The sequence below is a fragment of the Seonamhaeicola aphaedonensis genome, assembly GCF_003386195.1.
Lineage (GTDB): Bacteria > Bacteroidota > Bacteroidia > Flavobacteriales > Flavobacteriaceae > Seonamhaeicola > Seonamhaeicola aphaedonensis.
On the sequence record NZ_QRDX01000007.1, the window covers coordinates 1 to 57671 of the forward strand.

At 32.0% G+C, this 57671-nt stretch carries 64 protein-coding genes (1 of these 64 running past the window's edge); 32 read left to right on the forward strand and 32 right to left on the reverse strand.

Going from position 1 to position 57671, the window contains the following annotated elements:
* Window positions 1-108 precede the first annotated feature (108 nt).
* Both DFQ02_RS11605 and DFQ02_RS11610 read right to left on the reverse strand, forming a co-directional pair.
* Window positions 109-846, reverse strand: a complete 738-nt coding sequence (locus DFQ02_RS11605) for a hypothetical protein (RefSeq protein WP_116524613.1) — start codon at window positions 844-846, stop codon at window positions 109-111.
* Between the two features lie 190 nt (window positions 847-1036).
* On the reverse strand, window positions 1037-1390 hold the full coding sequence (locus tag DFQ02_RS11610; RefSeq protein ID WP_116524827.1) for a 4Fe-4S dicluster domain-containing protein: 354 nt from the start codon (window positions 1388-1390) through the stop codon (window positions 1037-1039).
* Window positions 1391-1466: 76 nt separating this feature from the next.
* On the opposite strand from DFQ02_RS11610, the gene DFQ02_RS11615 reads away from it, so the two are divergent.
* From DFQ02_RS11615 to DFQ02_RS11655, 9 genes are all read left to right on the forward strand, one after another.
* Window positions 1467-2528, forward strand: a complete 1062-nt coding sequence (locus DFQ02_RS11615) for an acyl-CoA reductase (RefSeq protein WP_116524614.1) — start codon at window positions 1467-1469, stop codon at window positions 2526-2528.
* 77 nt (window positions 2529-2605) lie between these two features.
* A complete protein-coding gene (serC, locus tag DFQ02_RS11620; RefSeq protein WP_116524615.1) occupies window positions 2606-3670 on the forward strand; it encodes a 3-phosphoserine/phosphohydroxythreonine transaminase in 1065 nt (354 codons plus the stop codon).
* A gap of 208 nt (window positions 3671-3878) precedes the next feature.
* Window positions 3879-4829: a D-2-hydroxyacid dehydrogenase gene (locus DFQ02_RS11625; RefSeq protein WP_116524616.1), complete on the forward strand. Its 951-nt coding sequence runs from the start codon at window positions 3879-3881 to the stop codon at window positions 4827-4829.
* Window positions 4830-4939: 110 nt separating this feature from the next.
* Complete coding sequence (locus tag DFQ02_RS11630) at window positions 4940-5575, forward strand: DUF937 domain-containing protein (protein WP_116524617.1); 636 nt, start codon at window positions 4940-4942, stop codon at window positions 5573-5575.
* Window positions 5576-5852: 277 nt separating this feature from the next.
* Entirely contained in the window at window positions 5853-6293 is a 441-nt protein-coding gene (locus DFQ02_RS11635; protein ID WP_116524618.1) for a DUF6146 family protein, read from the forward strand.
* Window positions 6294-6328: 35 nt separating this feature from the next.
* The gene (locus DFQ02_RS11640) at window positions 6329-6634 is read left to right on the forward strand and encodes a DUF6787 family protein (protein ID WP_116524619.1); all 306 of its coding nucleotides are present in this window, start codon (window positions 6329-6331) and stop codon (window positions 6632-6634) included.
* Window positions 6635-6967: a hypothetical protein gene (locus DFQ02_RS11645; protein ID WP_116524620.1), complete on the forward strand. Its 333-nt coding sequence runs from the start codon at window positions 6635-6637 to the stop codon at window positions 6965-6967.
* Window positions 6968-6997: 30 nt separating this feature from the next.
* The gene (locus tag DFQ02_RS11650; protein WP_116524621.1) at window positions 6998-9433 is read left to right on the forward strand and encodes a TonB-dependent receptor; all 2436 of its coding nucleotides are present in this window, start codon (window positions 6998-7000) and stop codon (window positions 9431-9433) included.
* A gap of 11 nt (window positions 9434-9444) precedes the next feature.
* Window positions 9445-10008, forward strand: a complete 564-nt coding sequence (locus DFQ02_RS11655) for a type 1 periplasmic binding fold superfamily protein (RefSeq protein WP_116524622.1) — start codon at window positions 9445-9447, stop codon at window positions 10006-10008.
* Window positions 10009-10071: 63 nt separating this feature from the next.
* Here the strand turns inward: DFQ02_RS11655 and DFQ02_RS11660 are convergent, their stop codons facing one another.
* Window positions 10072-10344, reverse strand: coding sequence for a hypothetical protein (locus tag DFQ02_RS11660; RefSeq protein ID WP_116524623.1), 273 nt, complete (start codon window positions 10342-10344; stop codon window positions 10072-10074).
* Window positions 10345-10399: 55 nt separating this feature from the next.
* Complete coding sequence (gene folE, locus DFQ02_RS11665; RefSeq protein WP_116524624.1) at window positions 10400-10987, reverse strand: GTP cyclohydrolase I FolE; 588 nt, start codon at window positions 10985-10987, stop codon at window positions 10400-10402.
* Window positions 10988-11125: 138 nt separating this feature from the next.
* Between folE and DFQ02_RS11670 the strand changes: the two genes are divergently transcribed.
* Entirely contained in the window at window positions 11126-11788 is a 663-nt protein-coding gene (locus DFQ02_RS11670; protein WP_116524625.1) for an ABC transporter ATP-binding protein, read from the forward strand.
* Between the two features lie 45 nt (window positions 11789-11833).
* Here DFQ02_RS11670 and DFQ02_RS11675 read toward each other — a convergent pair whose 3' ends face one another.
* Window positions 11834-12649 (reverse strand): hypothetical protein, encoded by an 816-nt coding sequence (locus DFQ02_RS11675; protein WP_116524626.1) that lies wholly within the window; start codon window positions 12647-12649, stop codon window positions 11834-11836.
* Window positions 12650-12926: 277 nt separating this feature from the next.
* Between DFQ02_RS11675 and DFQ02_RS11680 the strand changes: the two genes are divergently transcribed.
* Window positions 12927-13697 carry a TIGR02757 family protein gene (locus DFQ02_RS11680; protein WP_116524627.1) on the forward strand — a complete coding sequence of 257 codons (771 nt, stop codon included), beginning with the start codon at window positions 12927-12929 and terminating at the stop codon, window positions 13695-13697.
* Between the two features lie 53 nt (window positions 13698-13750).
* On the opposite strand, the gene DFQ02_RS11685 is transcribed toward DFQ02_RS11680, so the two are convergent.
* Complete coding sequence (locus DFQ02_RS11685; RefSeq protein ID WP_116524628.1) at window positions 13751-15643, reverse strand: M61 family metallopeptidase; 1893 nt, start codon at window positions 15641-15643, stop codon at window positions 13751-13753.
* A gap of 98 nt (window positions 15644-15741) precedes the next feature.
* Between DFQ02_RS11685 and DFQ02_RS11690 the strand changes: the two genes are divergently transcribed.
* Genes DFQ02_RS11690 through DFQ02_RS11710 form a run of 5 tightly spaced genes read left to right on the forward strand, consistent with a single transcriptional unit; the run spans window position 15742 to window position 20960 of the window.
* A complete protein-coding gene (locus DFQ02_RS11690) occupies window positions 15742-16749 on the forward strand; it encodes a glycosyltransferase family 2 protein (protein ID WP_116524629.1) in 1008 nt (335 codons plus the stop codon).
* A gap of 34 nt (window positions 16750-16783) precedes the next feature.
* Window positions 16784-18709, forward strand: a complete 1926-nt coding sequence (locus DFQ02_RS11695) for a BatA domain-containing protein (protein ID WP_116524630.1) — start codon at window positions 16784-16786, stop codon at window positions 18707-18709.
* Window positions 18706-19962 carry a dihydroorotase gene (locus DFQ02_RS11700; protein WP_116524631.1) on the forward strand — a complete coding sequence of 419 codons (1257 nt, stop codon included), beginning with the start codon at window positions 18706-18708 and terminating at the stop codon, window positions 19960-19962. The genes DFQ02_RS11695 and DFQ02_RS11700 overlap by 4 nt, the downstream gene beginning before the upstream one ends.
* Window position 19963: 1 nt before the next feature.
* Entirely contained in the window at window positions 19964-20305 is a 342-nt protein-coding gene (locus tag DFQ02_RS11705; protein ID WP_116524632.1) for a hypothetical protein, read from the forward strand.
* A gap of 1 nt (window position 20306) precedes the next feature.
* Window positions 20307-20960, forward strand: coding sequence for an alpha/beta hydrolase (locus DFQ02_RS11710; RefSeq protein ID WP_116524633.1), 654 nt, complete (start codon window positions 20307-20309; stop codon window positions 20958-20960).
* Window positions 20961-21070: 110 nt separating this feature from the next.
* Here DFQ02_RS11710 and DFQ02_RS11715 read toward each other — a convergent pair whose 3' ends face one another.
* The 13 genes from DFQ02_RS11715 to DFQ02_RS11775 all read right to left on the reverse strand — a co-directional run bounded on the left by DFQ02_RS11715 (window position 21071) and on the right by DFQ02_RS11775 (window position 33692).
* A complete protein-coding gene (locus tag DFQ02_RS11715; RefSeq protein WP_116524634.1) occupies window positions 21071-21775 on the reverse strand; it encodes a response regulator transcription factor in 705 nt (234 codons plus the stop codon).
* Between the two features lie 2 nt (window positions 21776-21777).
* Complete coding sequence (locus DFQ02_RS11720; protein WP_181896411.1) at window positions 21778-23355, reverse strand: sensor histidine kinase; 1578 nt, start codon at window positions 23353-23355, stop codon at window positions 21778-21780.
* Window positions 23356-23431: 76 nt separating this feature from the next.
* On the reverse strand, window positions 23432-24019 hold the full coding sequence (gene coaE, locus DFQ02_RS11725; RefSeq protein ID WP_116524635.1) for a dephospho-CoA kinase: 588 nt from the start codon (window positions 24017-24019) through the stop codon (window positions 23432-23434).
* Window positions 24016-24975 carry a YbbR-like domain-containing protein gene (locus tag DFQ02_RS11730; RefSeq protein WP_245940258.1) on the reverse strand — a complete coding sequence of 320 codons (960 nt, stop codon included), beginning with the start codon at window positions 24973-24975 and terminating at the stop codon, window positions 24016-24018. The genes coaE and DFQ02_RS11730 overlap by 4 nt, the downstream gene beginning before the upstream one ends.
* Window positions 24972-25979, reverse strand: a complete 1008-nt coding sequence (locus DFQ02_RS11735) for a glycosyltransferase (protein ID WP_116524636.1) — start codon at window positions 25977-25979, stop codon at window positions 24972-24974. The genes DFQ02_RS11730 and DFQ02_RS11735 overlap by 4 nt, the downstream gene beginning before the upstream one ends.
* 60 nt (window positions 25980-26039) lie before the next feature.
* Window positions 26040-26858 carry an enoyl-ACP reductase FabI gene (locus DFQ02_RS11740; protein WP_116524637.1) on the reverse strand — a complete coding sequence of 273 codons (819 nt, stop codon included), beginning with the start codon at window positions 26856-26858 and terminating at the stop codon, window positions 26040-26042.
* Window positions 26859-26959: 101 nt separating this feature from the next.
* Entirely contained in the window at window positions 26960-28612 is a 1653-nt protein-coding gene (gene recN / locus DFQ02_RS11745) for a DNA repair protein RecN (protein WP_116524638.1), read from the reverse strand.
* Between the two features lie 43 nt (window positions 28613-28655).
* Window positions 28656-29543 (reverse strand): type IX secretion system protein PorD, encoded by an 888-nt coding sequence (gene porD, locus DFQ02_RS11750; RefSeq protein ID WP_116524639.1) that lies wholly within the window; start codon window positions 29541-29543, stop codon window positions 28656-28658.
* Window positions 29536-30747 (reverse strand): bifunctional phosphopantothenoylcysteine decarboxylase/phosphopantothenate--cysteine ligase CoaBC, encoded by a 1212-nt coding sequence (gene coaBC / locus DFQ02_RS11755; protein WP_116524640.1) that lies wholly within the window; start codon window positions 30745-30747, stop codon window positions 29536-29538. Before coaBC ends, porD begins: the two co-directional genes overlap by 8 nt.
* Window positions 30748-30916: 169 nt before the next feature.
* A complete protein-coding gene (locus DFQ02_RS11760; protein ID WP_116524641.1) occupies window positions 30917-31246 on the reverse strand; it encodes a DNA-directed RNA polymerase subunit omega in 330 nt (109 codons plus the stop codon).
* A gap of 11 nt (window positions 31247-31257) precedes the next feature.
* A complete protein-coding gene (locus tag DFQ02_RS11765) occupies window positions 31258-32112 on the reverse strand; it encodes an outer membrane protein assembly factor BamD (RefSeq protein ID WP_116524642.1) in 855 nt (284 codons plus the stop codon).
* A 187-nt stretch (window positions 32113-32299) separates the two neighbouring features.
* The gene (dapA, locus tag DFQ02_RS11770) at window positions 32300-33172 is read right to left on the reverse strand and encodes a 4-hydroxy-tetrahydrodipicolinate synthase (RefSeq protein ID WP_116524643.1); all 873 of its coding nucleotides are present in this window, start codon (window positions 33170-33172) and stop codon (window positions 32300-32302) included.
* Window positions 33165-33692, reverse strand: a complete 528-nt coding sequence (locus DFQ02_RS11775; protein WP_116524644.1) for a DUF6913 domain-containing protein — start codon at window positions 33690-33692, stop codon at window positions 33165-33167. Before DFQ02_RS11775 ends, dapA begins: the two co-directional genes overlap by 8 nt.
* Window positions 33693-33816: 124 nt before the next feature.
* Between DFQ02_RS11775 and DFQ02_RS11780 the strand changes: the two genes are divergently transcribed.
* The 3 genes from DFQ02_RS11780 to DFQ02_RS11790 all read left to right on the forward strand — a co-directional run bounded on the left by DFQ02_RS11780 (window position 33817) and on the right by DFQ02_RS11790 (window position 35875).
* Entirely contained in the window at window positions 33817-34506 is a 690-nt protein-coding gene (locus tag DFQ02_RS11780) for a 5'-nucleotidase C-terminal domain-containing protein (protein ID WP_245940259.1), read from the forward strand.
* 5 nt (window positions 34507-34511) lie between these two features.
* Window positions 34512-35426, forward strand: a complete 915-nt coding sequence (locus tag DFQ02_RS11785) for a bifunctional metallophosphatase/5'-nucleotidase (RefSeq protein ID WP_116524645.1) — start codon at window positions 34512-34514, stop codon at window positions 35424-35426.
* 62 nt (window positions 35427-35488) lie between these two features.
* Window positions 35489-35875, forward strand: coding sequence for a DoxX family protein (locus tag DFQ02_RS11790; RefSeq protein ID WP_116524646.1), 387 nt, complete (start codon window positions 35489-35491; stop codon window positions 35873-35875).
* Here the strand turns inward: DFQ02_RS11790 and DFQ02_RS11795 are convergent.
* From DFQ02_RS11795 to DFQ02_RS11810, 4 genes are all read right to left on the reverse strand, one after another.
* Window positions 35856-36617, reverse strand: a complete 762-nt coding sequence (locus DFQ02_RS11795; RefSeq protein ID WP_147297770.1) for a hypothetical protein — start codon at window positions 36615-36617, stop codon at window positions 35856-35858. The genes DFQ02_RS11790 and DFQ02_RS11795 overlap by 20 nt on opposite strands.
* A gap of 86 nt (window positions 36618-36703) precedes the next feature.
* Entirely contained in the window at window positions 36704-38698 is a 1995-nt protein-coding gene (gene ligA, locus DFQ02_RS11800) for an NAD-dependent DNA ligase LigA (RefSeq protein ID WP_116524648.1), read from the reverse strand.
* A gap of 48 nt (window positions 38699-38746) precedes the next feature.
* On the reverse strand, window positions 38747-39604 hold the full coding sequence (gene prmC / locus DFQ02_RS11805) for a peptide chain release factor N(5)-glutamine methyltransferase (RefSeq protein ID WP_317124699.1): 858 nt from the start codon (window positions 39602-39604) through the stop codon (window positions 38747-38749).
* On the reverse strand, window positions 39601-40092 hold the full coding sequence (locus DFQ02_RS11810; protein WP_116524649.1) for a GNAT family N-acetyltransferase: 492 nt from the start codon (window positions 40090-40092) through the stop codon (window positions 39601-39603). The genes prmC and DFQ02_RS11810 overlap by 4 nt, the downstream gene beginning before the upstream one ends.
* A gap of 53 nt (window positions 40093-40145) precedes the next feature.
* Between DFQ02_RS11810 and DFQ02_RS11815 the strand changes: the two genes are divergently transcribed.
* Genes DFQ02_RS11815 through DFQ02_RS11830 form a run of 4 tightly spaced genes read left to right on the forward strand, consistent with a single transcriptional unit; the run spans window position 40146 to window position 42858 of the window.
* Window positions 40146-40601: a hypothetical protein gene (locus DFQ02_RS11815; RefSeq protein WP_116524650.1), complete on the forward strand. Its 456-nt coding sequence runs from the start codon at window positions 40146-40148 to the stop codon at window positions 40599-40601.
* Window positions 40602-40604: 3 nt separating this feature from the next.
* The gene (ribD, locus tag DFQ02_RS11820; protein WP_116524651.1) at window positions 40605-41645 is read left to right on the forward strand and encodes a bifunctional diaminohydroxyphosphoribosylaminopyrimidine deaminase/5-amino-6-(5-phosphoribosylamino)uracil reductase RibD; all 1041 of its coding nucleotides are present in this window, start codon (window positions 40605-40607) and stop codon (window positions 41643-41645) included.
* Window positions 41638-42246, forward strand: coding sequence for an HAD family hydrolase (locus DFQ02_RS11825; protein ID WP_116524652.1), 609 nt, complete (start codon window positions 41638-41640; stop codon window positions 42244-42246). Before ribD ends, DFQ02_RS11825 begins: the two co-directional genes overlap by 8 nt.
* A gap of 3 nt (window positions 42247-42249) precedes the next feature.
* Entirely contained in the window at window positions 42250-42858 is a 609-nt protein-coding gene (locus tag DFQ02_RS11830) for an IMPACT family protein (protein ID WP_116524653.1), read from the forward strand.
* Here the strand turns inward: DFQ02_RS11830 and DFQ02_RS11835 are convergent.
* Window positions 42855-43259: an acyl-CoA thioesterase gene (locus tag DFQ02_RS11835; RefSeq protein WP_116524832.1), complete on the reverse strand. Its 405-nt coding sequence runs from the start codon at window positions 43257-43259 to the stop codon at window positions 42855-42857. The genes DFQ02_RS11830 and DFQ02_RS11835 overlap by 4 nt on opposite strands.
* 186 nt (window positions 43260-43445) lie before the next feature.
* Here DFQ02_RS11835 and dnaA point away from each other — a divergent pair, with 186 nt between their 5' ends.
* Genes dnaA through DFQ02_RS11850 form a run of 3 tightly spaced genes read left to right on the forward strand, consistent with a single transcriptional unit; the run spans window position 43446 to window position 46060 of the window.
* Complete coding sequence (gene dnaA, locus DFQ02_RS11840) at window positions 43446-44873, forward strand: chromosomal replication initiator protein DnaA (RefSeq protein WP_116524654.1); 1428 nt, start codon at window positions 43446-43448, stop codon at window positions 44871-44873.
* Between the two features lie 12 nt (window positions 44874-44885).
* Window positions 44886-45338 carry a low molecular weight protein-tyrosine-phosphatase gene (locus DFQ02_RS11845; RefSeq protein ID WP_116524655.1) on the forward strand — a complete coding sequence of 151 codons (453 nt, stop codon included), beginning with the start codon at window positions 44886-44888 and terminating at the stop codon, window positions 45336-45338.
* A gap of 8 nt (window positions 45339-45346) precedes the next feature.
* Window positions 45347-46060, forward strand: coding sequence for an SAM-dependent methyltransferase (locus DFQ02_RS11850; protein WP_116524656.1), 714 nt, complete (start codon window positions 45347-45349; stop codon window positions 46058-46060).
* Window positions 46061-46064: 4 nt separating this feature from the next.
* Here DFQ02_RS11850 and DFQ02_RS11855 read toward each other — a convergent pair whose 3' ends face one another.
* The 5 genes from DFQ02_RS11855 to dapF all read right to left on the reverse strand — a co-directional run bounded on the left by DFQ02_RS11855 (window position 46065) and on the right by dapF (window position 50072).
* Window positions 46065-46712 carry a peptidoglycan-binding protein LysM gene (locus DFQ02_RS11855; protein ID WP_116524657.1) on the reverse strand — a complete coding sequence of 216 codons (648 nt, stop codon included), beginning with the start codon at window positions 46710-46712 and terminating at the stop codon, window positions 46065-46067.
* Between the two features lie 112 nt (window positions 46713-46824).
* The gene (locus DFQ02_RS11860; RefSeq protein ID WP_245940260.1) at window positions 46825-47733 is read right to left on the reverse strand and encodes a DUF2279 domain-containing protein; all 909 of its coding nucleotides are present in this window, start codon (window positions 47731-47733) and stop codon (window positions 46825-46827) included.
* Window positions 47733-48776 carry an endolytic transglycosylase MltG gene (gene mltG / locus DFQ02_RS11865; RefSeq protein ID WP_116524658.1) on the reverse strand — a complete coding sequence of 348 codons (1044 nt, stop codon included), beginning with the start codon at window positions 48774-48776 and terminating at the stop codon, window positions 47733-47735. The genes DFQ02_RS11860 and mltG overlap by 1 nt, the downstream gene beginning before the upstream one ends.
* Window position 48777: 1 nt before the next feature.
* On the reverse strand, window positions 48778-49302 hold the full coding sequence (locus DFQ02_RS11870) for a GNAT family N-acetyltransferase (protein WP_116524659.1): 525 nt from the start codon (window positions 49300-49302) through the stop codon (window positions 48778-48780).
* Complete coding sequence (dapF, locus tag DFQ02_RS11875; protein WP_116524660.1) at window positions 49299-50072, reverse strand: diaminopimelate epimerase; 774 nt, start codon at window positions 50070-50072, stop codon at window positions 49299-49301. Before dapF ends, DFQ02_RS11870 begins: the two co-directional genes overlap by 4 nt.
* A gap of 151 nt (window positions 50073-50223) precedes the next feature.
* On the opposite strand from dapF, the gene DFQ02_RS11880 reads away from it, so the two are divergent.
* The 4 genes from DFQ02_RS11880 to DFQ02_RS11895 all read left to right on the forward strand — a co-directional run bounded on the left by DFQ02_RS11880 (window position 50224) and on the right by DFQ02_RS11895 (window position 54140).
* A complete protein-coding gene (locus DFQ02_RS11880; protein ID WP_116524661.1) occupies window positions 50224-51642 on the forward strand; it encodes a trypsin-like peptidase domain-containing protein in 1419 nt (472 codons plus the stop codon).
* A 405-nt stretch (window positions 51643-52047) separates the two neighbouring features.
* Entirely contained in the window at window positions 52048-52662 is a 615-nt protein-coding gene (locus DFQ02_RS11885; RefSeq protein ID WP_116524662.1) for a tRNA (guanine-N1)-methyltransferase, read from the forward strand.
* Window positions 52663-52783: 121 nt separating this feature from the next.
* Window positions 52784-53464 carry a tRNA (guanosine(37)-N1)-methyltransferase TrmD gene (gene trmD / locus DFQ02_RS11890; protein WP_116524663.1) on the forward strand — a complete coding sequence of 227 codons (681 nt, stop codon included), beginning with the start codon at window positions 52784-52786 and terminating at the stop codon, window positions 53462-53464.
* On the forward strand, window positions 53457-54140 hold the full coding sequence (locus tag DFQ02_RS11895; protein ID WP_116524664.1) for an SIR2 family NAD-dependent protein deacylase: 684 nt from the start codon (window positions 53457-53459) through the stop codon (window positions 54138-54140). Before trmD ends, DFQ02_RS11895 begins: the two co-directional genes overlap by 8 nt.
* A gap of 101 nt (window positions 54141-54241) precedes the next feature.
* Here DFQ02_RS11895 and DFQ02_RS11900 read toward each other — a convergent pair whose 3' ends face one another.
* The 3 genes from DFQ02_RS11900 to DFQ02_RS11910 form a co-directional block, all read right to left on the reverse strand.
* On the reverse strand, window positions 54242-54865 hold the full coding sequence (locus DFQ02_RS11900; RefSeq protein WP_220340278.1) for an alpha-ketoglutarate-dependent dioxygenase AlkB family protein: 624 nt from the start codon (window positions 54863-54865) through the stop codon (window positions 54242-54244).
* Between the two features lie 9 nt (window positions 54866-54874).
* A complete protein-coding gene (locus DFQ02_RS11905) occupies window positions 54875-56107 on the reverse strand; it encodes a glycosyltransferase family 4 protein (RefSeq protein WP_116524666.1) in 1233 nt (410 codons plus the stop codon).
* Window positions 56108-56185: 78 nt separating this feature from the next.
* Window positions 56186-56659, reverse strand: a complete 474-nt coding sequence (locus DFQ02_RS11910; protein ID WP_116524667.1) for a heme-binding domain-containing protein — start codon at window positions 56657-56659, stop codon at window positions 56186-56188.
* 38 nt (window positions 56660-56697) lie between these two features.
* Here DFQ02_RS11910 and DFQ02_RS11915 point away from each other — a divergent pair, with 38 nt between their 5' ends.
* Together DFQ02_RS11915 and purB are read left to right on the forward strand one after the other, a co-directional pair.
* Window positions 56698-57264 (forward strand): adenylosuccinate lyase, encoded by a 567-nt coding sequence (locus DFQ02_RS11915; RefSeq protein WP_116524668.1) that lies wholly within the window; start codon window positions 56698-56700, stop codon window positions 57262-57264.
* Between the two features lie 79 nt (window positions 57265-57343).
* Window positions 57344-57671, forward strand: the beginning of a protein-coding gene (gene purB / locus DFQ02_RS11920; protein ID WP_116524669.1) for an adenylosuccinate lyase. The gene runs 1016 nt beyond the window's last position; 328 of the gene's 1344 nt are visible here — the first part of the coding sequence; its start codon is at window positions 57344-57346; the stop codon falls past the right edge of the window.

Here is a 57671-nt window from a genome sequence, read left to right on the forward strand (position 1 = left end):
AGGCATTTGCTATCGTAAAAAGTGGATTACCTTACGATGAGAACTTTGTTTCTAAATTAGCTTAAAACACTTGTTTTTTAACTCAGTTCTTTGTTGTAAAACGTTTTTTTAGCGTTTATATTGAAGTTGATATAGTTCGTCATTTTCTGAATTATAATCGATATCAATACTAAACTCGTGATTTTGTTTTTCTCTTAATAATGCTCCTGATAGATGTAGTATTTCTTTTCCTTTAAATGGGACAATCATAAATCCAAAAAAGCGATATTCCTTTATATTTCCGAATTGAGGTTCAAGTTCAATTAAGCGAGGTACAAGTTCTTCTTTGTCGAAGGGAATTAATTCATTGTTTAGCATAGAACTTATTTCTTCAAACTTTTTTTCTTTTAGCAAATTCACAGTTTTGTCATTCAGACTCATTCTCTTTTCAACCTGTTCCAATGTGGAAATTGGATATTCAAATTGTTGTTTAGAATTGTCTTTGGAAATTAAAACTACGTGAATAGCATCGTAATTCTTTTTTTCTTCTTTTAGATTTTTATAAAATATATAAGCAATATTCGAAGAAGGTAATTTAGGTTTATCTAATCTTTCTTCGATAGCATCACTTTCACTCATTTCGAGTTCGAAATATTTCTTTTTTCCGTCTTCTGTTGACGCTGAAACTCCAACAGCATATTTACATTGTCCTCCATAAAAATCCAGAATTTCTTTTACTCCAGCGTCTTCATTGTCAGTTATACTAATAAAGTTTGAAAGTAGTCCAGTTTTTTGTTCACCATCACGTTTATTTCCGCAAGATGTTATTAAAAATGTACAAATTAGTAGGCTTAAAATTCTGTTCATTGGTTTTTCTTAAATGTTTTACAACTAGAATATAAACTCAGTTTTAATTGCGTTTATAGTCAGATAAGCGAAGTTAGAGTTTTATTATCAGAAAATCAATACAAATAAATTCTCAATTATAAATAATTATCAACAAAAAAATCCCAAGCATTCGCTCAGGATTTAAATATAAATTAATGTTTATTATCAACTAATCTTCTGGATGCATAAAACGCTGTTTTGCTAACAACTCTTCCTCGGTCTCCACATGGTCTTCATCTGGCACACAACAATCTACCGGACAAACCGCAGCACACTGGGGTTCATCATGAAAACCTTTACATTCGGTACACTTATCTGGAACAATGTAATACAGTTCATCACTAATGGGCTCTTGAGCCTCATCGGCATCAACTTCTCTTCCATTTGTTAAAACTACAGTACCTTCTAAACTAGTACCATCTTTATACCGCCAATCATCGGCGCCTTCATAAATTGCAGTGTTTGGGCATTCTGGTTCGCATGCACCACAATTTATACATTCATCTGTTATTATAATTGCCATACCGTTTTTTCTTTTTTGTTTCCTTAAATTTGCAATTGCAAAAATAACGCCTAAACCTATCAAAACCAAATTAAGCATGCAATTAGAGGAAAGAATTAATGCTTTTATAAAACTGGGAGAATTTTTAAGTCAATTCTCTAATGATGTTGTTACTAAAAAAGAAACTATTGAATGTAACGACTTATTTTTTGATGGTTTTAAACACCAGCTAAAACTAGCCGAAGAACACAATGGTTGGTTCACACAGGAGAATATCAGGTTCTCTTTAAAAAGCTGGGTAGAGGCCTTAACACAAAGCAACCTTAACAAGTGGTTAGAGCCATACTGCCTTCAAGATGTTGATTCTAAACAAGTGGCTATTATTATGGCCGGAAACATCCCATTGGTAGGCTTTCATGACTTTCTATCGGTTTTAATTACGGGTCATAGAGTTTTGGTAAAACAATCCTCCAATGATAAACACTTGCTTCCTTATTTGGCAAAATATCTAGAATATATTGAACCCCATTTTAAAGGCCGTATTTCTTTCACCGAAGAAAAGCTAGAACATTTTGATGCCGTCATTGCTACGGGAAGCAATAATACCGCTCGTTACTTTGAATACTATTTTAAAGGTAAACCATCAATTATTAGAAATAATAGAAATTCAGTGGCTGTTTTAACCGGACATGAAACTACAGACGATTTAAAAAATCTTTCAGAAGATATTTTTAGATATTATGGGTTAGGTTGTAGAAACGTTTCAAAACTATTTGTCCCAAAGAATTATAATTTTGATGCCTTTTTCGAGTCTATTTACCACTGGCATCCCATTATTGAAGAAACCAAATACGCCAATAATTATGATTATAACAAAGCGGTGTATTTAATGAGCGAATTTGACATGCTGGAGAACGGTTTTTTAATGATAAAAGAAGATACCAGTTATGCTTCTCCAATAGCCACTTTATTCTATGAATATTATGAAGATGTTAATCTTCTGAAAGAAAAATTAAGTACTGATTCTCAACAAATACAATGTATTGTTTCTAAAGGGATTTTTGAAAATGAAGTGCCTTTTGGTGCCACTCAAAAACCTCAACTTTGGGATTATGCGGATCGTGTTAATTCTGTTGAATTTTTATTATCAATTTCTTAAAAAAATTATTGATTTTTTAGTAAGATTTATTGAATTAATTACCAACTTTGCATCTTTAAATTTTACCACACATAACAATGAAAAAACATAACTTTAGTGCAGGACCTAGTATATTACCACCAGAAGTTTTATTAAAAGCCTCTCAAGGCGTTGTAGACTTAGACAATAGCGGTTTATCTATCCTTGAAATATCTCATAGAAGTAAAGCTTTTGTAGATATAATGGAAAACGCTAGAGCCTTAGCATTAGAACTTTTAGGATTAGAAGGTAAAGGTTACAAAGCATTATTTTTACAAGGAGGGGCTAGCACACAGTTTTTAATGGTGGCGCTCAACCTTTTAGAAAAAAGAGCTGGGTACTTAAATTCTGGTTCTTGGGCAGCTAAAGCCATTAAGGAAGCCAGAATTTATGATGATATATATGAGGTAGCGTCTTCTAAGGAGGCCAACTATAATTACATTCCAAAGGGTTATGAAATCCCTGAGGATTATGATTACTTCCACTGCACGTCTAATAATACGATTTATGGAACTCAAATGAAAGAATTTCCTAACTCACCAATACCTGTAGCGTGTGATATGAGTAGTGATATTTTTTCTAGAAGTTTAGATTTCACAAAATTCGATATTATCTATGCAGGCGCTCAAAAAAATATGGGACCTGCAGGAACAACTTTAGTGGTTGTTAAAGAAGATGTATTAGGAAAAGTATCTAGAAAAATTCCATCTATGATGGATTATAAAGTACACATTGACAAAGGCAGTATGTTCAATACACCTCCTGTATTTGCTGTTTACACCTCTATGCTAACTTTAGAATGGTTAAAGGAAAAAGGAGGTATAGCTGCTATTGAAAAGGAAAATGAAAAGAAAGCACGTTTGATGTATTCTGAAATAGACTTAAACCCATTGTTTAAAGGTTTTGCTTCTAAAGCAGACCGTTCTACCATGAATGCTACGTTTACTTTAGAAAACGAAAACCTCAAAGAAACCTTTGATACCATGTTGAAGGAAGCAGGAATCAGTGCTGTTAATGGACATAGAAGTGTAGGTGGCTACAGAGCATCTATGTACAATGCATTGCCCATAGAAAGCGTTCAAGCACTTGTAGAAGTGATGAGCGAATTAGAAAGAAAAGCATAAAAGAGGTTTAAAGTTAATAATGGCACTATGCTGTTGCTTACTGAAAACCAAAAAAATAGACGTCATTCCGAACAAGGTGAAGTAATCTGTTTAAAAAGATTGCCACGTCATACCGCCTTGGAATGACAAAAAAATAAAATTAATCTTAAGTTAAAGGAATGAGTTTAGAAACTTATCACTTTTGACTTATAACTTCTAACTAAAAAAAATGAAAGTATTAGCAAACGATGGTATTTCAAAAAGTGGTATTGAAGCTTTAGAAAAAGCGGGATACGAAGTAAGTACCACCACCGTAGCGCAAGAACAGTTAATTAACTACATTAATGAGAACGATATTAGTGTATTGTTAGTTCGAAGTGCAACAACTGTACGAAAAGATTTAATAGATGCTTGTCCAAACTTAAAAATCATTGGTCGTGGTGGTGTTGGTATGGACAACATTGATGTAGAATACGCTAGAGAACAAGGTAAACATGTTATCAATACGCCAGCCGCTTCATCACACTCTGTGGCTGAGTTAGTATTTGGCCATTTGTACGGTTTAGCACGTTTTTTACATAATGCTAACCGCGAAATGCCATTAGAGGGCGACAGCAATTTTAAAGGTTTGAAAAAAGCCTATGCCAAAGGCACTGAACTTAAAGGAAAAACCCTAGGTGTTTTAGGGTTTGGTCGTATAGGTCAAGCCACTGCAAAAGTAGCTTTAGGTGCTGGAATGAAAGTAGTTGCTTTTGATCCATTTATTGAAAAAGCCAACTTAGAATTAGATTTTTTTGATGGTCAAAAAGTTAACTTTGAAATTGAAACTATTTCCAAAGAAGACGTTTTAAAACAAGCAGACTTCTTAACACTACATGTTCCTGCTCAAAAAGACTACGTCATTGATGAAACTGAATTTAACATGATGAAAGATGGTGTTATTTTAGCAAATGCTGCTCGTGGTGGTGTAGTTAATGAAATAGCACTTGTAAAAGCTATTGAAAGTGGTAAAGTAGCTAGAGCTGCACTGGATGTGTTTGAAAAAGAACCAAAACCAGAAGTACAGTTATTAATGAATCCTGCTTTATCCTTAACACCGCATACAGGTGCTGCTACGAACGAAGCACAGGACAGAATTGGTACTGAACTAGCTTCACAAATCATCAGTATTCTTGGGTAGTAATTTTTAATGTGACCAAATTGTTATAATTGAGTCCTAACTACAAAAGTTGGGACTTTTTTTGTACCTTCAAACTTCATTTTTTGTAATTTTAAATACAATACAATACCATGTCTGGAATTTTAGATTTATTAAACAGTGACTTAGGAAAAACCATTATTAGCGGTGTTGCAGGTCAAACCAATCAGCCTCAAAGTAAAACACAAGATGTATTAACAATGGCACTTCCGGTGTTAATGCAGGCTATGAAGCGTAATGCCTCTACACCACAAGGTGCTGAAGGTTTGTTGGGAGCCTTAAACAGCAAACATGACGGCAGTATCTTAGATAATCTAGGCGGTTTATTTGGAGGTGGAATAGATAATAACGTACTCAATGATGGTGATAAAATTCTAGGGCATGTACTTGGTAACAAAAAGCAAAACGTTACCAATATACTGGGAGCCAAATCTGGAATGGATGCTAGTTCTGTTGCTCAAATACTAAAAATTGCTGCTCCTATTGTAATGGGACTTTTGGGAAAACAAACCAGGCAACAAAAAGTTACTAATCAAGATGGCATAGAAAGCTTATTGGGCGGTTTAATTAGCGGAAACTCTCCACAACAAGAACAAAGTTTTTTAGAGTCTATTTTAGATGCCGATGGAGATGGTAGTGTAGTTGATGATGTTGCTGGCATGGTATTAGGTGGTAATAAAAAGAAAGGTGGACTTGGTGGTTTACTTGGTGGTTTGTTTGGAAAGTAACAAACCCAATTAGAAAATAAATAAAAGACTGTCAAAAAAAGCTTAAACTCTCATTCTAAAATAATCCCAATAGCAATTGGGACGGGTTGAGAGTTAAAGTTTTTGTACCTTATTTTTTGATAAAAAACACTTGAAACCATTTCATAAGGAATGATTTTTGTAAATTAGTTAAACCTGTTGGTGCGTTTACTCAATTAAAATGGTACTTACCTCAAAGGTGTTTTCTAGTGCTTAAATACTGATGTAATTTTGAAGTATGAATTGAAAATTACTTATCATGAAAAAAATATTCTACATACTCATAACATCTTTATTACTTGCTTTTGGTTGTAATTCCACAAAAAAAATTTCATCAAATACTTATGAAAAAAACGAAGCAGTAAAGGCTAACGATACGGTTAAAATTGCAAATGAAGCATTAGAGTACGAAATTATAATCATTGATCCTGGTTTTTCATTTTGGCTCGCCTCTACTGCTAGACCTGAGGGCTTCTACTCCCAACAATTCATGGAAAGAAGAAATAGCATTTTTGTGATAGAATGGAATCAAAGAGTGTTACAACCTGCAAGATTTAATCCTAATTTATATGAACTCCAAATTGATTATGACCCAAATATAGATTATGGCTACGAAGTGAATTATAAACTCTACAACTACTTTATTTATTTTCAGCTAAAATACAATCAAAGATTAGGGCCTTTTCAACCCAGAATTTAATTGCATTTGTTATTTTTGCAGCATAAAGACGTGCTGTGAATAAACTAAAACAACATTGGGGTATTGAATCCAATTGGCAAATTGCAATTATTTTTGTTGTATTTGCTATTACTGGTTCTACAGCTTCTTACATTGGAAAACCAATTCTTTCTTATTTAAACATAACCCCCGACAATTTGGGAGGTTTTGGGTATTGGACCATTAGAATCCTTTTACTCTTTGTTGTTTATCAGTTTTTATTGGTTGGTTTTGGTTGGTTATTTGGTCAGTATAAATTTTTCTGGGAGTTTGAAAAGAAAATGCTCAAACGGTTAGGTCTAAAAAGATTAATTGGTGATTAGATGAGTAAATTAAAAGATTATATTACCATAAAAGCTATTATACTTCTTTTAGTTGCTGTAATTTTTACACCAACAGCTATTAAATTTATTCATGTTTTTGAACATCATGAGCATAAAGTTTGTATTGATGGAAAATCTGAGCATATTCACAAAGTAGATTTAGATTGTGAATTTCAAAAATTCCAGCTTAACAATCATTTTCTTAGTATAGGAAAGTTTGTTTACCTAATCAATTATAATTGGAATGATAAAATATCATTTTTAACATATAAATTTCTTAATAATCATCGGCATTTATCTTTCTCTTTAAGAGGGCCACCAGTTTTAGTTTAAAAGTCTCTATTTAAACTAAAACACGATGTAATGAAACATTATTTATTGATTGTGGTGCTCTGGTTTTTCAATCTAGCCCATACTCAGAATTGTACATATACTTTTATTGGAGAAGTAAAAGATTTTCATGATGGTACGCCCATGTCTGGTGCTACGGTTTATATTGAAACGCTTAATTCTTATACCACCACAGATATTAATGGAAAGTTCTCAGTTAAAAACATCTGTAATGGGAAGTTGATATTGGTGATATCTCATATAGGTTGTGAAACGCAGCGTTTAGATGTAGATATAAATGGTGATACCTTCAGGGTGATTGATATGGAACATCATATTGAAGAACTTCACGAGGTAAAAGTCTCAGGAGTGGCGCCAAAAAAACTCACTAAAACTGCCCAAGAAACTCAACTAAATACTAAAACTTTGGAACGGTTTAGTGCCTTAAATCTTGGTGATGCTTTGAGGGAAATAAGCGGTGTTTCATCCATAAACACAGGAAATTCTATTGTAAAACCAATAATTAATGGTCTACATAGTAGTAGAATTTCAGTGATAACGAATGGTGTTTTATTACAAGATCAGGAATGGGGAATTGAGCATGCTCCCAATGTAGATTTAAATTCTGCAGGTAGTATCAATGTAATAAAAGGTGCTAATGCACTGGCTTATAGTGGTGATGCTATAGGTGGTGTGGTAATATTAAAACCACTTGGCATCAGTTTAAAAGATTCGCTTTACGGAAAAACGATTTTAACTGGACAAACTAACGGAAGAGGTTATAATGTAACAACTTCTATTACAAAAACTTGGAAAGGTGGTTGGTTTGCAAGTGGTCAAGCATCCAAGAAAGGTTTTGGTGATTTTGAGGCTCCCGACTATTTACTAACCAACACTGGGCTTAATACCAGAGCTTTTAACTTAAGTGCTGGTTATAAAACTTTTGAAAAAGGTTTTAGTTTTAACTACAGTCATTTAAAAAATGAAATTGGGATTTTAAGATCAGCACATATTGGTAGTATTAATGATTTGGTAAATGCTATAAATAATAGTGACCCTATTTTAATAGAAGATTTTAGTTATGACATAAACTCGCCAAGGCAGAATGTAACACATCAAATCTTAAAGGCTGAGTATTATAAAAGATTTAAAAGATTTGGTCGCTTCGAAATACAATATGATTACCAATATAATCAACGTTTTGAATATGATGTAAGAAGAAGTGACGATAACAAACCTGCTATAGATTTAAATCTGCGGACCCATTCCATACGAACTGGTTTAAAATTAGATTCAAATCTCAAAACCGTATATAATTTTGGCATTCATTTAAGATACCAAAATAATTTTGCAAATCCAGAAACAGGTATAAGACGTTTAATTCCTGATTATGACAGATATGATGTTGGAGTTTTTGCCATTTCAAATTTAAAATGGGGTGAAAATACTGATTTGGATTTTGGATTGCGCTATGATTTCAATCGGATTGATGCTCAGAAATTCTACTTAACCTCAAGATGGTTGGAAAGGGATTATAGCAATGATTTCAACAATATTATTATTGGTTCTGTCTTTGGTAGAGAGATTCAATACGGAGTCATTGATTTCGATGCCCAACAGCTACTGACAAATCCTGTTTATAATTTTAACAATTTTTCTGCATCAGCAGGAATTTCACATAAAATAAACAAAGCCCAAACTTTAATTTTTAATTATGGATTATCACAAAGGTCACCGAATCCTTCCGAATTGTTTAGCGATGGGTTGCATCATTCAGCTGCTAGAATTGAATTAGGAGATTTAAGAATTAAACAGGAAACTTCAAACCGATTTGGAGCTACATATCAATTAAATTTAGAGCAGTTAGATTTAAATATTGAAGGTTTTTTAAATAATATAAAAGACTTTATTCAGTTAGTTCCATTTAGCACAGAGCAAACTATACGAGGTGCATTTCCTGTCTGGAATTATGAACAAACTAATGCCTTTTTATTTGGAATTGATTTTGGAGCTACTTATAAAATTAATGAGCAATGGAATTTAAGCAATAAATCATCCTTTATAAAGGGAAGAGATACCAAAGCCAAAACAGCTTTAATTGATATACCCTCCTTTAGAACTAACAACATTTTAGAATACAACAATAAAAAGTGGTTAGATTTTAATGCAAGTTTAGAAAGTGAATGGGTATTTAGACAAAATGATTTTCCTAATTTTAATTTCGAAACCTTAAATCCTACAACACAGCAAATGGTTTTGGTAGACATAAGTACACCTCCGCCAGCCTATAACTTACTTCATTTTAGAAGTGATGTTACAGTTCCATTATCAGAAAAAACAAATTTAAACATTGGGCTTACCGTGTTTAATATCATGGATACTTCTTATAGAGAATACTTAAATAGATTAAGATATTTTGCCGATGACTTAGGAAGAAATTTTATGTTACAAATAAAGTTTAACTATTAAAAAATTAAAAAATGAAAAACTTAAAAATAATTTTAATCTTATCAATGTTAATCGGATCGTTTATATCCTGTGATAATGATGATACACCTACTCCAATAGTTGAGGAAGAAGTGATTACCACAATGACGATAACTTTATCTCCAGTTGGTGGAGGAAGTGATGTAATTATGCAGACGAGAGATACTGATGGTGATGGCCCAAACCCTCCAGTTGTAACTGATCCAGTAAATTTAACGGCCAATACTACCTACAACGGAAGCATAGAATTATTAAATGAATTAGAAACCCCAGCTGTTAATATTACTGAAGAGGTTGAAGAAGAAGATGAAGAACACCAATTCTTTTTCGTATCTACAAATTCTATTGCAACATTTTCGTATAGTGATATGGATGGAAATGGAAACCCAATTGGTTTGAGCTTTACGCTAACTACTGGGGCTGCAGGAACAGGAACTGTTACTGTTACGTTAATTCATGAACCCATGAAAAGTGCAAGTGGCGTTAGTAGTGGAGATATTACCAATGCAGGTGGTGAAGAAGATATTGCTCAAACATTTAATGTGGTAGTGCAATAACTATTTTGCATTAATATAAAAATCCCTTTCTCCCGATAACTATCAGGATTGAAAGGGATTTTTTTATACTTCTATCATTGTTTCTTCTTTTTTAGGATTTAAAACATACGTGTACAACCACATGAATGTGAAGGTTGGAATCACATCTAAAAAAGGAAGTGCCTCTTCAATAAATGAAACAACTGCGGCCACTTTACCTTCTTTTCCTTTATACAGTTTGGTCATAATTAAGGCCGATGCTGGCGCCCAAACAAAATCAAAAGGGGGAAAAACAATAGATACATATCCCAAAGCATCTAAAAGAACACTTAAGGCTAATTTTTTATACTTGCTCATGGATAATTAACATAATAAATTGATAACAAGAAATATACCAAATTTATTGTACCATCTATTTACCAATTAATTTTAAAAACTCATTTCGAGTTTCAATTTTTTCAAACTGCCCTCTAAACCCAGAGGTGGTTGTTATAGAGTTTTGTTTTTGTACCCCGCGCATCATCATACACATATGGGAGGCTTCAATAACCACGGCTACACCCTGTGGTTTTAAAGTATAATTTATACAATCTAATATCTGTTCTGTTAATCGTTCCTGCACTTGTAATCTTCTTGCAAACACATCTACAATTCTTGGTAGCTTACTTAGTCCTACTATTTGCCCATTAGGAATGTAAGCGATGTGTACTTTACCAAAAAACGGAAGTATATGGTGTTCGCAAAGTGAATACAGTTCGATATCCTTAACAATTACCATTTCATCATACGATTCTTTGAACATAGCACTTTTAAGAATCTCAACAGGGTCTTGGTGATATCCCTGAGTTAAGAATTGCATGGCCTTAGCAGCGCGTTCTGGAGTTTTTAAAAGTCCATCGCGTTCTGTATCCTCTCCTAAATCTTCAATAATTTTTTTGTAACGGTCTTTAACATCATCAGTTACCTGAATATTGTATTCTTCAAACTTTCTATATGGCATTATTTACTTTTTAGCTTAATAAAAATAATTAAAAAAAGTTAGACTCGTTTTTTAAAAGAAATCATTGAAAAAAGCAATCATGTTTATCTTGTTGATTACCTTGTAAAGTAGTATTTTCATAGCTTTGAAACTCAAAGAATGATAAAGGCCAAAAACATACACAAATTTTATGGTGATTTACACGTTTTAAAAGGTGTAGATATTAGTGTAGAGAAAGGTGAAGTAGTATCTATTGTAGGAGCTTCTGGCGCAGGAAAGACAACACTTTTACAGATTTTAGGCACATTAGATAATGCTTCAAATGCAGAGCCTTATGAACTCAATATAAATAGTACCAATTTAAAGTCACTATCAGATAAAGAATTAGCAAAGTTTAGAAACCAACATATTGGTTTTATTTTTCAATTTCACCAACTATTACCAGAATTTACAGCACTAGAGAATGTTTGTTTACCAGCATTTATAAAAGGGGGGGCAAAACAAGAAGCCGAAAAAAGAGCTAAAGAATTGTTAGACTTTTTAGGGTTGTCTCACAGGTATGACCATAAACCCAGTGAGCTTTCGGGAGGTGAACAGCAACGGGTTGCCGTAGCCAGATCTTTAATTAATAACCCTGATTTAATTTTTGCTGACGAACCTTCTGGAAACTTAGATAGTGAATCTGCCGAAAACTTACATAATCTTTTCTTTAAACTTCGTGGTGAGTTTGGACAAACCTTCGTTATAGTTACTCATAACGAAGATCTTGCAGATATGGCCGACAGAAAGTTAACTATGGTGGATGGTAAATTTTTGAGTTAAAAAAATACCAACTTACAATAAGATTTTATTAAAACTAATGCTCGTTTAAAAGCCAGTTGTTACTCCAAGTATTGTAATAGTTTTGTTGTTATAATTAATTTTAAAACCTGGATAGCCTCCTATATTCAAATCTATAATTCCTGATCTTATAGCCCTAGGCAACAAAACATAATGTAATGGTTCTTCAAAAACTAATGTGTAAGTAGTTCCATCAGAACTAAATCCATTTTGAAGCGCGTCTAATAGATACTCATCATCCCAGATGTTTAAGGGAGTTTCAGAACCAGCAATCCATATTCTTGAAGAAGCATCATTAAAAGTAACATTTACACCGTCAGTACTAGAAATAATACCATCTTCAACTGTAACAAAAAACTCTATCAAACCATCTTCATTTTCACCAAAATTTTTAACAACTTGAGTCCCTCCCACTTTAAAAACTTCATGATAATAGTTATTAAAAGTAATGGTATGTAAACTTTCTTGTTCCCAGTACCATCCCGTTGATACTATAGTAATACTGCCTCTACGAATAACACCATCTCTACCTTGCGTTCCAGAACCAAAATCTACTGTTATGGTTTTGGGAAACGTTTCCAAATCAAAAGGTTCTATTGTAATTGTGGCGTCAATTTTACTACTATTGGTTTTTCCAGTTAAAGAATTTTCAGCAATTAACAGTACATCACCACTATTATTTACTACATCTTGAAAAATTTCATTAGCTAATACATACTCATTTAGTATATTTATATAAACAGTTCTAGTAGCATCATCAGGGCCAGAGTCATTTAATGGAGTATCGTTTTTTTGACATGACACAAATAAAATGACAAGTATTGGGGCTAATATCTTTCTCATAACTCAGTAATTTATTACTAATTAACGCTTTTATTTCCTTTAGATTATGGTTTTTTTATTAAAATCGCTTTAAAAAGACAAAAATACATATTTTATCGATTATTTATAAACTTTTCATGTAATCTAGTACAGGATTTTAAATGAGAATATATTCATATCAATTTTTTTATGAAACTCATAACATACCGATATTTATTTCAATTAAATGTTCATTAATTTAAGTATACTTTACATACTTTAGAGTATTTTAAATTGAATTTAATATCGTCTTAAATAAATGAAATTAAATAAAAATGAATTACGAGAGTTTTTAGATTTAAAAGTAATTCAATACAATCAGCCAAGATTTATAGAAAGTGACCCTATTCAAGTACCTCACCAATTCTCAAAAAAAGAAGACATCGAAATTGCTGGTTTTTTAACCGCCACTATTGCCTGGGGAAACCGCAAAAGTATCATCAATAACGCTAAACGCTTGATAACCCTTTTAGATAATGCACCATACGATTTTGTTATAAACCATCAAGCTACCGATCTAGAAAAATTAAACACATTTGTTCACCGTACTTTTAATGGTGATGATTGTATGCAGTTTGTAAAAAGTTTAAAGCATATATATTTAAATCATTCTGGATTGGAAGCAATTTTTTTAAAATATGCTAAACCGAATTCATTACAGCTTTCTATTTCAAAATTCAAAGAGGTATTTTTTGAAGTAGACCACTTACCCAGAACCCAAAAGCATATAAGTAATCCTTTGAAAAACTCCGCCGCCAAACGAATTAATATGTTTTTACGTTGGATGGTTAGACAAGACAATACTGGTGTTGACTTTGGAATTTGGAAAAGCATATTGCCCAGTCAGTTATCTTGTCCTCTGGATGTGCACTCAGGTAATGTGGCTAGAAAACTAGGACTTCTAACCAGAAAACAAAACGATGCAAAAGCATTGCAAGAACTAGATAATTCACTACGCAATCTAGATTCAAACGATCCTGTAAAGTATGATTTTGCGCTATTTGGTTTAGGGGTTTTTGAGGGGTTTTAAAAAAATATCAAACTAAAGTTTACCATTTCTTATTTAAAAACTAAAAAAACCGTTTAACCTTTCAACCAAGCCTTTCTTAAAGTTTTTTGAGCTTCAGTGGCATTTGGCTTTTCAACCAACATTTCTCCTATAGTATATGGCTGGGTCGTGATAGTTTTTATTAAAACTTCCTTACCATCTCTATCTAAAACTACTTCAATATCTTCTCCTGGTTTCCACATAAATACTTCTTGTAATATTTGATTGGCATTTTGAAGTGTTAAGGCAGTACCCCCAATAGATTTTATAACATCATTGGTTTGAACCCCTTGTTCCTTCCAGAAACTATTTTGTAAAGCAGCATCTGTAAAGAAAATTGTTCCTTTTTGTCCGTCACCACTAACAATTGGGACGCCATTTAGTAAAATAAAGTTGGTTTCTACCTTACCCTCTCCTATTTCTAATCCTACCTTTGTAAAATATTCATTGTAATCAATTGGTATATCACCAACAACATGGGCGTTGAAAAATTCACCTAATGAAGGATACGTCATAGCAACTATTTCATCAATTAAGGCATCATCTTCAAATGGTTTGTTTTTTCCATACTTATTTGATAATTCTTTCATTAAAGATAGAATACCTCTGTTTCCGTTACTTTCTTCTCGAATTAAAATATCAATACACATGCCTATTAAAGCGCCTTTTTGATAAACATTTAAATATTCATTTTTGTAAGGTACTTTTAACACATTTTCACTCATTATTGTAAAACTCATGGCATCATTCATCCTTGAAGCTCCTTGTATTTTATCCATAATCTTTTTGTAAAACTCAGCTTCTTCAACCAAACCTTGATTCACTTGAAATAATGTTGCAAAATACTCAGTTACACCTTCATACATCCATAGATGTTTTGAAAATGTGGGATTATTATAATCAAAATAATGCACATCTTCAGAATGTACACTTAGAGGGGTTACAATATGAAAAAACTCATGAGACACTACATCTATCATACTTTCCTCTAGAGCATCCGCTGGAATATCTTCTGGCATTACTACTACCGTAGACGTATGGTGCTCTAGAGCTCCAAAACCCTTAGGTGAGTCTTCTTTACCTTCAGAAAGGTATACATAAATATCATAGCGTGGTGTGGTGTTAATAGCTCCCATATAGGCTTTTTGAGCTTCCATCATTTTAAAAATGGTTTCCTTGAGAGACTTTGCAGAATGTATTTTGTTAGGAGAATATACACTCAACACAATTTTAATACTTCCAACCTGAAATTCTTCAACATCTAAATTCCCATACATCATTGGGTTATCAGTAATATCAAAATAACGTGTAGCATAATAGCTAGTAGTTGTGATTTTACCATCTTCACTAGCTGTTGAGTTCACTGTTTGAAGCGCCGATGTTCTTACAAAATTGGCAGGAGCTGTAACATCTAATTTGTATTGATTGTTTTTTAATGAATCAAAATACCCAATAAACCCGTGCAAGTTAAGCACATAATTCTCTGGCTCAATATTAGTTCCTGAAGGTGAAAACGGTACATCTTTACCTATACCTCCTTCAGATTCAACATCATAAGTATCATTAACCCAGTATGTTATTTTATCCAAATTTTTGGCATCTGCAATAGTCCAAGAATTGTCATCTATTTTAGTTGCAACCATTTCTTCTCCTTGGTAATTAAAAGCCTTAAAATCATCAATATACTTCCCAAAATTACTCACAGAATATGTTCCTTGAACTACTTTGGGCAGTCGATAAATTACCGTTTCTGTTGTAAATCTTCCAGGATTAATGGTTACAGGTGCTTTATCATTTTTTACTGCAGATAAATTAATAGCGGTTTCAATAGGCAAGTTTATTGCCAAATCATTGGTAGATTTTTTTGAAGAACCACAACTTGCCATTAAAATACTGGCAAATACAGCAACAAGAATTTTATTGTTCATTGATAGTGAATTTTAAAGTTTTTTAAACGACGTGCAAAATACTACTATGTTACGTTTACTGCTCTTAAGGTTTTGTTAAAAGATAGTATATTCGCTGTATGGAAAAGCCCCTCATTAGTATTCTTACACCTTTTAAAAATACAGAAGCTTTTTTAGCTGAATGTTTAAATTCTATACGAAACCAAACCTATACAAATTGGGAATTACTTATTGTTGATGACCATTCTACAGACCAAAGCTACGCTCTTGTTGAAAATTATAGCAATATTGATAGTAGAATTAAGTTATTAAAGAACAATGGTAGGGGTATTATTTCTGCACTTCAAGTAGCCTTTAAAAATAGTTCTGGAGAATTTATAACCCGTATGGATAGTGATGATATTATGCTACCAAATAAATTGGAAATATTGGCTAATAATTTAATGACTTATGGAAAGCAACATGTTGCTGTAGGTTTAGTTGAATATTTTAGCAATCAGGGTATTGGTCCTGGATATAAAAGCTATGAGACTTGGTTAAATAATTTAACCAGAACAGGTAATAATTATGAAGAGATTTATAAGGAATGTGTGATTCCGTCACCATGTTGGATGATTCATAGAGATGATTTGGTTTCTTGTGGAGCTTTTAACCCCAATATTTACCCAGAAGATTATGACTTAACATTCCGGTTTTACAAACATCATTTTAAGTGTATACCATGTGACACTATCATTCATAAATGGCGCGACTATAGCACTAGAACCTCTAGAACACATATTCATTATGCCCAAAATCATTTTACCAGTTTAAAAGTGCAGCATTATTTGGATATAGATTATCACTTTAGCAAAACACCAGTTGTTTGGGGAGCAGGTACCAAAGGAAAGCTCATGGCTAAAATCTTTTTAGAGCGTGAAATTCCTTTTGAATGGATTTGCGATAACCCCAATAAAATTGGAAGAGCCATTTACGGAAAAGAGTTGTTGAGCTTTGAAACTCTGGGTACTATTAAAAATGCCCAAAGCCTTATAACGGTGGCAAATAAAAAGGCTCAAAAACAAATAAGAAGTCACTTAGATAAACTTAATTTAGAACCTGTAAAAGATTATATTTTCTTTTGTTGAAAATTATGTAATTTTGATTAATCAATAAAAAGGAATGCAATTTAAACACCCCGAACTTCTTTACGCCTTATTGCTACTAATCATTCCTATCATTGTCCACCTTTTCCAATTAAGACGTTTTAAAAAAGAATCCTTTACCAATGTTGCATTCTTAAAGGAAATAAAACAAAACTCTCGTAAGAGTTCACAAATTAAAAAATGGCTTATTCTCTGTACAAGACTACTGCTTTTAGCAGCTATAGTGATTGCTTTTGCTCAACCATTCACATCAAAAAATAACGGTTTTAAAACCGAAAGGGAAACGGTTGTCTACATTGATAATTCCTTCAGTATGCAGGCTAAGGGTAACAATGGTGAGCTACTAAAGCGTGCTGTTCAGGATTTAGTAGTTAATGTACCCGAAAATGAAAACATTTCTGTCATAACCAATAATGGCACTTTTAAAAACACGACCATTAAGGCTATAAAGAATGATTTGTTACAATTAAATTATTCTCCTAACCATTTAACACTAGAGGCTGCGCTATTAAAAAGTGAAATGCTTTTTAGTAAGAAAAAAGGCTTACTTAAAAATTTAGTTTTTATTTCAGATTTTCAGCAAAACAATGTTGACTTTAATCCAGATTTAGATTCGCTTACCAATTTACATTTGGTTCAATTAAAACCTATAAACACGAATAATATCGCCATTGACACTGTTTTTATTTCTGAAACTACTCCCATTAATTACCAACTAAAAGTAATTTTAAAAAATAGCGGTAATCCCATAGATAATATCCCTGTTTCAGTCTACAATGGTGAAAATTTAATTGCCAAAACATCAGTAGAAATTGATAAAATTGCCGAAACTTCATTTACACTGCCAGCTAATGAAATCATAAACGGAAAAATAACTATTGATGATGTTAATCTAAGGTTTGATAACAACTTGTTCTTTAACATCAATCATGGTTCAAAAATTAATGTCTTATCTGTTAACGAGGCTGATGATTCATTTTTAGATCGCATTTTTTCAAACGAGGAATTTAACCTGATTTCAACCTCTAATAATACATTAAATTACAATCTTATTGATCAACAACATCTTATAGTTATAAACGAAATAGATCAAATTTCAAACGCCTTAGTTTCTGCCTTAAAACATTTTGTTTCACAAGGTGGCTCTGTTATTTTGGTTCCTTCTGAAAAGATTAATATACAATCTTATAACCACTTGTTGGCCAACTTTGGTTCAAATTTTACTGCTCAGATAAATGCTGAAAAAAGCATCACCACAATAAATTATGCGCATCCGCTTTATAAAAAAGGAGTTTTTGAAAAACAAGTCTTAAACTTCCAATACCCTAAAGTGGAAAGTTTTTATGAAGCGATATCTAATAGTTACGCATCAGTTTTAAGTTTTGAAGATGGTAAACCGTTTCTTTACCAACATAATAATGTGTTTGTATTTACTTCGGCATTAAATAATAACAATTCTAATTTTAAAAACTCACCATTAATAGTACCAACACTTTATAACATTGCAAAACAGAGTTTTAAAACACCCGAATTATACTATATCATTGGAAAAGAAAATGAATTTGAAGTAGAAACACAACTTCAACAAGATGATATTTTATCTCTTGTAAATAACGGTATGAGTGTCATACCAAGACAGAAATACTTTAATAATAAAGTAATTATCAATACTTCTGAAACGCCCAATATTGCAAACATTTACAGTATAAACAATAAAGCTCAAACCATAAAAAGCGTAAGTTTTAATTACGATAGAAGGGAGAGCATTTTAGAGTATCAAAACTTTTCAAATAATAAAGATGTAATTTTGAGCAATTCAATACACGATGTTTTTAACACCATAAAAAGTGATACAAAAGTTAATGCCTTGTGGAAATGGTTTGCTATTTTTGCATTGATATTATTGATCACTGAAATGCTCATCTTAAAATATTTTAAATGACCATACTTTTAAAATCCGCCACCATCATAGATCCCCAAAGTGAGTTTCACAACACCACTCAAGACATTTTAATTGAAAACGGCACGATTTTAAAGATTTCCAACAATATTAAAAACACTAATGATTACGAAGAAGTAAAATTAAAAAACCTACATGTTTCTCAAGGTTGGTTTGATAGTAGTGTGTGTTTTGGTGAGCCTGGTTATGAGGAGCGTGAAACTATAAAGAACGGACTTAAAGTAGCCGCTTCTTCTGGTTTTACAACTATTGCTTTAAACTCAAACACCAATCCAGTTTTAGACACTAATTCTGATATTACTTTTATTACATCAAAAGCTAGTAATAATATTGTAACGGTACTCCCTATTGGTGCTTTAACCATTGGAAGCAAAGGTGAAGATTTAGCAGAGCTTTACGATATGAGCACATCTGGAGCCGTGGCGTTCTATGATTACAAGAAACCTATTACTAACCCAAACCTTATGAAAATTGCGCTTCAATATGCTGCCAATTTTAACGGGTTAGTATGTTCATTTCCGCAGGAAAATAAAATTTCTGGCCACGGGGTTATGAACGAAAACGTTACAAGTACCAAACTAGGTTTAAAAGGCATTCCGGCTTTAGCTGAAGCATTACAAGTGGCTCGAGATTTATTCTTGCTAGAATACACAGGCGGCAAATTACACATTCCTACCATTTCAACTGCTCCATCGGTTGCATTGATAAGAGAAGCCAAAAAAAACAAATTAGATGTTACCTGTAGTGTTGCGATTCATAACTTATGCATTTCAGACGAAGCTTTAACTAGTTTTGATTCTAACTTGAAAGTATTACCTCCCTTAAGAACTCAAACCGATATAGATGCGCTAATTGCTGGTGCTAAAGATGGTACTATTGATATGGTTACTGCAGATCACTCCCCTATTGATATTGAAGAAAAGAAAGTAGAATTTGATCATGCCGAATATGGCACCATAGGTTTAGAAAGTGCTTTTGGAGCTCTCCAAACTGTCTTTACAACAAAAAAAACTATAGAACTGCTTACTAATGGAAAAAAGCGTTTTGGTGTTGAAGAATCCGCAATAAATATAGGTAATAAGGCAAATATCACACTTTTTAATCCAGATACAAAATATACCTTTGACAACAATCATATTATATCTCGTTCAAAAAATAGCATTTTTGTGGGCGCAGAACTTAAGGGTACAGTATATGGTATTATTTCAAACAATAAAATACACTTAAATAACTAAAATGACGCAACAAGATATTGAACGCGGCAAGAGAAACGCCATAATTAGTTATATTACCATTTTTGGAGTAATTATAGCTTATTTTCTAAATAATGAAGAACATAAAAAAAGTGTTTTTGCTAGTTTTCATATCAGGCAATCGTTAGGGCTTTGGTTAACTTTTTGGGCTTTAGGCTATATTATTGGAAGTTTTGATAGTTGGTTAGTTACTTCTGGGTTCTATTTATTTTTTGCAGTTCTTTTTATCTACGGCTTTTCATCGGCCATTACTGGTAAAACTCAAAAGGTGCCTTTGGTTGGTGATTTATATCAGAAAGTATTCGCGAACCTAGGTAAACAATAAAATGAACAATAACCTTAGCCTATATCACTTAACTAGACCGTCTAGTTTACCTGAAAATGCTCCTCTTTTAATTATGATGCATGGTTATGGTAGTGACGAAAACGATTTATTCTCTTTTGCCGGTGAACTGCCAGATGAACTTTTTATAATTTCGGTAAGAGCTCCCTACCCGATGACTCCTTATGGTAATGCTTGGTATACTATTAATTTTGATGCTGAACGCGGTAAATGGAATGATAAAGTTCAAGCCGAAGCATCCAGAGATTTAATTGCAAATTTCATTGATGAAGTAACTGAAAATTATCCTGTAAATAAAGATAATGTTACGCTTTTAGGTTTTAGTCAAGGTAGTATTTTAAGTTATGGTGTTGCTTTTAATTATCCTGAAAAAGTAAAAAACGTGATAGCTTTAAGCGGGTATATTTATCATGATATTCTACCTGAAGATTTAAACCAAAAGAACTATACCAATTTAGATTTTTATTGTTCACACGGAAGTGTAGATCAAGTAATTCCAGTAGATTGGGCTAGACAAACCCCTACTTTTTTAAAAAGCTTAAATATTAAACACCTCTACTCTGAATTTCCTGTAGGTCATGGCGTGGCACCTCAAAACTTTTTTGAGTTTAAAAATTGGTTAAAAAAGCGAATTTAACTATTTAAAACCTTACTATATCTAATTATATAACTATAAGCTTTTCATCAATTTAATATTGAAATAATGAAAAGTCAGGGACGATTTATAAATAAAATTGAATTCTATTTTTATTCATTAATCACCAATCTAAATCCTTCACCATGAATGTTTAATATTTCAACCTTTTCATCTGGTTTTAGGTATTTACGTAATTTGGCAATGTAAACATCCATACTTCTAGACGTAAAATAATTGTCATCACGCCAAATTTTAGTCAATGCCAATTCACGAGGCATTAAATCATTTTCATGGAGTGCTAACAGTCGTAACAACTCATTTTCCTTTGGCGATAATTTAACAGGATCACCACCATTAAAACGTAAGAAACGTAACTTTGAGTTCAAATGAAACTTGCCTATTTTAAATTCAAACTGCTTACTGTCAGAAATTGTTTCAGTAGCTTTACGTTGAATGATAGCTTTAATCTTCATTAATAAAACTTCACTATCAAAAGGCTTGTTTAAATAATCATCAGCACCTACCTTATACCCTTTTAAAACATCCTCTTTCATAGTTTTAGCAGTCAAGAAAATAATAGGTACGTCTGTGTTTTTTTCGCGTATTTCCTTAGCTAAGGTGAAACCATCTTTGTAGGGCATCATGACATCTAAAATACATAAATCGAAATCGTCTTTTTTAAATTTTTCAAAGCCTTCCATTCCATTTTTTGCATGAGTAACCTCATAGTCATTCATCATTAAATAGTCTTTAAGGACGGTTCCGAAGTTAGGATCGTCTTCTACTAATAAAATTCGTTTTTTTTGCTCTTCCATGTTTATGATATTAAGGGAAGCTTAATTATAAAAGTGCTTCCTTTTCCTTTTTCACTTTCTACTGATACATAACCTTGATGATCATCTACAATACGCTTCACATACGCCAAACCTAAACCATGACCCTTAACGTTATGTATGTCACCAGTGTGTTCTCTGTAAAATTTCTCGAACACACGTTTTGAAGCTGCTTTACTCATTCCACTACCGTGATCTTTTATTTTTAGAATAATATTGGTGCCTATATTCTCAGTGTAAACCTCAATCTCTGGAGCGTTAGGAGAATATTTTATGGCATTATCTAAAATATTTACTATTACATTGACAAAATGAGTCTCATTAGCTAAAACAGACGATTTACTGGCCTCAAAAAGAGTCTTAATATACCCTTGTCTGTTTTCAATAATAAGCTCAACATGCGCAATGGCAGTTTCAATCATGTCGTGTAACTTTACACGGTCTTTACTTATGTTTAGTTCGTTTTTCTCTAGTTTAGATATTCTTAAAACATTCTCTACTTGAGCGTGCATTCGTTTATTTTCCTCCTTAATCATAGTGAGATAACGTTTCACTTTATCTTTATCATCAATAATAGCCGGATTTTTAATGGCATCTAATGCTAGATTAATAGTAGCTATGGGCGTTTTAAACTCATGGGTCATGTTATTAATAAAATCTGTTTTTATTTGCGAGATTTTGCGTTGCTTTATGAGCTGATACAAGGTGCTTGAATAAGCTATAACAATAATTGATGTAAATACAATGGATAGCAAAATCATACCAATTATAGGTGCTAAAATAAACCTACTATCCTTGGGAAAGTTCACCAACAACTTATAAGGTGTTTGTCTGTTTTCATCATAAAAAATAGGCACTTTATACGTAGATTCTTTATCGTATTCAAAGTTTTCACTTTGCACTTTTGTAGCCAGTTCATTACTGTAAATTGCAAACTCAAAGTCTAAATTAATTCCTTCTTCTGCTAGTTTCAACTTCATGAAATCATTGATAGTTTCATTGGAAATTCTCTTGTGGATAGGAAAAGTTTTTGCATAAGCTTTAAAATTTTTTTCAAAATAACTTTTCTCTGCTTCTTTAAGTCTGCCACTATTAAGTATGTTAACAATAGGGCTACTGCCTAAATCTTTATTATCAATTAAATCATCACCTTGATAAAATTCTAATCTCGAAGTTCCTGTTAATCTTTGAATTTCAAGACTATCTAAACCAATGTCAAAGAGCGATTGTGATAATTTATAGTTCTCTTCTAAAACACCACTACTATAAATTAGCCTTTCTTTTGTGTTATTGTTTTGTTGATAGATAAATAACTGAGATACAGCGCTAGAATCAACTTCGGTTTCTTCGGTAATTAATTTTTGATAAGATTCAAATTTTGAGTTGTACTCATCTTCTTCTATATCATTAGAAACCTTATGTAAAGTGGTTAATACACTAGAATGAAACCGTTTTTTTTCATTCTCAACAAAACTCTTTATAAAATAAGCCTGAACGAAAATTATCCCAATTAAAGATAGACTCATTAAAAGCACCAATAGGATAAATACTTTTTTGCTCATTACTCAAAATTAACATTTTAACATTTAGCGCACTTATGTTTTAACCTTACATTAACAAAAATGTTAAAATTACGAATTAACCTATATTTTGTAGTATGTTTTTATGAACTTCATTAACTTGATTTATAGTTTTTTGTAGTTCAATATTCTGAATTACAAAGTCTGACAACTTCACTTTTTCCTCGTCAGGCCATTGGTTTTTTATAATAGCTGTAATCTTATCTCTTGTAGTATTATCACGCTTTAATAGCCGTTGGATTCTAATTTTAATAGGAGCAGTTACGGTTATAACATAGTCGCATTGTTTATGGCCGTCGTTTTCAAATAAAATGGCCACCTCTTTTATAACATAGGGTGCTTTTTGTTTTAAAATCCATTTTTCAAAATGTTTAGCCACCTTAGGATGGACTATAGCATTCATTTTTTTCAAATAACTAGTATCATTGAAAATAATGTCTGCTATAAAAGGTCTGTTAAGTTTGTCTTCAATATATACCTTTTCACCAAATAAATTAATCAATTTCCTTTTAATGATTTTAGACCTATTCATAAGCTTTTTGGCCTCTTCATCAGCTATATAAACAGGTACTCCCAATTTTTTAAACTCTTTTGCAACAGTAGTTTTCCCACTGCCTATACCCCCTGTAAGCCCTACAATAGTCATTTATTTATTATAAATTCTATTTGTTGTTGATTAATTTTGGCATTCTTTACCATTTCTGGAAACTCTATTAGTTCTGGTACTAAAAACGACTGATTTTCCATAATTTTTGAATAATCACAAATGACTTTAAAATCATTTAGCTTAATAGATTTAAAGTTTTTTAAACTTACGTAATAGGATACATTAACGTCCTTTGGAAAGTATTTTAAATTGACACCACTGGGAACATTAATAATTCTTACTGGAACTTTTAAAGTGCCCTCAGTAAATTTTTCAACTTTGGCTTTTAGCGTAACATTGGCGTCTGAAAACTTTAAATCTTTACTTTTTTTAGGTAGCTCTAGTTTTGTTTTAAAATCTAAATCCGCTCTAACATCATTTAAAACAACTTGCTCTGTTTCTAGCACATTAATTTTAGAAACTAGCACATGTGGGCCAATAACCATAACAGAATCGGGTTCTATTGTAATAGGATGACTTGTATTGTATCCAGCTCCATACTTAATATCGGCGTTTAACTTTACAGGAACATTTTTAACCATATTCTCACCATACCTGAACACCAATGAATCTGGAGTCATGCTAAGTAACTGTACTTGTTTGTCAAACTGCGTGTTATTTAGATATGCAACAGACTTATTCCAAAGATAAACCGATTCTTTTTGAGTAACGTCTTTAGAAAAGTCTATTTTAATTTTGGGTTTATTAATATAATACCTAAACCATCTAAATCCATGTGTTTTAAGCGTCATATTGAGATAGGTAGAGTCTTTTAAAATAAGTTTCTCTTCAGGAACATTAATTTTTTCAATCTCAAATGCTATGGTATTCGTGTACTCTTTTGAAAGCTTTGAAAAAATTAAAATTAAAAATGAAAAGAGCAGGAATAAAAGAAACACATTGATTCGTTTACTCCTAAATGATGTCGCTATTTTCGATTTTAATTTTCTAATCATTTTTCTTTAAAAAACAACTTTGGAAAATAGGTCTCAGGGTCATTATTTAAAACAGACACCGCCCAAGTAGATTCTAAAAAACCTAGTCCGTAACCCATAAACTGAACTCCAATTGCTAACAATGACATTGCAGCTACTGCTATATTTTTTGTGGTAAACAACGCTACCAAAAATACCACTATAAAGTACAAAATATATAAAAACAAGAGTTTGTTAAATCCAAAAATTGCTAACAAAATAGATATGTCAAGCCCTATAATGAAAAAACTTGGGAACCAATAAGTTATTTTTTTAGTTGAAGGATGCCATTTATTTAAAATAGGTCTTACCAGTCCAAATTTATGAATCTGCGTGTAAAACTTAGACCATGAAATTCGACGCTTATGAAATACTTTAGCCTCTGGGATTAGCTTAGTTTTAAAGCCTAAATTCCAAAGTCTGATGGATAAATCGGGGTCTTCTCCTGGATGTATACGTCCAAATCCGTTAGAGGCTTCAAAGGCTTTTTTTGAGATACCCATATTAAAACTTCTGGGTTGAAACTTATCTACACTTTTCTTATTACCCCTTATTCCACCCGTAGTAATAAAGGAGGTCATAGCAAAATTTATAGCCTTTTGGAGATTAGTAAACGACTCATGTGCTGCATCTGGACCACCGAAACAATCTACATAAAAATCTGACAAACTTTTTTCAACCTCAGTTAAGTAATTTTTGGGCAAAATAACATCACTATCTAAGATGATAAAATAATTACCTTTGGCATGCTGCATCCCAAAGTTTCTGGAATCTCCTGGACCAGAATTATCTTTAAAGAAATATGAAATATTAAGTTTATGATAAAAACGCCTAACCACTTCCTTTGATGATATTGAAGAACCATCTTCTACAATAACAATTTCATAATCTGTTGTAGTTTCCATAGCCAAAAAACTTTGTAAAAGTTCTTCTACTTCGTCTGGTCTATTAAATACAGGAATTATAAAAGAAAATTGTAATTGCATAACACAAATGTAACAAAAAAGCCACCCTTTAAAGGTGGCTTTTAACAGTATATTTTTCTATTATTCTTCTCCTACAAAAGTACTCATAACAGCATCACTCACTCCCATATTGCTAAATCCACCATCATTATATAAGTTTTGCAAAGTAACGCGTTTTGTTAGGTCACTAAACAATGTAACGGTATAGTTTGCACAGTCTAAGGCAGTAGCATTACCAAGTGGCGACATTTTTTCAGCATACGCTATAAATCCGTCAAACCCCTTTACACCACTACCTGCAGTTGTTGGTGTTGGTGACTGGGAAATCGTGTTTACACGAACTTTTTTATCTCTTCCAAAGAAGTACCCAAAACTACGTGCTATACTTTCTAAATAAGCTTTGTTATCTGCCATATCATTATAATCTGGAAACACACGTTGAGCCGCCATATAGGTTAAGGCTACAATACTTCCCCACTCGTTCATAGCATCCAATTTATAAAGTGTTTGCATGACTTTATGAAATGACATTGCAGATACATCGGTTCCTTTTTGAGTCCAATCATAATTTTGATCAGTATAGCTTCTACCTTTTCTAACGTTTATTGACATTCCTATAGAATGTAAAACAAAATCTATTCTTCCTCCTAAAATCTCCATAGATTTTTCAACCAGATTTTGTAAGTCTTGTAGAGAGGTTGCATCAGCAGGGATAATTTGAGAACCCGTTTTTTCTGCTAATTCATTTATTTGCCCCATTCTCATGGCAACAGGCGCATTGGTTAATACAAATTCACCTCCTTCTTCGTGAACGCGTTCTGCTGTTTTCCAAGCAATTGAATTGGAATCTAATGCTCCAAAAATAATTCCTTTTTTTCCTTTTAATAAATTATGTGACATATCTTGGTTAGTTTTATGTAAATATTAATTTGTTGATTTTTTGTTAAACCGGGTTCAAAAATAATAAACTTTTAACTTTTAGCTTTAAACTACCCTCTTTTTCAATTGAGTAATTCTTTTGCGTGAGCTATGGCTGAAGACGACATTTCTATACCTCCCAGCATTTGAGCAATCTCAACGACACGTTCGTCATGATTTAACTTTACTAAGTTAGTTTGCGTAACCTCATTGACATCTTCTTTGTATACTTTGTAATGTGTATGTCCTTTGGCTGCAATCTGTGGTAAATGCGTTATAGAAAACACCTGCATAGTCTTACTCATTTCTAACATAATATCTCCCATTTTATTAGATATTTCTCCTGAAACTCCAGTATCAATTTCATCAAACATAATAGTTGGTAACTGAATGTATTTAGATAATATAGACTTAATTGCCAGCATTATTCTTGATAATTCTCCACCAGAAGCTGCTTTTTTAAGTTCATTAAAACTACCGCCTTTGTTTGCAGAAAACAAAAACGATAATGTGTCTTTTCCGTTGAAAAGGAAACTATCTACTGAAGTCACCTCTATTTTAAACTGAGCATTTGGCATTCCTAAATCGGCTAATATAAGTTCTAGTTCCGATTTTAAATGAGGAATAGTGTCTACTCTACGTTTATGTAATACTTCTGCCAAAGTGTTTAACTTCTCAGTTTGACTATTAATTTCTTGTTCCTTTTTTGAAATGGTTTCATCTAAATTCTCAGTGACAGCCACTTTTTCTTGAAGTTGTTCCCTAACTTCTATGAGTTCTGAGATATTCTTAGTCACATGCTTTTGCATTAAATCATGCAAAGTTTTTAACTTAGTATCTACTTGTTCTAAACGTCTTGGGTCTGCCTCTAAACTTTCTTGAAGCATATCAACATCACTAAAAACATCATCTATTTCAATAAGACTGCTATTAACACGGTTGAATAGGTCTTCATATTTTGAAGACATTCCAGATAATTTTTGAAACGTATTTTTTAACAACGTTAAGGTTGGTAATGCACCTATTTGCTCATCACTTAAAAGTTGGTAGGCTTCAGATAGTTTTTCTTTTATACCTTCAATATTATTGAGTGTTTCATACTCCTCTTCTAAAGATTCTAACTCTCCTTCCACTAAATTGGCATCTACCAGTTCATTTAATAAAAAGGTGTTGTAATCATGTTCTTTAATAGCTTCAGCTTGAAATACCAAGAGCTCATTTAATTCCTTTTGAAGTTCCTTGAAAACTTTTAATTGCAATTGATATGCCTGTAAAGATGTTTCATTATTAGCCAAAGCATCTATTACCTGAAATTGAAAGTCATTGTTGGTAAGTTGCAAAGTTTGGTGTTGCGAATGAATATCTATTAAACATTCTCCTAAAAGCTGTAGACTATTAAGATTTACTGGTGAGTCATTCACAAAAGCTCTTGATTTACCAGATGGTAGAATTTCACGCCTAATTATGGTTTGGGGTTCATAATCAAAACCTTCTACCTCAAAAAGTGATTCCAATTTATAATCTGAAACGTTAAAAACTGCTTCAATAACGCATTTCTTGGAGGTATCCTTTAAACTACTTAAATCGGCACGTTTACCTAGAATTAATGACAAACCACCTAATAAAATAGACTTTCCTGCTCCTGTTTCTCCAGTTATTATTGAAAACCCACTATTGAAATCCACTTGTAAATCATCAATTAAAGCATAATTATTTATTGAAAGAGAAGTAAGCATATTTTAGTTTTCGGTAATATTTAAAAGTTTTGCAAGAAACCACCTAATATTTAATGCTTTGCCATAAACTACTGTGCATGGGCGCCACTTTCTGAAGCATCTCTTTTAAGCTTGCAATGTTTACATTAGGTCCATCACTAAAAATTTGAGCAATTTCATCAGCCTTGGCATCAAAAAAGGTACGTAATAAAAAAGAATTAGGACGTCTACTATTCATAGCTTGAAACTTCTTTAAAGCTTCGGCTATCTTTTCTTTACCCTCTTTTGTATTCTCACTCATAATATCTAGCCCTTGTCTATGATAGGCATGCATTACCTGTCTATACTCTATAAAGGTGGGAGACAGTATATTATCTATAAGCATAAATCTACTCTGTAATCCATCCTCCAATTTCCAACCAATAAAATTACCTTGTTGTGAATAATTAGTAATTATTTGGGCTTGCTTAAAATAAGAGTCTCCTCCATTTGGAGCAAAAGAATCGGCATCCAATCCTAAAATCATATAAACGTGAAAAGATATTACCGATATTAAATTCGATTCAAACTGTGTTGGATTGAATATTAAATTTTGAAATTCTAAATATCTAAAATTAAAATCTTTGTCATTATAATTATAGATAGGTGTACTATAAGATGATCCAAAAACAGGACGTGATGATTGCACTTGCAACGATGCCTGAAAAGCTTCTCCGCTATAGTTGGTAATATTTACTACCATACTACAATCTATGCGCTCTTGAGATAAATAGGTTTTATTAGTCCATTTAGTATTATTAACAAATTCATTTAACTGTTTTTCTAATGTCTTAAAAATTGGGAAATTCTCATTACCAGTTTGTCTGGCATTAACAACCACACTACAGTTTAATTCTTGAGCCCATCCTGTAATAGCTAAGAAGTGGATTAAAACAGTTAAGATATTACGCATGTATTTTTCTTATAATTTCGTTTAATAAATCTTCAGCAACTTCAGCCTTAGATTTTAACTGAAATGTTGTAACATTTTCATCCTCATCAATAAAAGTAACTTTATTGGTATTACTTTTAAAACCCGCCCCTTTATCATTTAACGAATTTAAAACAATTAAATCTAAATTCTTTCTTTTTAATTTATCTTTTGCGTTTTCTAATTCGTTGTTAGTTTCTAGTGCAAAACCAACTAAATACTGGTTTGTTTTTATGTCTCCTAAAGATGCTAAAATATCTTTAGTCTTTACCAATTCTAGAGATAACGTTTCATCCTTCTTTTTTATTTTTTGAGAAGCTACTTCTTTAGGTTTATAGTCAGCCACTGCAGCAGATAGAATAGCTACGTTTACATTGCTAAAATGTTTATGTGTTTCATCATACATATCCTGCGCACTTGTAACAGCTATAACTTTTATTAAGCTATGTGATATTTTTTGATGCGTTGGTCCTGTTATCAAAACAACTTCAGCTCCCAAGTTAGATGCCTTTTTCGCAATTTCAAAACCCATTTTACCACTAGAATGGTTTCCTATGAACCTAACGGGATCTATGGCTTCATACGTTGGTCCTGCAGTAATTAAAAACTTTTTCCCTTTTAAGGGTAATTTGCCTAAAATATCATTTTCAATAAAAGCAACAATATCTTCAGGCTCTGCCATTCTACCCTCACCTACCAATCCGCTAGCTAATTCGCCACTGGTAGCTGGAATCATAATATTCCCAAAAGATATTAGCTTTTCAATAGAAGTTTTAGTGGTTTGGTGTTTGTACATATCTAAATCCATGGCAGGGGCAAAATACACTGGACATTTAGCTGATAAATAAGTTGCCAACAACAAATTGTCGCAAACGCCATTAGCCATTTTTGATAAGGTGTTAGCTGTAGCTGGTGCCACAATAAACAAATCTGCCCAAAGTCCTAAATCTACATGATTGTTCCAAACAGCATTATCATCTTCTTCATTTGTAAATGAGGAATAAACTGGATTTTTTGATAAAGTTGATAAGGTTAAAGGGGTAATAAACTCTTTTGCAGCTGGTGTCATGACTACTTTTACACTAGCACCTGTTTTTATAAATAACCTTACTAACGAAGCCGTTTTATAAGCAGCTATACCTGCACTTACTCCTAATAGTATATTTTTACCGCTAAGTATACTCATAAAAATAGCTTTTCAAGATTATTTAGTTAACCGCTTTCTTTTTTGGTATAAACTACAATTTACAACCACAACTAGTGTTATACTTGAAAACTTGTGTTTAAAAAAAGAAAATTAAATGTACTAAATTCTCCTGAAAAGCTAAATGCTTTTAAAAATTAACTTTTAGATATTATTCCTGAGAGTCTTGCTCAGTATTTCTAAAATAAACTTTATCTGTTAACCATTCTTGAATAGCTAAAGCATGAGGTTTAGGTAATTTTTCATAAAACTTAGAAACCTCAATTTGTTCCTTATTTTCAAAGATTTCTTCAAGACTATCATTGTAAGTTGCAAACTCCTCTAACTTATCAATAAGCTCTTTTTTAATCTCTGTATTAATTTGTTCTGCTCTTCTAGCTATAATAGAAATAGACTCATAAATGTTACCTGTTGGCTCATCAACTTGATTTCTATCATAGGTTACTGTATTAACCGGAGCATTGATTTTCTTTAAATCCATCTTGATTATATTTAACTTTTCGTGCTATACTGTTTTAACTCTTCTTCTACAAGGTTGGTCATTGCGTTTACTTGCTCTATATATTTTGACTTAGTAAACGTTCTTAAAAAAAACGCACTATCTTCTTTTGCAGTTTCTAAGCGTTGCTTTCTTAAATGAACTATACCTTCATCTTTTGAGTTTTTATATTCTATACTATTAACTGCTTGCTGAAAAACAGCATCTAATCTGTAAAATAGAGCATCTTCTCTTAATCTTGAGCCTGGAAAATCATATAGAAAATTATCAAACGATTTTATTGCTGCATTAAAATCTCCTGTATAACCGGGAGCAATTTCACCATATTGCTTAGCAATGGCAAAGGCTTTTTGTTCTAACTTAAAATCTAATTCCTGTACAAGCGTATTGGCTTCTTCAAAAAATTCAGATTCAGGAAACAGGTTTATAAATTCTTGAGTTTTTGCAATGGCTTCTTTTGTTTCTGTTTGGTCCTTTGTGTAGATTGGCGATAACATGTAGTAGCTTTTTACACTTAAAAAAGAAGCCTCTTCAAACTTTTCACTTTTAGGATAACTTTTGGTAAATTGTTCAAACCTGTAAGATGAAATATAATAGTCTTTCATCTTGTAAAAAGTCATGGCATACAAAAACATAAGCTTCTCAGCTTGTGGTTTTCCTCTATATTCAGGAACTATTTGTGCAAAAAGTCTGTTTGCCTTAGCATATTTTTCTTCGTTAAAAAGAGCTTCTCCCATTTCAAACTTTTCTTTGGTAGCACCTTCTCCTGTTAGTTTAAGTACTTTTTGGTACTCACTACAAGAACTAAAAACTATTAAGGTTATTAATATGTAAAAAAGCTTTTTCATGGATTTTAAAACAGAACGCAAAATTAAGTTATTAATATGGATTTTAAAAATATAATTTTGTAGCTAAAATAATTGCATAATATCAGGAATAACAACGTTTAAGTAATATTTAACTTTTAAGTTTGAATATGATAAACCTGTAACTTAAGGCTTGCTTTAAATTTGTTTATCTGTATACTAAAAAGTTTTATGACAAATAAGCCTTTATTTTTTGTTTTAATTCTTTAGATGCTGGAACTACCGGTAATCTAACAGTATCATCACATAAACCTAATGCCTCAAAAACCGCTTTAATACCTGCTGGATTATTTTCTTCAAAAATATACCCAGTAACATCCATTAGTTTAAAATGTAGTCTGTAAGCTTCTATGACATTACCTTTTAAACCTAAACGAATCATTTCTGAAAAATCTTTTGGAAGTGCTTGTCCTATTACAGAAATCACGCCAGCTCCTCCAGCTAAGACAACACCTAAAGCCAAATCATCATCACCTGAAATTACCAGAAAATCGCTCGGTTTGTTTTTAAGTAATTCAAAATATTGCGCCATGTTATTCCCTGCTTCTTTTACCGCAATAATATTGTTAAAGTCATTAGCAAGCCTTAAGGTTGTTTGTGGCTCCATATTTTTTGAGGTTCTACCAGGAACATTATATAAAATAACATCAATAGGTGATGCTTCTGCTACCGCTTTAAAGTGCTGATATAATCCTTCTTGTGTTGGTTTATTGTAGTAAGGTGAGACCGACAAAATAGCATCAATACCATTAAGATCTGTTGATTTAATCTCTTCAACAACTTGAGCAGTATTGTTTCCTCCAATACCTAAAACTAAAGGTAAACGTCCCTTGTTGGTATCAGAAATGGTTTTGATAACCTCTTGTTTTTCTTGTTTAGTTAAAGTCACACTTTCTCCTGTAGTTCCACAAATAACCAAATATTCTGTACCATTTTCAATATTGTAATTTACAATATTTGCTAATGCTTGATGATCTATACTCAAATCTGGATTAAATGGTGTAACTAAAGCAACTCCAGTTCCTAAAAACTTACTATTCATTTTCAATTTTATTTAATATAGTTAAGTATCTAAATATTTCGTTTTTAAATACTTCAAATTCTGTTATATCTGTTTTTATTATTAAATCGTTTAAACGCTCATCGGTCTGTAAAACTCCTATTTTAAATTTAGCTTTTGACGCTGCCGTTATTAACTTTAATTCTAAAACTTCCTGTTGGTAATAACTTACTAATACATCAAAACTTTCATCTAAAAAAGATTGCAATTCAACATTTTTTATTGTGCCATTCCATCCAAAATCATTTGGATTAAAGCATACTTCCCAAAAATTCAAATCGTCTTTTTTGTTTTCAGAAAAAGCAACAATCTTTAACCTGTTAGCTTTTATCTTAATAAAATTGGCTAATTTTCTAAAAGATTCAAAATCATTAAACTCATCAGCGTTTAAGATAACCCCTAAACTTTCTGCCCTAGAATTAGTAACGTTTACCAACCGTTTAGACAACAATTTGTTTAAGTACTTTTTATTAGATTTTTCCTTAAAACCCTTTAAAAACATTTATATTTATACTTTGCGCAAAGGTAGCAAAAGTACATTCAAAAAACTGATTAAACACATGAGGTTTACACTTTTATTCATTTTGTTAAATTTTTTAGTTTTTTCTGGTTGCAAACAAGAAAAGATGCACTTAATAAAAATTGAAGGTCAACAAATTCAAATTACTGATTTACTTACCTCAAACCAAAATATTGAAGCCTTTGTAAGACCCTACAGAGAGCATATCAATAAAGATTTAGATAGTGTTTTAGCGTATTCACCATCTACTTACACAAAAGATGATGATGAACTAAATACAGCCCTAGGTAACTTAATGTGTAGTATTGTTTTTTCTGAAGGCAACCCTATTTTTAACAAAAAAACCGGTAAAAACATTGATGCAGTGGTGCTTAACCACGGTGGTATTAGAGCCCCTATCTCAGCAGGAGCTATTACTACAAGAACCGCATACCAAGTTATGCCTTTTGAAAATAAAATTGTAGTTGCTGGTATCAAAGGAAATAAAGTTATTGAAATAGTTGATTTTTTGGTAAAGAGTAAACGAGCTCATCCTTTTTTAGGGCTTAAAATTTTGCTTGACCAAGAATACAATCTCATTGAAGCTAGCATTAATGGTGAGAGTATCAACATTAATAAAACTTACTACATTGCTACAAGTGATTATTTATATAATAGTGGTGATAACATGTTGTTTTTTAAACCAAATGAAAGTGTGGTTAATTTAGATTACAAAATAAGAAATGCTATGATTGATTATTTTAAAAAAGTTGATACTATAAATCCTGTGAGAGACGATAGATTTATCAGACATTAATTTATATGAAAAGAAGAGATTTTATTCAACAACTATCTGCAGGAAGTGCTCTAACATTAGGAAGTTTAGGTTTTCAATCTTTTATATCGAACTCAAAAACTACTAAAATAACTATTCTTCACACCAATGATGTGCATAGTCATATAGATCCATTTGGACCCAACGATGGAAGAAATGCCAATACGGGAGGAGTTGCAAGACGCGCTAGCCTCATTGAAGCTATTAGAAAAGAAAACCCTAATACTCTATTACTAGATGCTGGCGATATTTTCCAAGGCACGCCGTATTTTAATTATTATGGGGGTGAATTAGAATTTAAGTTAATGAGTATGTTAAAATACGATTTGGCGACTATTGGAAACCACGATTTTGATAACAGTATTGATGGATTATATGCCCAATTGCCACATGCACAATTTGAATTTGTTTCTGCTAATTATGATTTTACAAATACCATCATGGATGCCCACGTGAAGCCCTTTAAAATTTTTAAAATAGATGGTATTAAAATTGGTGTTTTTGGCTTAGGAATAGAGCTTAATGGTTTAGTTGAAAAGTCTTTATACAAAGAAACAATATATCTTGATCCCTTAGAGGTCACTCAGGATATGAGTCGTATTTTGAAGACTGAAGAATATTGCGATTTGGTTATTTGTCTCTCCCATTTAGGTTACCATTACAAAAATTCACCAGACAGAATAAGCGATTTAAATTTAGCCGCAGCTACAAAAGATATAGATCTTATAATTGGTGGTCACACTCATACATTCCTAAAAAAACCAACCGTTGCTAGAAACATAGAAGGTAAAAATATACTTATCAACCAAGTGGGCGCTTATGGTATCAATCTCGGAAAAATAGATTTTTACTTTGATACAGATAAAAATAAATCAGCCAACGGAACCTCAATTTTAGTGTGATTATATAGTTTTTATAGTAAGTTTTGCTATTTGTTTCGTCTAAAAATCACAAATAAAGCAAAATGAAAAAATATATTCCATTTGGATTAAGACTTATTGTAGCCCTCATTTTAATACAAACCTTACGCTTTAAATTTACGGCCCACCCAGATAGCGTATATATCTTTACCAAAGTTGGTTTAGAACCTTATGGTAGAATTGCTATTGGAATTCTAGAACTAATTGCAGGGGTATTCTTACTCATACCAAAGACCATTTGGATAGGAGCAACATTAACTTTAACAGTTATAGGCGGCGCCATACTCATGCATCTTACTAAACTTGGAATAGAAACAAATAATGATGGTGGTATTTTATTTGTTACGGCTGTTATTACATTTTTTCTTTCTACAATAATATTGTACTTACACAGGCAGAGTATCCCCTTTTTTAAACTTCGGTTGATTTAGGTGAGTTTGAAATAATATTATGCAATTCTTCCTCTTTGGTATCTAGTATACTTATTTGTTTGCAAAAGAAATAAAAAGCAGATAACGTTAAAGTTGTTGATAAAAAATTAAGCAAATTTCTTTGAGCTATGTATATATAGGCAACTTCTATAACTTCAGAAAACACAATACAAAGAGCTCCCAAAAATAAATATAACGACTTCTGATTATCCCTACAAAAGAAATTTAATAATGCTCCAGATAACAATAAAAGCATCACTATATTGTAAGCTAACTCCAAATAATACTCACTAGAATTAGTTAATGTATTTACTATTGTTTTTTGAAGCACATAAACTACCCAAGCACTTAGTATTGTTAATACAATCAAATGTATTTTAAAATGTTTTATAATATGAAGTACATTTAACTTTTTACATATCTCAATTAAAAGAGCCACATAGGCTGTAACATATAAAGAATTGCCTATATAATAATCTAAATCATATACTAAGTAGTAATGCTCACTTTCGGGAATATAATCAACTAACAAACCTATAAGATCTGACCCTGCATAACACACAAGGAACAAAGTAAAAAAAGCTGTTTTCTGTTTAATAAACAAAAAATAAAATACAGCTATTGATGGTAGAATTAATGAATCTAATGTAAAAGCAACATTTTCATTACCCATAAATCCATAGACGGTAAATAATAGATAAATTATTAACACTAAACTTACCAAGGCTTTCGACTTGTACATTTTGATAGATTTGGTTACAGGACAAATATAAATAAATTTTACAATTAAACGGTAAAAAAATGCTTTTTATCGATTATTTTTTTAATTTATTTTATTTTTTGTAAGAAATCAAACTCAGAAATTATATCTATATGTAACTTTTCTGCTTTATCCTTCTTACTAGGTCCCATATTATCTCCAGCAACTATAAAACTGGTTTTTGAAGAAATAGAACTACTCACCTTTCCCCCATTATCTTCAATTAATTTTTTTAAATCGTTTCTTGAAATTGTTTCAAAAACCCCAGATACTACAATAGATTGCCCCTCTAGAATATTGGTTTGTCCTTCTAATTGCTCTTCAGATATCTTTAACTGCACTCCAAATTGCTTAAGCCTTTCTATTATTATGTTGTTTTCATGAGAGCTAAAAAAATCCACAACACTTTCTGCTATTTTAGCACCAATTTCATCAACATTGATTAAATCTTCTTCAGTAGCGTTCGCAATAGCTTCAATACTCTTATAATGTTTGGCAAGTTTTTTAGCAACTGTTTCCCCAACATACCTAATTCCCAGAGCGTATAAAACACGTTCAAAAGGAATATTTAGAGATAATGCTATCCCTTCTATTAAATTATCAGCGCTTTTTTCTGCCATGCGTTCTAATGGAATTACTTCCTCTTTAGTCAATTCATATAAATCTGAGTAATTATCAATAAGTCCAGCATTAACTAATAAAGCAACCGTTTCTCCTCCCAAACCTTCAATATCCATAGCCTTACGCGAAATAAAATGTTGAATACGGCCAATAATTTGTGGCTTACAGCCATTATAATTTGGGCAATAATGCTGCGCTTCGCCTTCCTTCCTTATTAACTCCGTTTCACATTCTGGACAGTGTGTAATATACTTTGTAGGGAGCGAAAATTCAGGACGTTTAGATAAATCAACTCCCAAAATCTTTGGTATAATTTCACCTCCTTTTTCAACATAGACCTCGTCACCTATTCTTATATCTAGTTTTTCAATTTGATCGGCATTGTGTAGTGACGCTCTTTTTACTGTAGTTCCAGCTAATTCAACCGGTTCTAAATTCGCCACAGGTGTTATAGCACCAGTACGTCCCACTTGATATGTGATACTATTTAATGTGGTTGACACTTGTTCTGCCTTAAACTTAAAAGCTATAGCCCAACGTGGTGCTTTTGCGGTATAACCTAGTTCCTCTTGTTGCTGTAAACTATTCACCTTAACAACAACACCATCAGTCTCGTAAGGTAGTATATGACGTGCTTTATCCCAATATTCTATAAACTCTATAACTTCATCAATAGAATTAACAAGTTTGGCAACATCAGGCACTTTAAAACCCCAAGCTCGAGCTTTTTCTAAACTTTCAAATTGGCTATCAATACCTAAGTTTTCAGCTTTGATGCTATATAAAAGACATTCTAATGGCCTTTTAGAAACCTCGGAACTATCTTGTAATTTTAAACTCCCAGATGCTGTATTCCTTGGATTTCTGTAGGGTTCTTCGCCTTTTAAAACGCGCTCTTCATTCATTTTATTGAAGCCTTCAAAAGGCAATACAATCTCTCCTCTTATTTCAAATTTTGAAGGATAATCACCCTGAAGTTGAAGTGGCACCGACCTAATGGTTTTAACATTAGCTGTAACATTATCTCCTTGAAAGCCATCTCCTCTAGTTACAGCTTTAACCAATACTCCATTTTCATAGATTAAACTAATGGATGCACCATCATATTTTAACTCACAAGTATATTGAATATCACCATCAACTAATTTTTTTATCCGTTTTTCCCAGTCCTGCAAATCTTCTTTAGAGTATGAATTATCCAGAGAATACATACGGTTTTCATGAACAACCGTTTCAAAATTTTTGGTTACCTCACCTCCAACACGTTGCGTTGGAGAATTGGCATCAAAAAACTCAGGATTCTGTTCCTCTAAAGCTTGGAGCTCTTTTAACTTTATATCGAACTCATAATCTGAAATAGTAGGGTTATCAAGTACATAATAATTATAATTATGGGCTCTGAGTTCGACTCTTAGTTGGTTTATTTTGTCTTTTACATTCATTTTAAACACTTATTCGCTATGATATTTTCGATAGATATCTAAAAAATACTAAACTGAAAACACTCCTTTTATCATTCTATCTTTATTGAAGATATCTTTTTTTAATTCTATGCTCTTAAAATTGTAATCTTTTAATAGTTGTAACATCTCATTTCCTAAATATTCATTGATTTCAAACAACAAAGTTCCACTTTCTTTCAAGTTCTTTTTTGAATACTCACAAATAGCTTTATAAAATAACAACGGATTATTATCTTCTACAAAAAGTGCTAAATGCGGTTCGTAATCTAAAACATTAGCTTTCATTAACGGTTTTTCTCTCACTCTAACGTAGGGCGGGTTGGATACAATAACATCAAACCTTGGGCTTTGGTCTTTGGTCTTTGGTTTTAAAATATCATCTTCAATAAATTGAATTTCAACTTTGTTCAGCTCAGCATTATACCTGGCTACCTTTAAAGCTTCCTTGCTGACATCTAAGGCATATACCTTTGTATTTGGTAAGTTTTTAGATAGAGAAATTGCAATGCAACCACTACCAGTACCTATATCTAAAACTTTTAATTCTGAATTTTGGTCTTTAAACTCTTGTATAATCCAATTCACCAACTCCTCGGTTTCAGGTCTGGGAATGAGCACATGTTCATTCACTTTTAATGATATTCCATAAAACTCTGTTTCTCCTAGGATATATTGAATAGGCTTTTCTTTTTTAAGCAACTCCAAAGCAGTCATAATCGTTTCTGGATTATCAATTTCAGCTTCAAAATTCAGCGCTAATTGCAATCTGCTCGTATCAAAATAAGACTCTGTTAGCAAGTAGAAAAAATTATCAATTTCTTCTTTAGAATATATTGAAGTTAATTCATTATGAAATTTATTTTGAATATCTCTCAACTTTATCATAAATCCTTAATCATCCAAACACCGCAGTTATAATGACCTGTATTCCCTAATGCTCCTTTTAAATGTTTAAAACCAAAACTCTCATAAATATGAATAGCAGCTTTTAATTGTGGTGCGGATTCTAAATAGCATTGCTCATATCCTAAATCCTTTGCAGCCTTTAAACACGTTTTAAACATGTTCTTACCAAGTCCTTTACCTCTTACTTTTGGGGAAAAATACATTTTTTGAAGTTCACAAATACGCCTATTAAAATCTTTTAAAGGTTTAATACCTGCACCTCCTAAAATTTCTACATTATGATCAATTACATAATAGATATCATTATCATTTTGATAAGACTCATACATTTTTGGAGTTTCTTCATCCTCATAGGCTGTACCAATTAAAGGGATATTAAATTCATGGAAACAAGCTCTAATAACTTGCTCTATTTGAGTATTATCTTGAGGCTGTATTTCTCTAATAACAATAGTATCTTTACTCACTTTAAAATGGTATTTTTGCGCAAGTGAAGATACTTAAATCTGTAAAAACGTAAATGAGAGCATTTATTATTTTATCAACAATTACTTTATTGTGTTGCTGTTGCACTGTAAGGGAAAAACCAGAATTTTTAAGGGTTGAGAATATAAAAGTATTGGAATCCTCTCCAAGTCAAGTTACACTTACCGCTAATGCTTTATTTTTAAATCCCAATGATATTGGTGGTAGGTTAAAAACAGATGCCATAAAAATATTTGTAAACAATAATGAAATGGCAACGGTATCAACAGAAAGTTTCAAGGTTCCTCCGCAAAAAGAGTTTTCTATTCCGCTTAGTGCTTATATTCCAACCGATAGTATTTTCAATAACAAAAGTATTGGTGGTCTTATTGGTAGTTTATTTAGTAAAAAAGTTAAGGTTCAATATAAAGGAGATATTGTTTACAAAGCACTAGGCTTTTCTTATACCTACACCATTGACAAAACAGAAAATATAAAAATTAAGATTTAGTACTTGGCAAACCATGAACTATACATACAACGTTGCATTGAAATTGGTAAAAACGGCTTAGGCACTACCCGTCCCAACCCAATGGTTGGCGCCGTAATTGTTCTTAATAATAAAATTATTGGAGAGGGTTATACTAGCGCTTACGGTGGTAATCACGCAGAATTAAATGCTATAAACTCTGTTAAAAACAAAGATCTTTTAAAAGAGAGTACACTTTATGTAACCTTAGAACCTTGCTCGCATTATGGCAAAACACCTCCCTGCAGTGACTTGATTATTAAACATAGTATTCCTAATGTAGTGATTGGTTGCATTGATGATAATACACTTGTAGCCGGAAAAGGTATTAAAAAATTGAGGGAAGCGGGTACAAATGTGATAGTTGGGATTTTAGAGCGAGCATGTAAAGAACACCATAAACGCTTTTTTACTTATCACAATAAAAAGCGCCCTTATATTATATTAAAATGGGCAGAAACCTCAGATGGTTTTATAGCTCCAGACACGAAAAACGAACAAAAACCTGTTTGGATTACCAACAAATATTCAAGACAAATAGTACACAAATGGCGCACCGAAGAGCAAGCTATTTTAGTTGGTATAAATACTGTAATACAAGATAACCCTAGTTTAACAGTTCGTGATTGGACAGGTAAAAACCCTATTAGAATTGTTTTAGATGGTGACCTAAAACTATCACAAGATTTTAATGTTTTTGATGATGCATCCAAAACCATTGTTATAACGGACAAAGAAGTTTCTTCAACTAAAAGCAATGTTTTTGAAGAAGTTGCATTTTATGAATCTAGTTTAGCGCATGAAGTATGCAACATTTTATTTGAACATCAAATAAACTCGGTAATCATTGAGGGTGGAAGCAAAACACTTCAAACATTTATAGATGAAAATCTTTGGGATGAAGCTCGAGTGTTTACAGGGAATACTTGTTTTAAAAAAGGCACTAAAGCTCCCATTTTAAATAGTAAATTAGTATCACAGCAAAAAGTTTCCAAAGACATTCTTAAAATATACAAGAATGATTAACACCATTATTTTCGATTTTGGTAATGTTTTTATCAATCTCAATGAAGCTTACACGTTAGACTATATAAAACATTTCGAGTCATCTAAACATTATACCGACATTATTGAAACCAATATTCAATTTGAAAAAGGTGAAATATCAAAAGATTCTTTTTTATCAAAATATCAAAGTTATTTTCCGATCCTATCCAAGGAGGAGATTATAAGTAAATGGAATTCCATTTTAGATGAATTTCCTAAATACAGGTTAGATTTCCTAAAAGATTTAAAGAAAAACTCAAATTACAAACTCATTTTATTGAGTAACACCAATGAACTTCATATAAGCTGGATTAAAGACAACATACCTTTTTATGAAGATTTTAAAAGCTGCTTTGATGAATTCTACTTATCACACAAAATCCAGTTGAGAAAACCAGATAAAGACATTTTTAATTTCATTCTAAATAAAAATAACCTCAAAGCAGAAACATGTCTTTTCATTGATGATAATAAAGATAACATTTTAACTGCCGATGACTTAAATTTAAATACATGGCATTTAAACCCAAAAAAAGAAGATATTGTAGATTTATTTAAAATTAAAAGTGCTTTATTTTAAAAATTGACTGAAAAAGACACATACAAAACTATTACTGAGACCATAGAGGATATCTTATTCAAGGATAAGAATAGCAAGTTTTTTGGATACGCCTTTCCCGTATTAAACGAAAACGAGGCTAAAGAACATATTGAAAATCTAAAAAAGAAACATCATTCGGCAAGACACTGGTGTTACGCCTATAAAATAGGAACCGAAACCGCTATATTTAGGGCTAATGACGATGGTGAACCCAGTAACTCTGCAGGCATGCCAATCTATAACCAAATACTATCTTTTAATCTAACCAATGTGCTAATAGTTGTGGTACGTTATTTTGGAGGCGTTAAATTGGGGGTTAGCGGACTTACAAATGCTTATAAAACTACAGCACAATTAACTTTAGAAGCGGCTAATATTATTAAAAAGACCATCAATGTTGATTATAACATCTTTTTTGGTTATCAAAATATGAATACGGTGATGAGAATTATCAAGGAAAAAAACTTAAACATCACTCATCAAAAAATGGAGCTAGACTGCCAAATCACAATTTCAGTAAGAAAAAAAGAAGCCGAATCTGTTTTTAAAACTTTTAATAAACTCTACGAAATAAATATCAAAAAAGTTTAACCCAAATTTCCAATGGCATCTAAAATATATTTTGGTGCCCGAGTTGGTTTATTAGTTTTCATGTCAATGAATACTAAACTGGTAGTTGCTGTTGTTAGAATTTCACCTTTTTCATTAGTGATTTCGTAATCAAATTCAATCTTTGCTGTGGGAATATTTTTTAATTGAGTTTTTACATTAATTAAGTCATCATAACCTGCTGACTTTTTATAATTTATATTCAACGAAACAACAGGAAGCATAACACCGCCCTCTTCCATTTTTTTGTATGAAATGCCTAGTTTTCTTAGCCATTCAATTCTTCCCATTTCAAGATATAATGCATAGTTGCCGTGATAAACTACACCCATTTGGTCAGTTTCTCCATAACGCACTCTTATTTGTATTTCGTCGAATTTCATTGTAATAATTAAATATTTTTTTGTAGCTTCGGAAAGCAAATAAACATGAGGAAAAATTTCTGAAAATTCAATAGAATTTCATTTTTTTTTTAAGAATTTTGTTCACATATTTGCCGTTAGAAGAAGGGGACGCTATTTCTGATTTCTTCTCAAATTACTAACTAACAAAAACCACAAAATTTAACAATGAGTTTAACTGCGGAATCAGTATGGAATAATTGTCTGGAATTCATAAAAGATAATATTCAACCGCAAGCATATAAAACATGGTTTGAACCCATAATTGCTGTTAAACTTACTGAAAATGCTTTAAGCATTCAGGTTCCAAGCAAATTCTTTTATGAGTGGCTTGAGGAGCACTACGTTAAAATTTTAAAAGTTGCCCTTACCAAAGAGCTAGGTAAAAATGCCAAATTGGTTTACATTATTAAAATGGAAAACACCTATGGCAACAAACAACCCTTTACAGAAAAGATTCCTAGTTCTAATAGAACAGCCGTAAAATCACAAGATGTTGATATTCCATTAAATAATAAAAGTCCTGAGTTAAGAAACCCTTTTGTTATTCCCGGTATTAGAAATGTGAAAATTGAATCACAGCTAAATCCCAACTATAGTTTTGACAATTTTTTAGAAGGAGATTCAAATCGCTTAGCCAGAAGTGCAGGTTTAGCGGTTGCCAACAAACCTGGAGGCACATCATTTAACCCGCTGCTTATTTTTGGTGGCGTAGGTTTAGGAAAAACACATTTAGCACATGCTATTGGTGTTGATATCAAAGATAAGTACCCAGAAAAAACCGTTTTATACATTTCAGCTGAAAAATTTACCCAACAGTACATTGATGCTATCAAAAAAAACAATAGAAATGATTTTATTCATTTTTATCAAATTATTGATGTATTAATTATTGATGATGTACAATTTCTTTCTGGAAAGTCTGGAACACAAGATGTTTTCTTTCATATCTTCAATCATTTACATCAAAATGGTAAACAAGTTGTACTTACCAGCGATAAAGCTCCAGTTGATATGCAAGATATTGAACAACGTTTGCTATCACGTTTTAAATGGGGACTTTCTGCTGAATTACAAACACCAGACTTTGAAACTAGGGTTTCTATATTAAAGAATAAACTTTATAGAGATGGCGTTGAAATGCCAGAGGAAATTATCGATTATGTTGCAAAAAATATTAAAACCAACGTAAGAGAATTAGAAGGTGCTATCATTTCTTTAATTGCTCAGTCATCCTTCAACAAAAAGGAAATCACGCTGGACTTGGCAAGAATTATTGTTGAGAAATTTGTTAAAAACACCAAACGCGAAGTTTCTATAGATTATATACAAAAAGTAGTATCAGACTATTTTCAAATGGATATTGATACGCTTCAATCTAAAACAAGAAAACGCCACATTGTTCAGGCACGTCAGTTAGCTATGTTTTTTGCTAAAAAATTCACCAAAGCCTCATTGGCAAGTATTGGTTCACAAATTGGTAAACGTGACCATGCCACTGTTTTGCATGCTTGCAAAACTGTAGACAACCTATCTTCAACAGATAAGCAGTTTAGAAAATACGTTGAGGATATTACCAAAAAACTTTCTGTATAAAACGCAATTCAAATGGTTAAAATTCTGATGGTTTGTTTAGGCAATATTTGCCGTTCACCATTAGCAGAGGGTATTTTAAAATCCAAACTAACCTCCCACTCCTTTTTTATTGATTCTGCTGGTACTGCTAATTATCATACTGGAAAACAACCAGATAGTCGTTCTATTGCTGTGGCTAAAAAATATGGATTAGACATATCACATCTCAAAGCTCGACAATTTACTGTTAATGATTTTGATAATTTTGATTTTATTTATGTAATGGATGATTCTAATTATCAAAATGTGCTACGCTTAGCCAGAAGTGAAAGTGATGTTCAAAAGGTTAGTATGATATTGAACCTTGTTTACCCAAATCAGAATTATGATGTTCCAGACCCCTATTACGGTGGTGACCAAGGTTTCGAAAACGTATACAAAATGCTGGACGAAGCTTGTACTATTATAGCTGACAAGCTGAGTTAATTTATTTAATGAACAGAAAAGGCCATCTATATCTAATTCCTTGCACTTTAGGTGAAAACGAACCTCTTGAGGTATTGCCCATTACTATCAAAGAAACTATTGAACGAATAAATATTTTTATTGTTGAAAACGAAAAATCTGCCAGACGTTTCATAAAAAAGATTACCCCTGAAAAATCACAACCCTCTTTACAATTTTTTATTTTAAATAAGCACACAGATATAACAGATTTGCCAAACTTTTTGAGTTCTTGCTCAAAAGGCGAAAATGTTGGTTTACTCTCTGAAGCTGGTTGTCCAGGAATTGCTGATCCTGGTGCAGATATTGTAAAAATTGCCCATAAAAAGAACATCAAAGTAATTCCCTTGGTTGGGCCATCGTCAATACTACTAGCATTAATGAGTTCAGGCATGAACGGGCAACGCTTTGCTTTCAATGGCTACCTTCCTATTGATAAAAACGAAAGGAAAAATGAATTAAGACGTTTAGAACGTTTATCACTTGAACAAAATCAATCTCAAGTTTTTATCGAAACACCTTATAGGAACAATAAAATGCTAGAAGATATCACTTCTGCTTTAGGTGAGCTCACCAATGTTTGTGTAGCTTGCGATATTACACTTTCAACAGAATTTATAAAAACACAAACAGTAAACCAGTGGAAAAAAAATATGGTAGACCTACATAAAAGACCTACCATATTCATCATCCATAAAAGTTAAAACACTAAATGGCTTTAGCTTTTCTATTAGGTTTAATAAAAGAAGTATCATAACCAGAAAAACGCTTCATATACGAGTAAACTGTGGTTCCAAAACCATCAGCAAAATTATCCAGTCCGTAACTTCTTAAATACTTTTTTACACTACCAGGTCCTGCTAAATGTGCAGCCGCTAAAATTCCAGATTCAGTAACAACAATACCATTAATTCGTTTTCCAACAAAATTTCTGATGTCTCGTCTTAAAATCCATTTATTACGCTCTGCGTTGGCAATAAACGCTTTTTCCTGTAGTTTAGGATCATTTAAAAACTGTTCTGGATTATGAATTCCAATCAGTTTTAATGTTTCTTTACCAAATTGATACTTGCCTAAATACCCAAATTTGTTTACGCAAGCATAATCACCTCTAGACTCTTTAAAAGCTAATGCTTCTTTAAAACCAACAAATGATTTGTCTAAAAACGGTGAGAAACCTTCGTTCGACGCTATAAGATTCTTATCTCTAGCCTCTAGACTTACTGTGTAGTTTAAGTCTAATCCTTTAGTAGAATACTTACTCAAATCAACAGTTTCGTTTGAACTAAACGAAACATACAATAAAAAGCATATTGTAAGTGTCGAAATTGAATAACTTGCAATATTCTTTACCATAATTTTAAATTTTTTCAGCACATTTTTAAATAAAAATTATGCCTTGAAATTTGAGCGTGCAAAATTATAAAAAAAAACAATATCATCAAAACTACTCGATTAAATACTTCTTTTAGTAGTAGAATAGATGAAATACACACCTTTTTTTACTAAATTCTAGAGTAGGAAAAGGCATTTTTATCATATTTATAATGCTAAAAATTGATCTTAATAAGGGAGAATGGGTTTTAATCCTATTCAAATTTACATCAAAACTCAAATAGAGTTTTCGTCTTCTTGAATTACTTGTTAACAACTGATTGTCAATATCTTCTGATTCCCCTAACATGCCTTCTGCCCCATAACCTACCGCTACATTTAGCCATTTGGGAATTTTACTGTCTCTAAAAAATGAATGGAGATTAACACTCAACCAATACGTTTGTCCGTTATAGTCTTTTAAAACCTGCTCTAATAGGTTATTACCAAGCTTTTCAGGATTAATTGAAGCATATTTTGTTTGGTGAAAAGAGTACTTAACATCAATTCGTTGCTCATTCCAAAGTAATTCTTGTCCAATATAGAGTCCTGTCCCTAAGCCATTTGCAGCGACATCACCCCATGAAAAACCCCATTCTTTTGAATAACCATCTAATATCTCCACAGCTGCTAAAAAACCAAAACCAAGCGTTGCTCCGTACCATAATTGATCTTTTTTACCTATCCCACTCCAACGCAACAAATCGGCTCCTGCTCTGCCTATTTGGTAAGATGTAAAAATATGCCCCATTTTATCCATTTGAAGCCATTGGGTATTATCGTTTACGGTATGAAATTTAGAGCGTTCAAAATCTGAATACCACAACTGGTTTAGTCCAACTAAGGAAACTGCAGCTATTGAAGCTTCAGAAATCACAACCAAATTTCGTCTTGGTATATTGAGTGAATCACTTGGTGTTAAAAAAGCATTGAGTTTAGATTGTGAATACGACTGAACAGAAATTAAAGCAATTAATAGATATTTAGCCCTAAACCACCTCACTATTTGTAAATTCCTTGTGAAGACAAATACTTTTGATATTCCCTAGCATTAATATTATGCTGTGATAATGTTTTGGCAAACTTATGAAAGCCCATTCGTTTAGCATCGGCTGCAAAATATAGGTATTTATGCTTTTCATAGTTTAAAACGGCATCGATAGCAGACAAGTCTGGCATGGTAACAAGCCCAGGTGGTAAACCTGTATATTTATAGGTATTGTATGGAGAATCGATTTCTTTGTGAATATTCAAAACACGTTTAATTGTAGTATTCCTATACTTTGGCAATTTATAGGCTGCAAATTTAAGTGTAGGATCCGCCTGTAAAGGCATGCCAATTTTCAATCTATTAATATATACCCCAGCAATTCTAGGTTGCTCTGTAGGTTGTTTAGATTCTTCGTAAACTATAGAGGCTAAAGCCATTACCTCATCTTTGGATAAACCAAGTGATTGGGCTTTATTCAAACGGATTTCGTTCCAAAACCTGTTATATTCCTTTAACATCCGGTCTCTAAATGCTTCTGCTGATGTGTTCCAAAAAAACTCATAACTGTTAGGTAGATACATTCCTAAAGCTGTTTCTTCTTTAAAATTGTTTTCAGCATAAAAACTATTATCCGTCATGGCTTTTAATAGAGAAATACTATCTGCCTCAATTTGAAGTGCAATTCTTCCGGCTAATTTTTCTATGGAATTTTGGTTATTAAATGATACTTTTACAGGAATATTTTTACTTCGAATAGAGTTAATAATATCATTATTACTCATCCCATTTTTAATAACAAATTTCCCAGCCTTGATATTACTGATATATTTTTTTTGTTTAGCCAAGGCATCAAACTTATTAATATTCTTCAGCAAGGGCTCCAATTGCTCTCTTACCTCTTTATAAGTATCATTTGATCTTATATAAATATAGGCTTCTTCATTATTAAATGAAGTATTAGGAACCATCATTGCAGAATAGATATAATAAGCAAAATAGCCTACAACTGCCAAACCTATTAAGGCAATAGCCCAAAGAATTTTTTTTAAGTACATGTTATTTATTTATGAGCTGAAATAAATATTCGTTTTTGTAAGCTCCATCAACATAATTCCAGTCTCTCTTTAATCCAACTTTTTTAAATCCTTGCTTTTCAAAAAGCTTGATGCTTTTTTCGTTATCTTCTGAAATACTGCAGTATAACTGATGTAAACCTAGATGTGCAAAACAATAAGATAGTAATAATTTTAAAGCCTCGGTACCATAACCTTTTCCTCTATTACCTGTATCTTTTAATAAAACACCAATTCCTGCTCTACTATTTTTAAAATCGAAATCATAAATATCAATCATTCCTAGTGCTTGATCTTTATAACTTGAAATAACCAATCGTAATTGTTTAACCTCATAGATATCTTTATGAGCATTTTCAATATATTGTTTAATTAAAAATCTAGAAAAAGGTGTTTGTGTATTGCTAATTTCCCAGATTGTTTCGTCATTTTCAACCGCATGGACAAACTCCAAATCTTCTGGTTCTAGGGCACGTAAATAGATATGTTCTCCTTTAAGTGTTGTCATATGGTTCCTTGGTACACAAATTTTGCAGGACCAATAAGCCAAACATTTTTATAAATACCATTGTCAACTTCAAAAGAAACTTTTAAGTCTCCACCTTGAACATTCAAATTAATGACGTTATTGTTCGTTTCTTTTCGAGCATGCATGGCTATGGCAACGGCTGTGACTCCAGTTCCACAAGATAATGTTTCATTTTCAACACCGCGTTCATAGGTTCTTACTGTAAAAGTATCATCAGAGATTTTTTTTACGAAATTAACATTACTACCTGTTTCATTGTAGGGAGCTCCATAACGTATTTTAGCTCCTTTAGTTTTGATATCGAAAGTATCAATATGCTCTTCAAATTGGACATGGTGTGGAGATCCAGTATCTAAAAAAGTATGATGGTCGTATTTTTCAATGGTTTTTACATCTACCATTTGAAGTTTTACTAAATCTCCTTCAATAGCAGCATGATGAACTCCATCAATGGCTTCAAAAACCGTTTCGTTAGTAATAACTCCTAAATCTCTTGCAAAAGCCACTAAGCAACGTCCACCATTTCCACACATGGTACTTTCATTCCCATCAGAATTATAATAAACCATTTTAAAATCGTAAACGTCATGGTTTTCTAATAAGATGAGTCCGTCAGCCCCTATGCCAAAACGTCTGTCACACAAAAAAGCAACGTGTTTGGTATTATTTTTGTCGAACGTTTGTTGACGATTATCAATCATCACAAAATCGTTGCCCGTTCCTTGATATTTGTAAAATTCTTGTTTCATAAAAGTTGAACAAATATATGAATATTAAACCGTTTTACAGACTGTTAAATAGTCGTTAAAGTTGGCGTTAAAAAACAGTTAAATGAAAAAAATGAGTCCAATAAATAAGTAATTTTAATCGTTAAACAAATTAAACTTAATACTGAAAATTATGAAGAAGATAGTATCGTTAGTACTGATTTCGGCCTTAGGTGGCGTTTTAACACTTGGAGCCTACAAATTGTTTTTAGAAAAGGAAAACACTGTAGTGGTTGAAAGTTCTCAAACCACACCCGCATTCTTTCCTACTAGTAATATAAATACATTATTTAATACCACAGAAGCCCCAGATTTTGTGAAAGCTGCTGAAAACACTGTAAATGCGGTTGTTCATGTTAAAAATGTTGCTGTTAGTAGCGGTCAAATGAGTCTTCAAGATTACTTTTTTGGTACCACTCCCAGCCCACAATACAGATTAGGAACTGGTTCTGGGGTAATTATTAATGCCGATGGTTACATTATTACCAATAACCACGTGATTAAAAATGCTCAAAAACTATCAGTAACCCTCAATAATAATAAAACCTATGAAGCTGAATTGATAGGAGCCGATGATAAAACTGACATTGCTCTTTTAAAAATCGAGGCTGATGATGACCTCCCGTTTGTAACATTTGGAGATTCTGATAATGCCAAAATTGGTGAATGGGTTTTAGCTGTTGGTAATCCTTTTAACTTAACTTCAACTGTTACTGCTGGTATTATTAGTGCCAAATCAAGAGATATTTCAGGTAAACCAGGGCAAACACAATCATTTATTCAAACTGATGCTGCTGTTAACCCAGGTAATTCTGGTGGTGCTCTGGTAAACACTAATGGTGAACTTATTGGTATTAATACAGCAATTACCTCACAAACAGGCTCTTATATTGGTTATTCATTTGCTGTTCCTAGCAATATTGCGAGAAAGGTAGTTGAAGATATCATGGAATATGGTAATGTTCAAAATGGCGTTCTTGGTATAAGAGGGGGCACATTTACAAGTGAATTTGCTGAAAAAGAGAACATCGACTATTCAGAAGGTGTCTTTGTTGACGAAGTAATCAAAAATTCTGGTGCGGAAAAAGCAGGAATTAAACCTAAAGACATCATCAAAAGACTTGACAATATTGAGATTTCAAAGTTTGAAGATTTAAGTGGTTATATTAAAACTAAAAGACCAAATGATGTTGTTCATGTTGAAGTTGAAAGAAACGGAACCCGAAAAACACTAAAGGTCAAGCTCTCCAGTACAGATGCATTTACTGTAAACTTCATAAAAATGGAATTACAGGACCTAACTGATAGCTTTAAAGAAGAATACGATATTGAATATGGTGTTATGGTAAAAGAAACCAATAATAAATGGCTCTATTCTAATTTGGGAATTACTGAAGGGTACATTATTACTGGAATTAATGATACCAAAATTGAAAGTATTGAGGATATAACTAAGTTAAAAGATGAGTATGGTGATGATATTTTAGACAATATTAAAAAGTTAGAATACATTAACAGAAGACTTGAAAGAAAAGAAGTTATTTTCAGATAAAATCATAACAATAAAATTAAATCTAATAACCTCTTTAGATATCTAAAGAGGTTATTTTTTGTAAAAAAACAACCTTTGTATAGGTTATCATTACAAAAGATCTTTCTAAAAAAAGCAAATCTTGAATAAAGAATTAATTCGCTTTAAATATCTCTATTTTAGTGTTAACAACATGAATTCAACAAATAGAGTTCAACTTAATATGCTAAAAATGAATACTGTTGTCAAACAATGAAGTTTGTTAAATATATTAGGAGAGTAAGACATTTACCTTATTGTAAAAAAACTGAATCCAAAAACCATTTCTAACCGTATATACTAAAGCTTTACTAAGTAAGGCTTTTTTGTGATATAAATTTTATAACTTCGTATAAAACGAAACAACCACCATAAATAAACCCCAATATGAAATCATTAAAAATATCGATTTTAATATTCTTATTATTCTTCTCTACAAAAATCACACTTGCTCAAGAAACAAATATAGAATCTATTAATGAGGGCTCTATAAATGATCAATTTGAATTTCTAATTAGAAAATCTGGAAACTTCAAAGGTACCAATGGTCAAGCATATGAAGCAGTTAAGCAGTCATGGTTATTCGCATTAAAAGCACATACTTTAGATTCACTTAAAACCATTAGAAAAGATTTAAATGATACTAAGGCTGTTGTTGATAATCAAGCTAAAGAGATTTTAGATCTAAAGTCAAAACTCACAAATACACAAAACGATTTAGATAAAACCAATACAGAAAAGGATAGTATGGCCTTATTTGGTTTACTAATGAGCAAAACTAATTACAATATGCTCATGTGGGCTATTATTGCTGCGTTGTTAGCATTATTAATCTTATATATCTACAAATTTAGAAATAGTAATGCTATCACAAAACAAGCTAAACGAAATCTTGCTGAAATTGAAGAGGAATTTGATGAACATAGAAGAGTTGCTTTAGAACGCGAGCAAAAAGTTAGACGTCAATTACAAGACGAAATAAACAAGCAAAAAGGTATTTGATTTACTTGTAAATAAACTTTTTATCAAAGCCGCTATTAGTAAGCGGCTTTTTTATGAATTAACTTCAACTTCAAATAAAATAAAATTCAATTAAATTATCTTTGTACAACAAAGACATATTATGCGTATAGATATCATTACTGTTTTACCAGAATTACTCAAAAGTCCCTTTGAAGCTTCTATTCTAAAACGTGCTATTGATGCCGGTTTGGTTGAATTACATATTCATAATTTAAGAGACTACTCATCTAATAATTACAAATCTGTAGATGATTACCAATTTGGTGGAGGTGCTGGGATGGTCATGATGATTGAGCCTATTGATAAATGTATATCAAAGCTTAAAACTGAACGCAACTATAACGAAGTTATTTATATGACACCTGATGGAGAAACGCTCAATCAAGGCATAGCGAATCAAATATCTCTTAAAGAAAATATTATTATTCTTTGTGGACATTATAAAGGTGTAGATCAAAGAGTTCGAGATTATTTTATAACTAGAGAAATTTCTATAGGCGATTATGTGCTATCTGGAGGAGAATTGGGAGCAGCTGTTCTTTGTGATGCTGTTATTAGATTAATTCCTGGTGTTTTAGGTAATGAAACCTCTGCATTAACAGATTCTTTTCAGGATAACTTGTTAGCACCTCCAATTTATACCAAACCTAGAGACTACAAAGGATGGAAAGTACCTGAGTTACTATTTAGTGGTAATCTTCCTGAAATTGAAAAATGGCGGGAAGAACAAGCCTTCCAGCGCACCAAAGAAAGACGTCCGGATTTATTAGGCGATGAGTAACAAAAAACATATAGTAGTCCTTACAGGAGCTGGTATGAGTTCCGAAAGTGGTTTAAAAACCTTTAGAGATGTCGATGGATTATGGGAAGGACATGATGTAACCCAAGTAGCGACACCACAAGGCTTTGAAGCAAACCCCAAATTAGTATTGGAATTTTATAACCAAAGAAGACGACAATTACTTGAGGTTGAACCAAACGCGGCACATTATGATTTGGTGAAATTGGAAGAAAAATATAACGTAAGTATAATAACCCAAAATATTGATGATTTACATGAACGTGCTGGAAGTACTCATGTGCTGCATTTACATGGAGAACTTTTAAAAGTGCGTAGCACCTATATCGAGGATGATATTCAAGAATGGAAATCAGATTTAGTTTTAGGTGATTTATGTAGCAAAGGCTATCAGCTTAGACCGCATATTGTTTGGTTTGGTGAAGATGTTCCCATGATGAGCAAAGCTATTGATATTTGTAATAGCGCTGAGATTTTGGTAATTATTGGTACTTCAATGCAAGTATATCCAGCCGCCGGATTAATACACTATGTACCAAAAGACACTCCAATATATTTTATAGACCCAAAACCAGCTTTTTTAAACAAAGAGAATTTAACTGTGATAGCTAAATCCGCTACTATTGGAGTTAAACAAATGATTGAAACATATTTTTAATCAATTCATTTTGATAGTTAAATATCTATCCCGATTTGCTTACTATATTAAAAAAAATGCAAATAATCTTTTTAGATTTTTAAAAAATAACATGGCAGTAATTAGTTTTTAATGACTCTAAAAGTTAGGTTTATTCTTGGATTTATAACTTTAGACGTTTTAGGTATTTTATGTTTCCAGAAATGTTGTGTTGTTCCTTTCATTAATAAAAAACTACCATGAGATAATGGTACATCAACTTTCTTTAACTCTTTCTTAAATATGTGTTTTAGTTGAAATGGTCTTGTTTCACCGAAAGAAACTGAACCAATTATCGGGTTTTCACCTAACTCCTTTTCATTATCCTGATGCCAATTATTACCATCATTTCCATCGCGATAATAATTTAATAAGCATGAGGTAAACTCCATTCCTGCAATGGTTTCTATTCGATTTTTAATTTGTAATAAATCGGAGGTCCACAAATGTGGATTCATGGTTATTCCAGAATAGGTATATGATTTACCTTCATAACCGTATAAAGCTGAAAGCCTAGGCACATTAAATGTTTTTCCATAAAATTTAATTTGGTCTTGTTGCCATTGAATAGAATCTTGCAAACTTTTGAAAAGTTTATTGGCTTCTTCTTCAGAAAAAAAACTATTATACAAAACAATATCAGCATCGGGTAAATCAAATGCTATTTTTTGAAAATCATTTTCAAAAAAACGTTGCTGATTATTCATTAACATACATTAATTATTCTTTGCCTCTATCCACTTACTCATAAACTTGGTACTCTGCATTGTGTGATGTTGAAGCATTTGTCCCGTAAAATTATTAAGTCTTCGGTCATGAAGTTCCTGTTGCAGCGATAATAATTGCTCCAAAAATGCTTTCTGAAAATGTGCCTTGTTAAACCTAGTATTGATAACCCTAAAACCATTACGTTGCTTTTCTATCCACTGCTTTTTAATAGAATACAATTCAACTGCTTTATATGCAAAAGTTTCTGGATTATTCTCAATAAAACCATTAGGAGATAATGCTCCAAATATACCTTCGGCCCCAACAGTTGTTGTTATACTTGGTGTACCGTTTTTCATAGCATCAAACAACTTACCTTTTAAACCCGCACCAAACTGTAAAGGCGCTAAACACACTCTTGCTTGTTGTAATATATTATCAGCACTTTCTGTAAAACCATTAATAATAAAACCCTCTTTAGAATTATGAAGCTGATTAACCTTTAGCGAAGCATAAGCCCCATAAACATGCATTTGAGCATCTGGAATTTCCTTTCTTATCAAGTGCCAAATATGCTGCTTTAAGTATAATACAGCATGATAATTGGGCTCATGTAGAAAATTACCAATAGTAACAAAATGTTTTCTTTCTTGGTAAGTTGGTAACTTATCAGTGACCTCGGAAGAAATATTATCAAGCATAAAAGGTAAATACACCAAAAGTGATTTATCTACTCCAAAATCGTTTAAAAGGAATTCCATTTCAATTTCAGAGATAATCAAACTCAAATCACATCTGTAAATACTTGCTATTTCACGCTTTGCAGTATCATTAAACAAATATGCTTTATTAAACGGCACATTATCCTTTAAGGCTTGATGCCTTCCTTTTCTTAAACAATGTAAATCCTCTGTATCCAAAATTCTTATGGCTTTCGGACATTTTTCTGCAACACGCCATCCATACTGTTCTTCAATCATAAATCTATCAAAGAGGACCACATTAGGTTGGAGTTCTTCAATAAAATCATCAAAACTAGAATCGTTTAATTTTATTGGCACCTTAGAAACCCCAATACTTTCAATATTAAAAGCATTTTCCAACTTAGAACACGAACTGGCAAAAGTAATCTGATACCCTTCAAATTGAAACATTTCTATGAGTTGCATCATCCTACTTCCTGCAGCTGAACTTTTGGGTTCGGGCCATACAAAACCAATAATTAAAAGTTTCTTTTTCATACTAAAAGATTACCCATTAATTTTAGGTTCCTAATTTAAATTTTAGGAATTTGAAGTTCGTTTATAAAATTGGACTTTTTATTCTGGCTTTGGTTTGAAATCATACATTAACCGTACTTTTTTTGCCCATTCTACTACAGAGCTTGTTTGGGCATCAGTTAATTTAGCCTCAGAATGTGTCCATGTATAAGAGTTCAATGGCATACTTTTCTCTTCAACCATTTCTATAAGTTCTTCAAACTTATGGTCTTTTCTTTTTACCGAATTCCCTTCCCATTTTGATATATTAAAATGTTTTTTACCATGATCTATATGGTTTTTTAACCAAAAATTAACTGGAGTTATATTATTATACCATGGATATCTAGTAACATTGCTGTGACAATCAAAGCAGGCCTCTTTCAATATTAATTTTACATCTTCAGGTGGCTTGGTTTCTGCTAAAAAAGGTTCTATAGATGCTAAGTCTCCAGTATTCTTCTCAGGTCTAAAAAATTGTGCAATAATAAAAGCTATTACAAGTAGTAATAGCAGCTTTTTTATAATCTTCATTTTTAATATTTTTAAGTTTATAAAAATAAGAAAACGATTTGACTACCGATGATCTTTATAAAGAATTAAACTACGTAAATCACTCTCGTGAAAAACGTACCTACTATGCTAATTTGTTAATTAAAAATCCTGATTTAGTACCAAAACTACTAGATATTCTTTTTAAAGTTAATGATAAATTATCCCCTAGGGCTGCTTGGGTTTTTGAGTTTATGTGTTCAGATAATATTGAAAATATTATTCCCTATATAAATCAATTTACCGAAAACATGCATAAAGTTCATATAGATTCTGCAGTGAGGCCTGTAGCTAAAATTTGTGAACTTATGGCTAAAGCATATACTTCGAAAAATGACAATAAAATAAAAACAGTACTAACCTCAATTCACAAAGAACGTATAATTGAAACCTGTTTTGATTATATGATTAATGACGAAAAAATAGCACCTAAAGCCTACGCGATGAATACCCTTTTTATACTTGGCAAAGAGTACGATTGGGTACACCCAGAATTGGTTCTCATCCTTGAGCGTGATTTCCAAATGCAAAGTTCTGGTTTTAAAGCTAGGGCAAGACATATTCTCAAAAAACTAAAACGAGATTAATTAAAAACTTCGGTTTTTAAGCTTCTGTCTTCTTTTTAAAAAACTTATCTTTGCATCTTCTAAAAAATCACTTAAAAATATGTCATTATCTGTTTTAAATGCCATCTCTCCTATTGACGGACGCTACAGAAGTAAAGCCAGTGAATTAGCATCTTTCTTTTCTGAAGAAGCTCTTATAAAATATAGAGTTTTAATTGAAATTGAATATTTTATTGCGCTTTGCGAATTGCCTTTACCTCAACTTTCAGATGTTGACCACAACATTTTTGATGATTTAAGAGCTATTTATAAAGAGTTTTCTGCAGAGGATGCACTGGCAATTAAAAAGATAGAAAGTGTAACCAACCACGATGTTAAAGCTGTTGAATATTTTATAAAAGAAAAGTTTGACACACTAGGATTATCTA

Bases quoted from the DNA above. Each gene is read 5' to 3' on its own strand.
- DFQ02_RS11605 (WP_116524613.1), bottom strand. From the start codon at position 846: ATGAACAGAATTTTAAGCCTACTAATTTGTACATTTTTAATAACATCT.
- DFQ02_RS11610 (WP_116524827.1), bottom strand. From the start codon at position 1,390: ATGGCAATTATAATAACAGATGAATGTATAAATTGTGGTGCATGCGAA.
- DFQ02_RS11615 (WP_116524614.1), top strand. From the start codon at position 1,467: ATGCAATTAGAGGAAAGAATTAATGCTTTTATAAAACTGGGAGAATTT.
- serC (WP_116524615.1), top strand. From the start codon at position 2,606: ATGAAAAAACATAACTTTAGTGCAGGACCTAGTATATTACCACCAGAA.
- DFQ02_RS11625 (WP_116524616.1), top strand. From the start codon at position 3,879: ATGAAAGTATTAGCAAACGATGGTATTTCAAAAAGTGGTATTGAAGCT.
- DFQ02_RS11630 (WP_116524617.1), top strand. From the start codon at position 4,940: ATGTCTGGAATTTTAGATTTATTAAACAGTGACTTAGGAAAAACCATT.
- DFQ02_RS11635 (WP_116524618.1), top strand. From the start codon at position 5,853: ATGAAAAAAATATTCTACATACTCATAACATCTTTATTACTTGCTTTT.
- DFQ02_RS11645 (WP_116524620.1), top strand. From the start codon at position 6,635: ATGAGTAAATTAAAAGATTATATTACCATAAAAGCTATTATACTTCTT.
- DFQ02_RS11650 (WP_116524621.1), top strand. From the start codon at position 6,998: ATGAAACATTATTTATTGATTGTGGTGCTCTGGTTTTTCAATCTAGCC.
- DFQ02_RS11655 (WP_116524622.1), top strand. From the start codon at position 9,445: ATGAAAAACTTAAAAATAATTTTAATCTTATCAATGTTAATCGGATCG.
- DFQ02_RS11660 (WP_116524623.1), bottom strand. From the start codon at position 10,344: ATGAGCAAGTATAAAAAATTAGCCTTAAGTGTTCTTTTAGATGCTTTG.
- folE (WP_116524624.1), bottom strand. From the start codon at position 10,987: ATGCCATATAGAAAGTTTGAAGAATACAATATTCAGGTAACTGATGAT.
- DFQ02_RS11670 (WP_116524625.1), top strand. From the start codon at position 11,126: ATGATAAAGGCCAAAAACATACACAAATTTTATGGTGATTTACACGTT.
- DFQ02_RS11675 (WP_116524626.1), bottom strand. From the start codon at position 12,649: ATGAGAAAGATATTAGCCCCAATACTTGTCATTTTATTTGTGTCATGT.
- DFQ02_RS11680 (WP_116524627.1), top strand. From the start codon at position 12,927: ATGAAATTAAATAAAAATGAATTACGAGAGTTTTTAGATTTAAAAGTA.
- DFQ02_RS11685 (WP_116524628.1), bottom strand. From the start codon at position 15,643: ATGAACAATAAAATTCTTGTTGCTGTATTTGCCAGTATTTTAATGGCA.
- DFQ02_RS11690 (WP_116524629.1), top strand. From the start codon at position 15,742: ATGGAAAAGCCCCTCATTAGTATTCTTACACCTTTTAAAAATACAGAA.
- DFQ02_RS11695 (WP_116524630.1), top strand. From the start codon at position 16,784: ATGCAATTTAAACACCCCGAACTTCTTTACGCCTTATTGCTACTAATC.
- DFQ02_RS11700 (WP_116524631.1), top strand. From the start codon at position 18,706: ATGACCATACTTTTAAAATCCGCCACCATCATAGATCCCCAAAGTGAG.
- DFQ02_RS11705 (WP_116524632.1), top strand. From the start codon at position 19,964: ATGACGCAACAAGATATTGAACGCGGCAAGAGAAACGCCATAATTAGT.
- DFQ02_RS11710 (WP_116524633.1), top strand. From the start codon at position 20,307: ATGAACAATAACCTTAGCCTATATCACTTAACTAGACCGTCTAGTTTA.
- DFQ02_RS11715 (WP_116524634.1), bottom strand. From the start codon at position 21,775: ATGGAAGAGCAAAAAAAACGAATTTTATTAGTAGAAGACGATCCTAAC.
- DFQ02_RS11720 (WP_181896411.1), bottom strand. From the start codon at position 23,355: ATGAGCAAAAAAGTATTTATCCTATTGGTGCTTTTAATGAGTCTATCT.
- coaE (WP_116524635.1), bottom strand. From the start codon at position 24,019: ATGACTATTGTAGGGCTTACAGGGGGTATAGGCAGTGGGAAAACTACT.
- DFQ02_RS11730 (WP_245940258.1), bottom strand. From the start codon at position 24,975: ATGATTAGAAAATTAAAATCGAAAATAGCGACATCATTTAGGAGTAAA.
- DFQ02_RS11735 (WP_116524636.1), bottom strand. From the start codon at position 25,979: ATGCAATTACAATTTTCTTTTATAATTCCTGTATTTAATAGACCAGAC.
- DFQ02_RS11740 (WP_116524637.1), bottom strand. From the start codon at position 26,858: ATGTCACATAATTTATTAAAAGGAAAAAAAGGAATTATTTTTGGAGCA.
- recN (WP_116524638.1), bottom strand. From the start codon at position 28,612: ATGCTTACTTCTCTTTCAATAAATAATTATGCTTTAATTGATGATTTA.
- porD (WP_116524639.1), bottom strand. From the start codon at position 29,543: ATGCGTAATATCTTAACTGTTTTAATCCACTTCTTAGCTATTACAGGA.
- coaBC (WP_116524640.1), bottom strand. From the start codon at position 30,747: ATGAGTATACTTAGCGGTAAAAATATACTATTAGGAGTAAGTGCAGGT.
- DFQ02_RS11760 (WP_116524641.1), bottom strand. From the start codon at position 31,246: ATGGATTTAAAGAAAATCAATGCTCCGGTTAATACAGTAACCTATGAT.
- DFQ02_RS11765 (WP_116524642.1), bottom strand. From the start codon at position 32,112: ATGAAAAAGCTTTTTTACATATTAATAACCTTAATAGTTTTTAGTTCT.
- dapA (WP_116524643.1), bottom strand. From the start codon at position 33,172: ATGAATAGTAAGTTTTTAGGAACTGGAGTTGCTTTAGTTACACCATTT.
- DFQ02_RS11775 (WP_116524644.1), bottom strand. From the start codon at position 33,692: ATGTTTTTAAAGGGTTTTAAGGAAAAATCTAATAAAAAGTACTTAAAC.
- DFQ02_RS11780 (WP_245940259.1), top strand. From the start codon at position 33,817: ATGCACTTAATAAAAATTGAAGGTCAACAAATTCAAATTACTGATTTA.
- DFQ02_RS11785 (WP_116524645.1), top strand. From the start codon at position 34,512: ATGAAAAGAAGAGATTTTATTCAACAACTATCTGCAGGAAGTGCTCTA.
- DFQ02_RS11790 (WP_116524646.1), top strand. From the start codon at position 35,489: ATGAAAAAATATATTCCATTTGGATTAAGACTTATTGTAGCCCTCATT.
- DFQ02_RS11795 (WP_147297770.1), bottom strand. From the start codon at position 36,617: ATGTACAAGTCGAAAGCCTTGGTAAGTTTAGTGTTAATAATTTATCTA.
- ligA (WP_116524648.1), bottom strand. From the start codon at position 38,698: ATGAATGTAAAAGACAAAATAAACCAACTAAGAGTCGAACTCAGAGCC.
- prmC (WP_317124699.1), bottom strand. From the start codon at position 39,604: ATGATAAAGTTGAGAGATATTCAAAATAAATTTCATAATGAATTAACT.
- DFQ02_RS11815 (WP_116524650.1), top strand. From the start codon at position 40,146: ATGAGAGCATTTATTATTTTATCAACAATTACTTTATTGTGTTGCTGT.
- DFQ02_RS11825 (WP_116524652.1), top strand. From the start codon at position 41,638: ATGATTAACACCATTATTTTCGATTTTGGTAATGTTTTTATCAATCTC.
- DFQ02_RS11835 (WP_116524832.1), bottom strand. From the start codon at position 43,259: ATGAAATTCGACGAAATACAAATAAGAGTGCGTTATGGAGAAACTGAC.
- dnaA (WP_116524654.1), top strand. From the start codon at position 43,446: ATGAGTTTAACTGCGGAATCAGTATGGAATAATTGTCTGGAATTCATA.
- DFQ02_RS11845 (WP_116524655.1), top strand. From the start codon at position 44,886: ATGGTTAAAATTCTGATGGTTTGTTTAGGCAATATTTGCCGTTCACCA.
- DFQ02_RS11850 (WP_116524656.1), top strand. From the start codon at position 45,347: ATGAACAGAAAAGGCCATCTATATCTAATTCCTTGCACTTTAGGTGAA.
- DFQ02_RS11855 (WP_116524657.1), bottom strand. From the start codon at position 46,712: ATGGTAAAGAATATTGCAAGTTATTCAATTTCGACACTTACAATATGC.
- mltG (WP_116524658.1), bottom strand. From the start codon at position 48,776: ATGTACTTAAAAAAAATTCTTTGGGCTATTGCCTTAATAGGTTTGGCA.
- DFQ02_RS11870 (WP_116524659.1), bottom strand. From the start codon at position 49,302: ATGACAACACTTAAAGGAGAACATATCTATTTACGTGCCCTAGAACCA.
- dapF (WP_116524660.1), bottom strand. From the start codon at position 50,072: ATGAAACAAGAATTTTACAAATATCAAGGAACGGGCAACGATTTTGTG.
- DFQ02_RS11880 (WP_116524661.1), top strand. From the start codon at position 50,224: ATGAAGAAGATAGTATCGTTAGTACTGATTTCGGCCTTAGGTGGCGTT.
- DFQ02_RS11885 (WP_116524662.1), top strand. From the start codon at position 52,048: ATGAAATCATTAAAAATATCGATTTTAATATTCTTATTATTCTTCTCT.
- trmD (WP_116524663.1), top strand. From the start codon at position 52,784: ATGCGTATAGATATCATTACTGTTTTACCAGAATTACTCAAAAGTCCC.
- DFQ02_RS11895 (WP_116524664.1), top strand. From the start codon at position 53,457: ATGAGTAACAAAAAACATATAGTAGTCCTTACAGGAGCTGGTATGAGT.
- DFQ02_RS11900 (WP_220340278.1), bottom strand. From the start codon at position 54,865: ATGAATAATCAGCAACGTTTTTTTGAAAATGATTTTCAAAAAATAGCA.
- DFQ02_RS11905 (WP_116524666.1), bottom strand. From the start codon at position 56,107: ATGAAAAAGAAACTTTTAATTATTGGTTTTGTATGGCCCGAACCCAAA.
- DFQ02_RS11910 (WP_116524667.1), bottom strand. From the start codon at position 56,659: ATGAAGATTATAAAAAAGCTGCTATTACTACTTGTAATAGCTTTTATT.